This window comes from Blochmannia endosymbiont of Camponotus quercicola (assembly GCF_059935335.1).
Genome location: NZ_CP011794.1, coordinates 576,715 through 634,385, shown reverse-complemented (window position 1 = coordinate 634,385; position 57,671 = coordinate 576,715). Strand labels below are relative to the sequence as shown.

The following is a 57,671-nucleotide window of genomic DNA, read 5'->3' as shown; positions in this document are numbered from 1 at the left end:
TTATTCATATATGAAAATTTATATTTTCATATATGAATAATTTAACAATCATAACATTTAATTAATATAATAAAAATATTATTTATATATATTAGCAATTGATTATAAAATTTGCACGTAAAGATGTATTTATGTGCAGCCTATGTCGTAATTATATACGTATTACATATGATATTATTTCAATTGGAAAAACACTTCTATTGAAGTAGTCATGTTTGTATTTGGGATATATATGATTATTATGCATACTATTTTTAAAATAATTAAAATAACAGTAGTAGTATTATTATATTGCGGTTTTTATCCGCCAGTTTATGGGACTGTTTTATTAAATAGTTCGTATGATGTATCTAGAGAATTATTTTTAGAGATTAATTCTGATTTTATTAAATATTGGAAGGATAAACATCCTGACGAAATATTAACTATTCGTCAATCTCATGCCGGCTCTACTAGACAAGCTATAGCCATATTACAAGGACTTCATGCAGACGTGGTTACTTATAATCAGGTGATAGATGTACAAATTTTATACGATCGTGGACATTTAATTCCTGAAAAATGGCAAGATCGATTACCAAATCACAGTTCACCATTCTACTCGACTATGGCTTTCGTGGTGAGACGAGGTAACCCAAAAGGAATTTATAATTGGTGTGATTTAACTAATGCAGGGTTGAAAATAATTTTTCCTAATCCTAAAACCTCTGGTAACGGACGTTATACTTATTTAGCAGCTTGGAACGCATTTTTAAAAAATAGTGATGGGAATATAAAACAGACTCGAGTTTGGATGCAAAAATTTTTAAAAAATGTGGTGGTATTTGATACTGGAGGTCGTGCTGCTACTTCTACTTTTGTTGATCGTAACCAAGGAGACGTACTAGTTAATTTTGAATCTGAAGCAAAATTAATTCAAAATCAATATGGATCTGACGATTATGAAATTATTATACCTACACCAAATATTTTAGTAGAATTTCCAGTGACTTGGATAGATAAAAATGTTATTCGAAATGGAACCAAAGATGTAGCTCAGGCTTATTTAGATTACCTGTATACTCCTGCAGCACAAAAGATTATTACTAAGTTTGGATACCGTATAAATATAACTGATGTTATGCAAATATGTCAGAACAGATCTTCTAATAATCAATTATTTAGAATAGAGGATCAATGTGGTAATTGGAATACTATTATGAATACACATTTTAAACGTGGTGGTGAATTAGATAAATTACTATCAATAGGACACCGTTGATGTTATTTTTTTCAGCTAAACATACGTTACCTGGATTTGGTATAGCACTTGGTAGTAGTTTGTTATTTGTTTGTTTGATTTTATTATTACCTTTAAGTGCGTTAATCATGCAATTATCTCAGATGAGTTTCTCTCAATATTGGGATATAATTACGGATCCAGCATTATTAGTTTCTTATAAAATCACCTTATTGGCTGCTGGGGTAGCAACATTGTTTAACGCTATATTTGGCATGTTAGTATCATGGGTAATAACCAGATATCAATTTCCTGGTCAAAAATTATTAGATGCATTGATAGATTTACCTTTTGCTTTACCTACTGCAGTAGCGGGATTAACTTTGGCAACATTGTTTTCAACATCAGGTTGGTATGGTGGGTGGTTATCTCGGATAGGCATTACAGTATCTTATACGTGGGTAGGAATATCTATCGCTATGATTTTCACAAGTATTCCGTTTGTAGTACGGACCGTACAACCGGTGCTAGAAGAATTCACTGTAGAACATGAAGAAGTAGCAGAAACTCTTGGAGCCAATCATTGGCAAATTTTTTACAATATAATTTTTCCAGAATTAGCGCCGGCTTGGTTATATGGTGTGGTGTTGTCGTTTATCCGAAGTTTAGGTGAATTCGGTGCGGTTATTTTTATAGCCGGAAATGTTGCGTGGAAGAATGAAGTTATATCCTTAATTATTTTTATTCGTTTGCAAGAATTTGATTATCCGGCAGCTAGTGCTATTGCTTCTGTAATTTTAATTATTTCTTTATTATTATTATTTTTTACTAATATGTTTCAATTACGAATAAATCGGAGGTTCAAAGGATCTTAATGATAAATATATTGAATAATTATATCAATAGAACTAATAGTAATTGTTACAGTGGTATTAAATGGACCCAGTGGATTTTAATTAGTTTAACTATGTTTGTATCATCGATATTATTGTTGGTTCCTTTAATCATGATTTTTGTATCTGCTTTTTCAGCAGGTCTTAAAGTAGTAATAATAAATTTAATCAATAAAGATATGACACATGCCATTTTTTTGACGATTCTTGTGACATTATTTACTGTACCTATTAATGTATTTTTTGGAGTATTAATGGCTTGGTTGGTGACTCGTTTTAAATTTTATGGAAGACAGTTATTGTATATCTTGTTAAACATACCTATCGCTGTTTCTCCAGTAATTGCTGGATTATTGCATTTATTGTTTTATACAGATAACAATATAATAGCAAATTGGCTTGATTTTCATAATATACAAATAATATTCACATGGGTTGGATTAGTGTTGGTCACTATTTTTGTTACTTGTCCTTTTGTAGTACATGAGCTTGTTCCTGTGATGGTAAATCAAGGAAGACAGGAAGATGAGGCAGCAATACTTCTTGGAGCATCTGGTTGGATGATGTTTCGTTACGTTACTTTTCCAAATATTCGTTGGGCTTTATTATATGGGGCTATTCTGACTAATGCTCGTGCTATTGGCGAGTTTGGAGCAGTATCTATAGTGTCAGGATTAATACGGGGTGAAACGTACACTTTATCATTATATATAGAATTATTATATCAAGATTATAACACCGTAGGAGCGTTCATTGCCGCATCCTTATTGGCTTTCATTTCGATCATTATGTTGTTTATAAAGAATTATTTACAAAGTCGTTTAAAACGAATTAATTAATATTGTGATCAAGGATAAGAAATGAGTATTGAAATAGATGGGATCACCAAATTTTTTGGTCATGATAAAATATTGACTAATATTTCTTTACACATTGCATCTGGAGAAATAATAGCGTTATTAGGGCCATCTGGTTCTGGTAAAACAACGTTATTACGTATCATTGCTGGGCTAGAGCATCATAATAGTGGTTGCTTACGTTTTAGAGGTAAAGATGTTAGTCAACTTAGTGCACGTGATCGTCATGTTGGTTTTGTTTTTCAAAACTATGCTTTGTTTCGTCATATGACAGTATCGGATAATATTTCTTTTGGTATAAGAATGTTACCAAGACACAAACGTCCAAGTGGTTATGAAATTAGTAAAAAAGTTACACAATTATTAAGTATGGTGCAATTAGAACATTTAGCAAACAGATATCCTACTCAACTTTCTGGGGGGCAAAAGCAACGCGTAGCTTTAGCTCGCTCTTTAGCAATTGAACCAGAAATTTTACTATTAGATGAACCATTTGGTGCCTTGGATACGCAAGTTAGAAAAGAATTGCGTCGTTGGCTTCGTAAGTTACATAATGAATTTAAATTTACTAGTGTTTTTGTTACGCATGATCAAGAAGAAGCTATGGAAGTTGCCAGTAGAATAGTAGTTATGAATCGAGGAGTCATTGAACAAATAGGTACGCCCAAAGACATTTGGTGTGTTCCAGCTACTCGTTTTGTTTTAGAGTTTCTCAGTGAAGTTAATTGTCTGCAAGGAGTAGTATGTGGATCAGAATTATTTATTGGGCCTTATCATTGGTCATTGCCATATATGCCGGCTTTGCAAGGAAGAGTAGAATTATTTTTTCGTCCGTGGGAGATGGATATTAGTAAAGAGTATAATATGCTTTATCCGTTGCCAGTTAAGATTGTAAATGTTAGTTTGCATGGTTATTATTGGCAATTAAGTGTAGAACCTTTAGGATGGCATCAAGATTTGTTGACTATAATTTTAGGGATTAAAGATATTTTTGGTGTTCCAGAATGTGGCGTATATTGCTATTTAAGCGGTCGGAATGCACGATTATATTCAGGAGAGATAGTATTATAACTGCGCGTGCAATGTTGTTAGTTTTTAAGATCTTGCAATAATATGGCAACTAAGTATTGTTTGAGACATATTTATATATGTCGTTGTTATGTTGATATAAGGAGTGAAAATTAATGATTAGTATTTATGTTCTGTTTCAGCGTTATGTATATGTGTGTAAAACATTTGATTTTTTATTTGTGAATTCTTGTGGTTTTAAAGCAGCTGGCTGACATAATAGGTTTATAAGAGAGATTATCAAGTTGATATCGGATAAAACAAGAAGTTTAATAACTATTCGTTTTGCATCTATAGTGTTGTAGATGTCTATTGATTATATTATATTAATTATTATTTCATTTATGGATTGAGCGTAGCGTATGGACGTAGTCCTATTTTTAAACAGAATTATATGATAGGCAAGCGTTTATAAAAAAATTATAAGTTGTTATTTTGAAGATTATATATTTATAACGTAATGATTTTTTAGTAAAAAATTGAGTTATCATTTTTACGTGTTATTCGATTTATGCGCATGTATAAGTAAATTAATTAATGATTCTGTAGTTGAATAATTTAATGCTTTTTGTGCCAGTTTTTTTGCATCGTGGTAATATGCGTTACGGATTATATTTTTTATTCGTGGGATGGATATGGAGCTCATGCTAAACTCATCTAATCCCATCCCCAATAGTAGTAAAGTAGTACGCTCGTCTCCTGCCATTTCTCCACACATAGCTGTCCATTTTCCTTCAGCATGCGCAGCTTCAATTACTTGTTTAATTAGTATTAAAATAGATGGAGATATAGGGTTGTATAAATGAGATATTAATTTGTTGTTACGATCTACTGCAAGGGTATATTGGGTTAAATCATTGGTTCCAATACTGAAAAAATCTACTTCCTTAACTAAATGATGAGCAATAATTGCAGAGGCAGGAGTTTCTATCATAATACCTACTTTAATATTTTCATCAAACTTTTTTCCTTCCTTACGCAGTTGTAGTTTTAAAAAATTTAATTCTGCATTTAAAGTTTTGATTTCTTCTACTGAAATAATCATAGGATACATTATGCGTAATGTCCCAAAAAAAGAAGCGCGCAAGATAGCACGTAATTGAGTATGTAATATATCTTTTCTATCTAGCATGATGCGAATTGCACGCCATCCAAGAAACGGATTTTCTTCATTTGGGAGGTGCATATAAGGTAAATTTTTATCCCCCCCAATATCCATAATGCGTATGACTATAGCGTCATTTACCATTGATTCAGCCGCATTTTTATAAGCTTTAAATTGTTCCTCTTCTGTAGGTAACGCATTACGGTTCATAAACAAAAATTCAGTCCTATATAATCCTATGCCTGCAGCTCCATTTTCTTTGGCTCTGATTATGTCATGTATTGTGCCAATATTGGCACAAATTCGTACTTTATGTCCGTCAAGCGTAATAGCCGGGAGATTCTTTAATTTAGTTAGCTCATATTTTTCAGAAATGTATTGCTTTTTTAATGCATTGAGATTGTTGATGGTATTTAGAGTTGGATTGATGTAAATTTTATTATTTAAGGCATCGAGTATTATAAAGTCTCCGTTAGCAACTCTTTTTGTAATAGTCCCGGTTCCTACGATAGCTGGTAATTCTAAAGAACGCGCCATAATAGAAGTGTGTGAAGTTTTTCCGCCGGCATCAGTAATGAATCCTAAAACTTTTTTTAAATTTAATTGAGCAGTTTCTGATGGGCTAAGATCTGCTGCAATAATGATCACTTCTTCAGCAATGGCATTTAAGTCAATAATTGGGATTCCTAGAATATTTTTTAACAAACGATTTCCGATATCTCGTACATCAGTGGCACGTTCTTTCAAATATTCATCTTCTAGTTGCTCTAAAGCTTTTGCTTGAGTTTCAATTACTGAATATACAGCAGCATCAGCGCTAAATAACTCTTCCTTGATAAGAGTAATAATATCTTGTTCAAGTTCTTCATCTTCTAGTAATATAATATGACCTTCAAATATAGCTTCTTTTTTCGCGTCTAATTGTTTTTTTACTTTATTTTTAATTTCTTTTAATTGCTTGGAAGTTTCAGCGCGTCCGGAAACAAATCGGTTAATTTCGTATTCAATGGTACCAATGTTTATTTTTTCTGAATTGATGAAGATTTTTTTTTCTTGTAATAGCAACGCTTTTCCGAAGGCGATGCCAGGTGACACTGAAATTCCTGAAATCATAATTCCACCTTCATTAGAGTCATAAATAGTTTATATATCTGCATATTGATTGATTATTATTTGTATTATATTATTTAAGTTCAGCGATGAACTTGATTAAATGTTGTACTGCTTGTTTTGCGTCTATACCATCAGCAGAAATGACAATTATAGAACCTTTACTTAAACCTAATGTTTGTAGTTTAAATAAACTTTTAGCGCTGGCTTTTTTTCCGTTAGACATTACTGTTATTTCAGAATTAAAGTGTTTTGCTTCTTTCACAAATTGAGTGGCGGGACGAGTATGTAACCCATTGGAAGCAGCAATTGTAATTTCTTCTTGATACATTTTTGTCTCCATCTTATTACAAATACGATAAAAATAATATTTTTTATTAAAATTTTGATACGTTCAATATTTTTATTAATAAATATAAGTGAATGCACTGTTATATTAAATAACCTATTAATTTTTTTTGGTTTCTATTTCATGTATATCACATTCAAAATAGAATATGAACTAAAGATATTTTTCCATTAGCTCTCCTGGGATCTTTTTAGGATGTTAGAAAATATAGTATTCTATTAATATAATGTAATTAATTCAATGTTTTTATAGATTCTTCAACAAATAAAAATATATAATGTTTTATTTATGTACAACAACATAGGAAACACTTATTCAGAGCGTTTCCTATGTTGTTGAGTATTAATGGAAAATTAATTTTATTATTTTTATAACTTTGAAAATAATACGGTGCTTAAATATCGTTCACCAGATGATGGAAGTATAACTACTATATTTTTAGTAGCATAAGCTTTTTCTTTTTGTAGTTGTATTGCTGCTGCCAATGCGGCGCCTGAAGAAATGCCGGCTAAAATTCCCTCTTTTTCCATTAAATGTTTAGCATAGCTAACAGCTGCATCTATACTTACTGTTTCTACACGATCAATTAAATTTAAGTCGAGATTTTTTGGAATAAACCCAGCACCAATACCTTGGATTTGGTGTGGCCCTGGTTTTATGTTTTGACCGGATAATGTTTGGGTAATTACTGGAGAGTTTTCTGGCTCTACTGCTACGATAATAATTTTTTTATTTTTTTTAGTATGTTTGAAAAATCTTCCCACTCCGGTGATAGTGCCTCCTGTACCAACTCCAGCTACAAATATATCTATTTGTCCTGCAGAGTCATTCCAAATTTCAGGTCCTGTGGTTTTTTCATGAATTTCTGGATTTGCAGGATTACTAAATTGCTGTAACGACAAATAATGTTTAGGATCAGAAGCAACAATTTCTTCTGCTTTAGCAATAGCTCCTTTCATTCCACTATTTCCATCTGTTAATATGATTTCAGCTCCTAGAGCTTTGATTAATTTAAGGCGTTCAATACTCATGGTTTCCGGCATGGTTAAAGTTAATTTGTAATGTCGTGCGGCTGCTACATAAGCTAGAGCAATTCCGGTATTGCCACTGGTTGCTTCTATAAGTCTTGTATCTATTTTTAATAGGTTTCTTTTTTCTGCATCCCAAATCATATTAGCGCCAATACGACATTTAACGCTAAAGCTAGGATTTCTAGATTCGATCTTCACCGCAATATAACCGTTTCCAATGTTATTAAGGCGGACTAATGGAGTATGACCAATAGTGTAAGAATTATCTTGATAAATTTTATACATACTTAATTTTCCTCAAGAATTATGTATCCATTACGTGATGTATTTTTTATTTGATATTTATATCAAATAAAAACTAATTATTATTATTAGTCAGATATATAGATGTATGTTGAACATCAATAATATTGGTGTCATTATATTTGATATAGATAATTTCATAAAAGTTAATTTAATAATCGTTGATATTGCAGTATTTAGTTATATTAAAGCATCGCATTATTTACAAATATTAGTATTATAAATTATTAATCGCATGTAAATGAAAATAATCATTTACAGTATAGATTAATCATCTTAATTCATATCATATAACAGAGATATTTATATTATGAAATTTGTTAAACAAAAAATACAGAAATTAAGAAAAAAATTACGTCATTGGGAATATTTGTATTATACAAAAAATGAATCTGCAGTGTCCGACGAAAAATACGATGCAATTTTAGCAGAGCTAAATCAGTTAGAACAAATTTATCCACATTTGATTACAGAAAACTCTCCTACCCAATGTATAGGAAGTGTGGCTCAACATAATTTTAATAAAATACGTCATAAGGTACCAATGTTATCTTTAAATAGTATAGTTGAATCATCTCAATTATTGTTATTTGACAAACGAATAAAAAATAAACTTAATGATAGTCATACTGTGCCATATTGTTGTGAATTAAAAATAGATGGGGTGGCGGCTAGTTTATTGTATAAAAAGGGGAAATTAATTGGCGCAGCAACTCGAGGTGATGGTAAAGTCGGGGAAGATGTTACCGAAAATATTAGTACTATTCGTTCGGTGCCTATGTATTTAAAGATTGATGCTGATAATTATGATAGACTTCCATATTTATTAGAAATTAGAGGAGAAGTATTTATATCTAAATTATGTTTTTTACAGTTAAATAAAATTGCAGCAAAACGAGGGAATAAAATTTTTTCTAACGCGAGAAATGCTGCTTCTGGTTCGTTACGTCAACTAGATCCTGGTGTTACAGCTACACGTTCATTGAGTTTTTATTGTTATGGTATTAGTGATTATACTGGAGAGATGGCATTGCCAGATAGTCATTGGGAACGATTGCAGTTATGTAGAAATTGGGGTTTACCAATTAGCAGTCATATTCGTTTAATTAACGGAACTGATAAAGTGTTAGAATATTATTCTTATATAAAAACAATACGAGCTAATTTAGACTTTAATATTGATGGGATAGTTGTTAAAGTAAACAGTTGTAAGTATCAAGAAAAGTTGGGTTGTGCATCTAAAGCACCTAATTGGGCTCTTTCTTATAAATTTTCTACAGAAATAAGGTCTACTAAAGTAGATAATGTAATTTTTCGGGTTGGGCGAACAGGTATTATCACTCCAATAGCTTATCTGAAACCTGTTATAATTTCTGACGTTACAATTAGAAAAGTGAACATTCATAATATCAATGAAGTTAAAAGGCTTGGATTAATGATTGGTGATACAGTTCGTATACAAAGATCTGGCGATGTGATTCCTAAAATTTTAGAAGTAGTTTTGTCAGAGCGCACTGATCATGTGAAATCTATAGAATTACCACAATTTTGTCCGGTGTGTGGATCTTGCATTAAAACGTGGCATCGTCAATCAGTATTGCGCTGCACAGCCGGATCAACGTGTCTTGCGCAGCGAAAGGCAGCGCTTGAACATTTTGTTTCTAAAAAAGCAATGAATATCTGTGGCATGGGAAATAGAATTGTTGATCAGTTAGTTAATCAAAATTTAATATCTACTCCATCTGATTTTTTTCGTTTAAATAAAAATAAGTTACTTTGTTTGGAAGGATTTGGCGTTGAATACGCCGAACGTTTGTTAAGGGCTATCGAGCATGCGAAAAAAACTACTTTGGCTCGTTTTATATACGCATTGGGTATTCGCGGTGTGGGTGAAATAGTAGCTAATAATCTAGCTGTTGTGTATAAAACTATTGAAAATATAACTACGGCTGATTTACAGTCGTTATCACATTTAAGACATATAGGACCAATTGTAGCTAGCAATATATACTATTTTTTTAGAAATCAAAATAATTTGAAAGATATTCAGGATTTAATTAGTCCTTCTATTAGCATTCAATTAAATGATATAATTTGATGAATTAAAATTTTAAAATATTAAAAAATAGAGGTATGTTGCAGTCTAAATTGTATCTATATAAAATGATTTTATAGATAGAAATAAGAGATGTAAATCGGGTTGCAATAAATCCATGTCTCTTATTTTAAGAGAATTGTTGGTGATTTGAATCCTATTGCAAATATATGTGTTGTAAAATTGGATATATTTAGTCAAAGTCAATGTTTATTGATATAGTTATTTAATATTTAATAAAAAATTATTGTTGGTATGATAAAAATAACTAATCTTTGGGTCGTGCAGGATTCGAACCTGCGACCAATTGATTAAAAGTCAACTGCTCTGCCTACTGAGCTAACGACCCAGGAAAATTAGAAAAACAAAATAGGTGATGACGGAATCGAACCGCCGACCCTCTCCTTGTAAGGGAGATGCTCTACCAGCTGAGCTAATCACCTTTTCTATTGAATTGAATTATATGGATTCAATGATTTGAGTCAATGGATTTTTATAAAAATAGAGATTTTTAATTGTATTTTTTTATGTAAAATTAAATTTAATTTTGTGTTAATTTAGATGAGTGTTGATGTATTACATATAATTAGGTACTTAATCTTTATGAACATTAAAACTCGATTTGCACCTAGTCCTACAGGTTCTATACATATTGGAAATATTCGTACTGCTTTATATTCTTGGTTATTTGCTCGCAAGCAAGGCGGTAAGTTTTTATTACGTATAGAAGATTCTGATTCACAGCGTTCTATGAATGATACTGTTGAACTGATTATTGCAGGGATGAATTGGCTGGGTTTAAATTGGGATGAAGGCCCTTATTTTCAAACTGATAGGTTTAATCGTTATAATAGTGTAATAAATTATATGATTCAACATGATATGGCTTATAAATGTTATTGTTCATCAGAAAGATTAGAATTATTGAGATCGAATCAAATGAAAAACGGAGAAAAACCTAAATATGATGGTTATTGTAGGTGTAAACCTGCTGCTGTTCCATCTAATGATTGCTTTAGTTCTTATGTAGTACGTTTTTGTAACCCTCAAGAAGGTGCAGTAGTGTTTCATGATCAGATTAGAGGTGTAATTACATTTAATAATAAAGAGTTAGATGATTTAATTATTCGTCGAGCCGACGGCTCTCCAACATATAATTTTTGTGTTGTAATAGATGATATGGATATGAAAATTACTCATATCATAAGAGGTGAGGAACATATTAATAATACTCCGCGTCAGATTAATATTTTGAAATCATTGAAAGCTCCGATACCAACATATGCTCATGTGTCAATGATATTAGATAGTGATAGAAAAAAATTATCAAAACGTCGTGGAACATTAGGAATTATGCAATATCGTGATGATGGATTTCTCCCTGAAGCTATACTAAATTATTTAGTAAGATTAGGATGGTCTTATGGAAATCAAGAAATTTTTAATATTGAGCAAATGAAAAAATATTTTGATTTTACCAGGATGAGTAAATCGCCTAGTATTTTTAATATTGAAAAATTACTTTGGTTGAATCATTATTATATTAACCATTTACCAATAGATTATGTAGCCTCACATTTATCGTGGCATATGCATCAACAAGGAATCAATACGCAAGATGGCCCCAAATTAACTGATATAATAAAATTATTTGCGAAACGTTCACGTACGTTAAAAGAAATTTCAAGTAATTGTTATTATTTTTATATAGATTTTGATATATTTGAAAAGAAGATAGCTAAGGATTATTTAAAACCTATTGCAATTACACCGTTAAAATTTTTAAGAAAAAAATTTAGCAATATAGTTAATTGGCAACCAGAAATTATTAAATCTATGATTATTGAGACTGTTAATGAATTGAATATCAGTATGGATACAATAGGTATGCCTCTTCGTGTAGCACTAACCGGGACAAATTGTTCTCCAACACTTAGTGTTACTGTACATGCTATTGGTCAGTCTCGTGTATTAAAGCGCATTGATCGGGCTATATGTTACATTTCAACGTTGTGTTAGGTACACAAATAAAATATAAAAATAAAATTATTATCATCTACTTAAGTAGATCGCCATATAATGTTTTAATATTGCTTTCATTCAATATAATATAAACATATGTTGGGATTATTTGAATATAATATAATAAGGAAGGAAAGAGGAAGATTTGTAATTAATTTTGTGGGGCTATAGCTCAATTGGGAGAGCGCTTGCATGGCATGCAAGAGGTCGGTGGTTCGATTCCGCTTAGCTCCATTTATTTTTACATTTTCATTTTATATTATTTTTAATTATAAGTATGTACATGTACGTTTTCATTTTATTTTTTATTACACATTCATATTTTGTTTATATCAATAGAAAGTTTCTATACTATATATTAGTAGGATAGTCAGTAGTATATAATCTACATATATAAATTATCTTGATCGTGATTAGTAGTAATAATCACATAACTAAACCAGCTATGGTAGCTGATAACATATTAATAAGTGTAGAGCTGTATATTAGCTTCAATCCATAATGTGATATCACATTACCTTGTGTCTCATTAAGCCCTTTGATAGCACCTGTGATAATACCAATAGATGAAAAATTAGCAAACGAAACCAAGAAAACTGAGACTATTCCTATACTCTGAGATGACAAATCACCAGAAATTTTTTGTAAATCTATAATTGCAATAAATTCATTAGAAATTAATTTAGTTGCCATAATACTGCTGACTTGTAATATTTCATTGGTAGGTATACCCATAATCCAAGCAAAAGGAAAGAAAATATAGCCTAAAATTTCTTGTAAAGATGTATTAAATAATAATTTAAATGTTGAATTAAAAGCTGAAATGAGTGCAATAAATCCTATTAACATTGCCGCAACAGTAACAGCTATTTTGAATCCAATTAGAATATATTCACTTATAACTTCAAAAATATTTCGGTTGCTCATATAGAAATTGGTTATATATAGGTCTCGTTCTGTGTCTACTACATATGGATTGAGCAATGATAATATGATAAAAGCGCTAAACATGTTTAATATTAATGCAGCTATAACATATTTTGGGGTTAGCATGGTCATATATGCGCCAACTATGGAAAGAGATACCGTGGACATAGCAGTTGCTGTCATGGTATATATTCGCGCTTCAGATATATTTCCTATAATATCTTTGTATACTATAAAATTTTCGGATTGTCCTAAAATCAGTGAACTAACGGCATTGAATGATTCTAATTTACCCATGCCATTAATTTTAGATAGAATGGTCCCAATTATTCGAATAGCAAATGTTAATATGCGAGTATATTGTAAAATTCCAATTAGAGCGGAAATAAAAACAATTGGGCAAAGTATGTTTAAAAAAAAAGTAGCTAATCCTTGTGCATGCATTCCTCCAAATACAAAGTTCGTTCCTTCTGCTGCAAAAATTGATAATGTATTGAACACAGTACATAATCTTCGTACAGAATTTGATCCTAATTGGGAATGCAAAATAAAATACCCAAGTAAAATTTCTATTATCAATATTTGAAAAATAAAGCGTATACGAATGTTTTTCGGATTATTGCTAACAAATAGTGATAAAATTACTATTACAGCAAATCCTAAGATAAAATGCAAAATACGGGACACAATTTTCACTCCATTAATATAATATAGGAATTTTTCGTATTGCTCATTCTACACAAAAACAGCAATAAACAAAATTGGTTGTACGTGTTGTAATGAAATACGAACTCTATTTGTAATGCTATCTATATTTATTAAAAGATTATGAATGAATCTAAAAATATAATTTATAAAAGTTAGCCTATGCTATACTGTTGCTCTGTTATTTCAGAATATAAACAATTATAGTGAGATTATATCTTCAAATTCGATCGTTCAATAATTATTGTTCCATCATAGTATAATTACTGTATTTAAATATACAAAGTTAGTCGAATAAGATAATTTTATGAGGATTGTTAGTATGCTAAATGAGCAAAATTTAGTAGTTGAACGTCGTTCTACAAGAAAAATTAAATTTGCGTTACTTGGTCCTGCTTTTATAGCTGCTATTGGATATATTGATCCTGGCAATTTTGCAACTAATATACAAGCTGGAGCTACTTTTGGTTATCAGTTATTATGGGTTGTAGTATGGGCAAACATAATGGCTATGCTGATTCAATTGCTTTCTGCGAAATTAGGCATTGCTACTGGCAAAAATTTGGCGGAACATATTCGAGATCAATTCCCAAGGTCAGTTGTATGGATGTATTGGATTCAAGCAGAAGTTATTGCTATGGCTACAGATTTGGCAGAATTTATTGGAGCTGCTATTGGATTTCAAATATTGTTTGGTATGTCTTTGTTACAAGGTGCATTTTTAACAGGTTTGATTACTTTTTTAATTTTAACCTTACAAAGATATGGGAAAAAACTGCTAGAATTTGTTGTAGGAGGTTTGTTGTTCTTTGTCGCAATCGCTTATGTTATTGAGCTTTTTTATTCAAAACCTAAATTTATTGTATTGGGTATGAGCATGTTACTTCCAATACTTCCAAATAGAGAAGCAGTATTTTTGTCAGCAGGAGTGTTAGGAGCTACAATTATGCCGCATGTTATTTATTTGCATTCTTCTCTTACGCAAGATAATAGTATAACTGCAAGTAGAGCAGAGCGATATTCTTCTACAAAATTAGATGTTGCTATTGCAATGACTATTGCTGGTTTTGTGAATTTATCTATGATGGCTACTGCAGCAGCGGTTTTTCATTATAACGGATACACTGGTATTTCTAATTTAGATGAGGCTTATTTAACATTGACTCCTTTATTAAACCATACTGCTGCTATAGTTTTTGGTTTAAGTTTAACAGCTGCTGGATTATCGTCAACAGTGGTAGGTACTTTAGCAGGTCAAGTAGTTATGCAAGGTTTTGTTCGTTTTCATATTCCGTTGTTGTTGCGTCGTATTATTACTATGTTACCGTCATTTATAGTGATTTCTTTTGGGATTGATTCCACGCGTATATTAATAACGAGTCAAGTATTACTTAGTTTTGGAATTGCGCTTGCATTAATACCATTATTAGTATTCACCGGAGATGTTAAATTGATGAATGAATTAGTAAATTCTTCATGGATTAAGTGGGTTGGTTGGTTAATAACAATAATAGTCATAATATTGAATGTATATTTGTTGGTTGGCATTATTATTTAGTAAATCAATAAATTGATGTAAGCGATTTTTTAAAAATTTTATATTTTTGCCGCATAAATCATTCATATAGGCATATCTTTATTGTCATGTAGGTATATTTGTTGTCTAATTAAATAAAGTTTTTGAGATGTATGTATACAGTCAAATATTAATTATAACAATTATAGAATATTTTTACAGAAAAATATAAAAATGTTAATTATTTGTTTTAATGTTGTTTATATTTATAATTGTTTGTACGATAAATATATATAGATGATACGTAGCTTGTATACGTACACATAAATTATTATGTGTACGTATACAGGGTTTGTTTATTTCAGTGTAAACAGGTTATATATTTTATGTATATCATATATTTATTTAATTAACTTAGTATTGATTATAATATATGTATTATAATTATAATTGCGCCTTCGACAGGAATCGAACCTGTAACTAGCCCTTAGGAGAGGCTCGTTATATCCGTTTAACTACGAAGACTTATCTATTGCTATAGATTTATTGATCGTTATTATAATATATATAGTATGAATTCATAAATACTATCTGTAGAAATGGATGATGTACTGATGTAACTATTTATAAATATAAAGATTTATTGAAATATAATTTTTATTATTTCAATATGATTATTTAAAAGTACATTTGTGTTTAAGTTTGAAATAAACAGTTTGTAAACTGTAGTATTGTGCATGGCCATTAACGACTATACATGTGTTTATATTTTATAATTGCAGTATGTGTTTGATTGATGATTCTTTATTATATTATTTCACATTGCGCACGGTGTCTAAGTAGGTGATCCATTATAACAATAGCTATCATAGCTTCTGCTATGGGCACTACTCTAATTCCAATGCAAGGATCGTGTCGTCCTTCAGTAATTACGTGTGTTTCTTCATTTTTACATGTAATAGTTTTTCCTGGTACTGTTATGCTTGAAGTCGGTTTAATGGCTATATGTATAATAATTGGTTGTCCATTGCTAATTCCACCTAATATTCCTCCAGCATTATTACTTTGAAATCCATTTAATGTCATTTCATCTCTATGTTCGCTGCCGTGTTTAGTAATCACTGAAAATCCATCTCCAATTTCTACCCCTTTTACTGCGTTAATACTCATTAGTGCATGGGCTAAATCAGCATCAAGTCGATCGAATATAGGTTCTCCCAAACCGATTGGTATGTTTTCCGCTATTATTGTTATTTTTGCGCCAATAGAGTCTCCAGATTTTTTTAGATTATTTATTAATGCATCTAAGGCAGTTAATTGTTTAATATCAGGGCAAAAAAACGGGTTTTTATTTACTTGTTGCCAATCTTTTAAGTGACAATGGATGTCACCCATTTGCGCTAAAAATCCACGAATTTTTATATTTTTTTTGTTAAATAGATATTTTTTAGCAACAGCTCCTGCTGCTACTCGTACCGCTGTTTCGCGTGCTGAAGAACGTCCTCCGCCTCGATAATCTCTAATACCGTATTTTTTTTCATAAGTATAATCGGCGTGACCAGGTCGGTATAGATCTTTTATTTTTTCGTAATCTTGAGATCGTTGATCAGTATTTTTAATGATTAATCCTATACTAGTCCCTGTTGTTTTTCCATGAAAAACACCAGATAAAATTTCTACTATATCTAACTCTGATCGTTGACTAGTATAATGAGAAGCACCTGGACGTCTACGATCTAAGTCGTATTGTAGGTCTTTTTCTGTTAAAGGAAGATTCGGAGGTGTTCCATCGATAATACCGCCTAATGCAGATCCGTGAGATTCGCCAAAGGTTGTGACTCTAAAAAGTTGTCCAATGCTATTGCCGGCCATTATTTAATTCCTTAATTATTTAACTACTTAGTTTTTATTAAAAGATAACAATTGTTTATAAGTTAACATAAATACACCTTCTCCGCCGTTAGAAAGTTGTAACCAACGAAATGGTATATTTGGATAACATTTTATTAATGCTGTTTTAGTCTCGCCTACTTCGCATATTAAAATTCCATTTACGTTTAAATAGTGTGTAACATTCGTTAATATTTGTTGAATGATCTTTAATCCATTATTACCTGCAGACAAAGATATCACAGGTTCATGATGAAATTCTTTCGGTAATTGATATATATCCGAATTGTTTACATAAGGGGGATTAGTTACGATTAGATCGTATTTTAATTTTGGTAAACTGCTAAATAAGTTTGAATGAATAGGAAAAACACGGTGTTCTAAATTGTATAATTTAATATTATGTTCGGCTATTTTTAATGCATCTATAGAAATATCTACCGCATCTATTTTAGATTGCGGATAAACTATAGCAATTGCGATAGCAATACATCCGCTACCGGTACCTATATCAAGAATACGATATGGATAATGGGGCAATAGATTATGAAAATGTGATGTGATTAGTTCTCCAATTGGAGAACGAGGAATAAATACTCGTTTATCTATATAAAATTCTAAACCGCAAAACCATGCTTTATAAGTTAAGTAAGGTACTGGTATACGTTTATTAATACGATATCTGACTAGTTTGGTTATGTTAGCGCATTCTTTCCGGGTTAAACGAGCTTGGTACATGTGAGTTGGAATATTTATAGGTAAATACAAACTAGGTAATATTAAATGTAATGTTTCATCCCAAAAATTATTAGTACCATGTCCATAAAAAATTGGATTAGCATTAAATTGACTACTGCTCCAACGTAATATATCTAATATAGTATGCATTTCTATCAGTGTTGCTTTAGTTGTATCGTTCATAAATTGTAGTTCCTGTACTGATGTGGATATATGGATCTTTTTTAGGTTCTTGTGTTGAAAAATGTAATTTTTTTGAAGAATGATCTTAAGTATTATATTTTGTGATTTGTATACAGATATATTTGGATAGGAATCTTGGTGTTATACTAATGTAATAAACGTATAATAATGTTTATTGACTGTAGTATATATGCATATTTTATAAATATTTATGTAATAAATTTCCTACTCTAATATGTATTAGATAGTAATACATAATTATATAAAACTATCAATTAATGCACATAAATAAAAACTATATGCGTACGGTATACTCAGGTATCGTATGCAGCGCCTTTATTTTACAAATTGTAGGTATGTATTTGTGTTCATTGTGAATTGTAATTATCTGTCTTTGTTGCATTTTTGAGCAAACATATCGCTATTTTTTGATTTATAAGATGCAATGCTATCATTTTATGGAACAATATGCATCAATAATTCAATTAATTGTACATGATCTACACCTATTGTAAATATTAATTGTATTGGTATATGCTTGGCATTGGTATCGTATTATAATGATATAAGTATTAGTCACAATTGACATTTATGCCTGGGAATGTAATTGAAGGCACAGTATCCCAAACATAAATATAAATATTTTATGAGTGTTTATATGCATAATAATGAATTTTAATTTATTGGAATTATTTCCTATGCTAATGATTTTTTTTCGTAAGATTAACATTTTAGGTGGATGTCTTTCAGGTTTAGTGCGATTTTGATATTACAAAATATTATTATCATGAGGTATAAAAAAAATGAAACGCGTTGTTGTTACTGGTTTAGGGATTATATCAAGCATTGGAAATAATCAGAATGAAGTTTTAGTTTCTTTAAAAAACGGTAGATCTGGAGTTACTTTTTCTGAGGAATTAAAAGAATCTGGTATGCGTAGCCATATTTGGGGTAATATAAAACTTAACACCTTAGGTTTAATTGATCGTAGGGTTTCTCGTTTTATGAGTGATGCATCTATTTATACCTATTTATCTATGGAACAGGCTATAGTAGATTCTGGATTATCTGCAGGTATGGTTACTAATGATCAAACAGGATTGATTGTTGGATCCGGAGGGGGCTCTCCACGTAATCAAGTTTCTGGATCTAATGGGATGCGTTCGCGTGGTTTAAGAGGAGTAGGTCCTTATATGGTGACTAAATCTATGGCTTCAGGTGTATCGGCATGCTTAGCTACTTCTTTTAAAATTCGTGGAGTTAGTTATTCTATCAGTTCTGCTTGTTCTACGTCTGCACATTGTATTGGAAATGCAGTTGAATTAATCCAATCAGGGAAACAATCTATTATTTTTGCTGGAGGCGGGGAAGAATTATGTTGGGAAATGGCTTGTGAATTTGATGCTATGGGTGCGTTGTCCACAAAGTATAATATGATACCGGATAAAGCGTCTCGTCCTTATGACATTAATCGAGATGGATTTGTGATTGCGGGAGGCGGAGGGATAGTTGTAATAGAAGAGTTAACACATGCTTTAAGTCGTGGCGCACATATTTATGCAGAAATTATTGGATATGGGGCTACGTCTGATGGATGCGATATGGTTGCTCCTTCCGGAGAAGGAGCAATTCGATGTATGAAAATGGCATTAAGAGATGTCAGTGGTTCAATAGATTATATTAATGCGCATGGCACATCAACTCAAATAGGGGATATTAAAGAGATTTGGGCTATTCGTGAAATTTTTGGTGATCAACATCCTGCTTTTTCTTCTACTAAATCAATAACTGGTCATTCATTAGGTGCAGCTGGAGTACATGAAACCATTTTTACCTTATTAATGTTAAAACATGATTTTATTGCTCCAAGTATTAATATAGATCATTTAGATCCATATATAAAGGATATGAGGATTGTTATTAATAAGTCTATTTGCCGTAAATTAACAACAGTTATGACTAATAGTTTTGGTTTTGGAGGAACCAATGCCACATTAGTTATGAGTAAATATTCTTAAATGTTGTAGTAATATTTTTGATGGTATAATTATTACTGTAATTTGAGCGCTAAATGTGTATACATGAAATGTATATTCTAAATAAACATTTAGAGTACTGTGGTTTGTGTTAAATTATATTGCATTAATTGATACGTCATTAATTTTTATATAAATGTATTTATTAATATTGTGCGCTGTTATCTTGTAAGAAATTAGATTCAACACTGATTTATTCTAGAAGTATATATCATGATGATATTCGTAGCACTATGTGCCTCCTTGTTTGGGAGGCACATAGTGCTATTTATTTTTTATTTTGAAGTTATTTTTTTTCTTAAAAAAAGAAGATGTAATAACATATGATAATAATTTTATATTCTGTAATATTGTTATCAGTATGCTAATAAAATAAAATCATAAAAAATAATTATTTATATCTTACGTATAGTAACTGATTTGGAGGATAGTTTGAGAATTTTGGCTGATAAAAATATACCTCATATTTATAAATTATTTGGTTTACATAATACGGTGAAAATATATGAAGGGCGTGTTCTTTCGGATAAAGATGTAAGAGATGTAGATATTTTGATAGTACGTTCAGTGACAAAAGTTAATCAAATGCTACTTAATGATAGTTCTATTAGATTTGTGGGCACTGCAACCGCTGGAATTGATCATATTGATCAAAATTATTTGAAGAAGTGTGGAATTAATTTCGTTTATGCTCCAGGAAATAACGCTGTGGCAGTAGTGGAATATGTGTTTTCAGCATTACTCTGGTTGGCACAGCGAGATAGATTCTTTTTACGTGACAAAATTGTTGGAATTGTTGGAGTAGGACATATTGGGGGTTTATTGAATAAAAGACTACGTAACTTTGGTGTACATACTTTGTTATGTGACCCATTATTAGAAAAAATAAAACCAAATAAACCTTGGCAGTCTTTTAAAACATTGGTTTCTGAAGCAGATATTTTAACTTTTCATACTCCTTTAATTTATAACGGAGATTACCCTACATGGCATATGGTTAATATTGATGTTCTGGAAGCACTTCCTTCTAATCGTGTTTTAATTAATACTTGTCGAGGATCTGTAATAGATAACAATGCTTTGTTAAAAGTTTTAGAAAAGGGTAAGAAAATAAATGTGGTACTGGATGTGTGGGAAACAGAACCAGAATTATCTTTACCTTTATTATCTTATGTGGATATAGGAACCCCTCATATTGCCGGATGCACCATTGAAAGCAAAACACGAAGTATCGTACAAATATATAATGCATACTGTAATTTTTTTAATATTTTTGATACAATCAACGTATCTATGTTGGATTCTTCTATTATATATTATCTACAAGTGCAGAAAAAAATAGATGAGACATTATTATATAAATTAGTTAAGTTTGTGTATGACATATATTACGATGATGCTATGTTAAGACGATTTGCTGCTGTATCAGGGGGATTTGATAAAATACGTAGATACTATTTAGCTCGTAGAGAATGGTCTTCATTGTGCGTGGAAACTGATGTAGATTTTAATAGCGAGATATTAACTAAATTGGGTTTCAATGTGTGTTTAGTATGATATTATATTAATAATGCATATTATGTTTGCTTACATGATTAATACTTGTATTATAATCATGATTATTTCCATGTGTTTGATTTAAAAATACAAAAATAATCTTTTATTTGATTGATAATTATGTTGTTGTATTGATGTTTTTAATTAATAATTGAATTATGTATTGATTTTATTAATTTTTATTTTTGAAGGCACAGATGACACGTTGTTGTATTGTATGGTGATATCACATTTGGATTCGATTCACTCATTATATATATATGAGCCATACATATATATCATATATATATAATGATATGTTGTTGTCTTAATTTAAGGGGTCCATGCAATATTATTTTGCTATATAGACTAAGATTATCAACATATATTTAAATAAAAATTGTAATGCAAAAATTAGCTTTAGGTGTTGAATACGATGGTTCCCTATATTGTGGTTGGCAAAGACAAAGAGGTGCACCTAGTATCCAGGCTTATATAGAACATGCTGTAAACAAAATAACAGCTGAACCGACAACAGTATTTTGTGCGGGACGCACTGACTCTGGAGTGCATGCTTTAGGACAGGTTGTGCATTTTGAAACTTATTATCAACGTTCAAAGTCTGCTTGGATATTAGGTATTAATCGTTATTTACCGTCAAATATTTGTGTACGTTGGGTTAGATCAGTACATCAAGATTTCCACGCTCGCTTTAGCGCAATCTCTCGTCGTTATTGTTATATTATTTATAATGGGTGCGTAAGATCTGCTTTGCTTTTTAGCAAAACTTGGCATTATAAAAAATATTTAGATATTAATAAAATGTGTGATGCTGCTCAGTGTTTATTAGGAGAAAACGATTTTTCTTCATTTAGGGCCGCAGGCTGTCAGTCGTATTCTGCGCGAAGAAAATTATATCATATGCGTATTATACGTAAAGGTCAATGTATTATGATAGATGTGAAAGCTAATGCTTTTATGTATCATATGGTACGAAATATTGTAGGTAGCTTAGTAAAAGTTGGTTGTGGGGAACAATCAAAGACATGGATTTTAGAGTTGTTAAGAAATTGTAATAGATCGCTAGCCGGCGTGACAGCTCCAGCTAGTGGGTTGTATTTGGTAGAAGTTAAATATCCTTCATATTTTTCTATTCCTTCTTCTTTCATAGAGGAGTCGTGGTTTGTCTAAATACTCTTATATTGATCGATTATTATGATCATTATATTGATATCTATCTATATGCATCTATTTTTTAATGAATCATGAATCATGAATCATAAGTGATTATGTAATCATTTTATGTAAGATATCAATTGTGTGGTGAAATTATTTTCATTAAATTTTTATAAAAATGTACCACACAAAAAAAATTGTATAATGTTATTATTACGATTGTTATACTATTATGTAAATAAAATATCGGATTCATTAGGTTTGTATTTAATAGTAATGTATTTTTTAATGATTTAGAAACACAGTGTTGTTAATATTTACGGCAGATGAATATATGTAAAGTATATTTAATTCTGATTAAAAATTTAAAGGTTAAAAATGAGTTGGATTGAACGAATTCTTAACAAAAGTACTATTATGCCAATTCGAAAAGTGAATATTCCAGAAGGAATATGGACTAAATGTGACAATTGCAGTCAATTATTATATAAAAAAGAATTAGAACGTAATTTAGAAGTGTGTCCTAAATGTGATCATCATATGAGAATTGCAGCGAGAGTACGTTTGTTTTCTTTTTTAGATCAAGGAAGTACCTCTGAACTAGGAGGTGAATTAGAACCCAGAGATGTTTTAAAGTTTAGAGATTCAAAAAGATACAAAGATCGTTTAGTTTCAGCGCAAAAAATAACAAAAGAAAAAGATGCATTAATAGTTATGCAAGGCGCGTTATATGGTATGAAAGTTATTGCTGCTTCTTTTGAATTTGCTTTTATTGGCGGATCGATGTCTTCTGTAGTGGGAGCTCGTTTTGTGTATGCAGTGAATCAAGCGTTAAAAATTAAGTGCCCATTAGTTTGTTTTTCTGCAAGTGGTGGCGCTCGTATGCAAGAAGCTCTTATGTCTTTGATGCAAATGGCTAGGACTAGTGCTGCGTTAGCTATTTTACATGAGCGATGTTTGCCATATGTTTCTGTTTTAACCAATCCTACTATGGGAGGAGTGTCTGCTAGCTTAGCTATGTTGGGAGATTTAAACATTGCTGAACCAAAAGCGCTTATAGGATTTGCTGGTCCTAGAATTATTGAGCAAACAGTTAGAGAAAAATTACCGTTAGGATTTCAACGCAGTGAATTTTTGTTGGAGAAGGGATCTATTGATTTAATTGTACGTAGGCCAGAGTTACGGTTTAAAATAGCAAGATTATTAGCAAAGTTAACTCACAAACCAATACCGAAAAGTTGATTACTGAAGTTTTTTTAAATAGATATTTATTATTGGAAATGATACATATACTATATAATTGAAGCAGCGTAAGATATGAACAAAATTTCATCTATCCTTATCCCTACTATACAGTCGTCATTAAAAGAATGGTTATATTATATTGAGCGTTTAAATCATGTATCAATTGATTTAAGTATTGACAGGGTACGAGAGGTAGCTATTGATCTTGATTTGATACGTCCTGCGACGTATATTATATTAGTAGGGGGTACAAATGGTAAGGGTACTACATGTTGTTTATTAGAAACTATTTTATTAAATAATAATAATACAGTTGGTTTGTATACTTCACCTCATTTACTTTCTTATAATGAACGCATTCGCGTTGATGGGAAAGAGTTAGCAGATAGTGTTCATGTTGAAGCAATGTCTGTTATAGAATCTGCTCGTAATAATATTGCATTAACTTATTTTGAATTTGTTACGTTGTCTGCATTGTATATATTTAAGCAGGCAAAATTAGATTTAATTATTCTTGAAGTTGGGTTAGGAGGCAGATTAGATGCTACAAATATTGTTGATCCCGATATTTCCGTAATTACTAATATTGCGATAGATCATACTGATTTTTTGGGCGTGAACCGTGATATAATTGCGCAAGAAAAATCAGGTATTTTTCGTTCTAATAAACCAGCAGTAATTGGTGAAAGTTGTTTTCCAATGACTGTAGATAAAATAGCCCAATATTGTGGAGCAATATTATTCACGCGCGGGCGTGATTGGGATTTTAATGTTCACGCAAATCGGTGGATTTGGTGGAATTATCTTAGTTATCATAAATCGTTGTATAATTTACCGTTACCTATAATTCCGGTAGAAAATGCTGCTACCGCATTAAGTGTCTTATACTGGTTGCCTTTTTTGATTGATAAAACAGCTATATGTCACGGGTTACAAATGGCCACTTTACCAGGACGCTTTCAAATAGTTTCTCTCAGACCTTTTGTAATACTAGATGTAGGGCATAATCCTCATGCTGCTAATTATTTAGCTAAACGATTAGTTACTATTCTTTCAACAATAACAGGTAGTGTAAGAGTAGTTATAGGAATGTTAAAAAATAAGGATATTCAGGGTACTATATGTTGTTTAACTCACTTGGTTGATTTCTGGTATTGTGCTGATTTAAATACACCGTTTTCTGTGAGTCCTGAAGAACTATCTGATTGTTTATATAATTATAATTTTCAGCGATTTAGCAATATATTAGATGCTTGGAATCAAGCTATGTCAGATGCATCGTTTGATGATTGTGTTTTAGTATTTGGATCGTTTTATGCTGTAAGCCCTATCATGAGAAAAATAATGCATAATTATTAACTTATAATTTCCTATGCATATGTATGATAATTAGCATGAAGATTTGATGTAGTTAATTATTGAGATTAAATAGGTAGTTTCTATTATTTGACACAATATAAATAAAGAATAAAAAATTCAAAATTAATAATTTTAGTTATTGAGATATTTAATAGTATATAAATTATGTATGTTCTAAAAGGTTTATTGTAAAATAGCAAATAAGTTCGAAAAAATAATTTTTTATACGATTTTATGATTATTTATTTGAGAATAATTTTCCTAAAGAATTATTATAATAATATCTTAAATTTTAGTTAGTCTAATTATATTCTACAATTGTATTATTATTATTATGTTTTATGGTATCAAACAAATATTCATGAGTATATTATAACGGTGTGTAATATATACATAGAATTTACGTTATTGTTAATTATAGTTTATATTTAATCAAAATGATTGCATTAAGTAGTTTTATAATTAATAAAATCAGTTGTTAATAAATGATCAGAAAATTTGATTTTTTTATATAAGACTATTTATTACAAGTAAAATAATTGTTTATGATTTGTAGTAATTAAACTATATAATTGGGTGTTAATTTCGTCATTTAATAATAAAAGAAAAAAGGTATATAATTTGCATGATATTCATTATTGGGGTTTGATAGCATTTATAGTTGGTATCTTGGTTTTATGTATTTTTATGTTGTTTTGTGGACATTTTTTAGGAGGACATTCTTATTCGCGCGCTAAAAATGTGCCATTTGAGTCGGGTGTTCAATCTATAGGGAATGCTAGAATAAAATTTTCTGTTAAATTTTATTTAATCGCGATGGTTTTTGTTATTTTTGATGTAGAGGGGATATATGTATATATTTGGGCTGTATCTATACGAGATGTGGGTTGGCTAGGGTTTAATGAGATTATTGTCTTTATTCTGATTTTATTAGTGAGTTTAGTGTATTTAATCAGAATTGGTATGTTTAATTGGACAGTACAATTATCACAACGTGGTCATTGCGTGAGCTATTTTAATCTCGGTACTGAAAAATGCTTAAAAAAAAGTAATAAAAGGTAGCAAGTATGAAATATACTTTAACGACAGTTCGGTCGAGTAATAGTGAAGATGAAAAATATCCTCTTCAAGAAAAAAAGGCTGTGTTAGATCCGTTAGAAAAAAACATTCAACGGAACGTTTTTTTTGGAAAACTAAGTGTTTTTTTACATAAAATTGTTAATTGGGGACGAAGCAATTCTTTATGGCCTTATAATTTTGGGTTATCCTGTTGTTATGTAGAAATGACTACCGCGTTTACTGCGGTACATGATGTTGCACGGTTTGGGTCAGAAGTGCTGCGCGCATCTCCTCGTCAAGCAGATTTTATGGTTATAGCAGGTACACCGTTTATTAAAATGGTTCCAGTGATACAACGATTATATGATCAGATGTTAGAGCCCAAGTGGGTAATTTCTATGGGAGCTTGCGCAAATTCCGGTGGTATGTATGATATTTATTCTGTGGTGCAAGGAATAGATAAATTTCTTCCAGTGGATGTTTATATTCCTGGATGCCCACCTAGACCCGAAGCATATATTCAAGCATTGTTATTACTAAAAGAATCTATTAGTGAAGAACGACGTCCACTTTCTTGGGTATTAGGAGATAGAGGGATATATAGTAGAAATATGCAATCAGAACGTCAACGTAAAAGTAATACCCGCATTGCAACGACTGTTTTATCTCATCCAGATGATGAAATTTGATTTCATATTATCGAAATGAAATAGTGAGACATGATCAAGATTTAGGGTAGATTTTGTAGTAATTAATTATAATTAGTTGGTAGATGATATTATGCATGATGATCTTACAGGAGAGTCTGTTGTTGCGAATGATTATCCAATATTAGCCGATTTATTATCTATGTTCAGTTCTAGAGATTTTGTATTACAATCCGCTCATACCGGGGGTTTAATAATTTGGATAAAACGTGAGATAATGATTCCAGTCTTGACATTTTTAAAAAAAACATCAAAACCGTATATTATGTTGTATGATTTACATGGTATAGATGAAAGATTGCGTATACATCGTGAGGGATTACCGCAATCAGATTTTACAGTGTTTTATCATTTAATTTCTATATCACGTAATGATGATATAATAATAAAAGTGCCTTTGTTAGAACAGTCTCTATATGTACCAACGATAGTTTCTTTGTTTGTAAATGCGAATTGGTATGAACGAGAAACTTGGGAAATGTTTGGAATTCATTTCGATAATCATCCTAATTTGACGCGTATAATTATGCCAAAGAGCTGGAACGGGCATCCATTACGAAAAGAATATCCAGCTCGTGCTACAGAATTTAATCCTTTTACTCTTACAAAACAAAAAGAAGATTTAGCAATGGAGGAATTATTATTTAATCCAGAAGAATGGGGTATGCACAAGTATGCTAAACATGAAAATTTTATGTTTCTTAATTTAGGTCCTAATCACCCTTCAGTGCATGGAGTATTTCGTATTATTTTACAATTGAATGGGGAAGAAATTATAGATTGTGTTCCAGATATTGGTTACCATCATCGAGGTGCCGAAAAAATGGGAGAACGACAAACTTGGCACGGTTATATTCCTTATACTGATCGAATTGAGTATTTAGGGGGATGTGTAAATGAAATGCCTTATATATTAGCTGTTGAAAAACTTGCCGGAATTGTAGTACCAGATAGAGTAAAATTCATTCGTATTATGTTGTCTGAATTGTTTAGAATTAATAGCCATTTGTTATATATTAGTACTTATTTACAAGATGTAGGCGCTATGTCTCCAGTTTTTTTAGCGTTTACTGATAGGCAGAAAATATACGATGTCATCGAGGCGATTACCGGATCTCGAATGCATCCAGCATGGTTTCGTATTGGAGGAGTTGCTAATGATTTGCCTATAGGCTGGGATTCTCTATTGAGAAAATGTCTTGATTGGTTGCCACATCGTGTTTCTTTTTATGTTAAGTCAGGATTGGAAAACAGTATATTAAAAAAACGTGCTTGTGGCATCGGCGCATATAATGCTAAAGAAGCATTAGATTGGGGAGTCACCGGCGCAGGATTACGTGCTACTGGTATTGAGTTTGATATACGTAAATCACGTCCTTATTCTGGATATGAAAATTTTAATTTCGATGTACCAATCGGAAACGGAATTAGTGACTCTTATAGTCGAGTAATGTTAAAAGTAGAAGAAATATATCAAAGTATACTTATTTTGAAGCAATGTTTGCAGAATATGCCAACAGGTCCATTTAAAGCAGATCACCCTTTAACTACTCCTCCCATGAGGGAATACACTTTGCAACATATAGAAACTCTTATTACTCATTTTCTTCAAGTATCATGGGGTCCCGTGATTCCAGCGAATGAATCCTTTCAGATGATTGAAGCGACTAAAGGTATTAATAGTTATTATTTAATTAGTGACGGGAATACTATGAGTTACCGTACTCGTATTCGTACTCCTAGTTTTCCTCATTTACAGCAAATTCCACATGTTATTCGTGGCGGTTTAATATCTGATTTAATTGTGTATTTAGGTAGTATTGATTTTGTCATGTCTGATGTGGATCGTTAATAAACGAGAAAATATGAGTAAGATTAAAACTAGTGATATGTCTGTTAGTTTAACTAATGATAGTTGTTTTCGATTAAGTAAAGAAGAATTTAATGCTATTCAAGAAGAGAGCACACATTATGAAGATGTACGTGCCGCTTCTATTGAAGCGTTAAAAATTATCCAAGAAAGTCGTGGTTGGGTTCCAGATGAAGCAATTACATTGATTGCTAAATTATTACATATTTCTGTGGTTGATGTAGAAGGTGTAGCTACATTTTATAATCAAATTTTTCGTCAACCGGTAGGTCGTCATATTATTAGATATTGTGATAGCGTAGTGTGTTATTTGATTGGATGTGAAAAAATTAAAAAAACTTTAACATATGTGTTAAACGTTACAGCAGGTGATACAACTGCAGACAATCGCTTTACCTTATTACCTACTTGTTGTTTAGGTATATGCCATAAAGCCCCAGTCATTATGATAAATAAAGATGTTTATTCTTGTATAGTTCCAGGAATGATCCCAAAATTGTTAGGACAATATTTATGAACAATGTTCATGATGCTAATGCAGAAAATAATCCACTTACGTGGAGAATGCGTCACGATAAACAACCGGTATGGTTGCATGAATATCAATCTAGAAATGGATATCTAGCTGCATATAAAGCAATTACTCGTATGTCTCCAGAAGAGATTATTGAATTAGTTAGAGATTCCGGTTTAAGAGGTCGTGGTGGTGGGGGTTTTTTTACTGGAATAAAATGGGCTATGATGTTTCAAAACAAATCAAGTTGTTCTCGTTATTTAGTATGTAATGCAGATGAAATGGAACCAGGAACTTATAAAGATCGATTTTTAATGGAACGATTACCTCATTTATTATTAGAAGGTATATTAATTGCAAGTTATGCTTTAGGAGTATCACGAGCGTATATTTTTTTGAGATATGAATATATGATTGTAGCGGAATATTTAACTCGTGCTATTGCTGAGATCAAATCAATTGGATTAATTGGTAAAAATATTTTGAATAGTGAGTTTAATTTTGAATTATTCTTGCATACAGGAGCTGGAAGATATATTTGCGGAGAAGAAACGGCATTGATTAATGCTTTAGAAGGGCGTCGGGCTGTGCCACGCGCTAAACCTCCGTTTCCAAGTCACGTAGGATTATGGGGAAAACCTACATGTATCAATAATGTTGAAACATTATGTAATATTCCAGGAATTATTGAACATGGAGTAACTTGGTATAAGAACATTTCTGCTAAAAAAAGTAATGATTCGGGTACAAAATTAATGGGATTTTCCGGTCGAGTAAAGAAACCAGGAGTTTGGGAGTTACCTTTTGGTACTACTGCTAGAGAGATTTTAGAAGATTATGCTCAAGGTATGTGTACTGGTGTTATTTTAAAAGCATGGCAACCAGGAGGTGCAAGTACAGATTTTTTAACTCAAGATCACTTAGATACACCGATGGATTTTGAGAATATTGCTGCTTCTGGTAGTAGATTTGGAACTGGAATGGCAATAGCAATAGATAGCGCCGTAAATATGGTTTCCTTAGTTCGTAATTTAGAAGAGTTTTTTTCACGAGAATCTTGTGGTTGGTGTACTCCATGTAGAGATGGTTTACCTTGGATAGTAAAATTATTGATTTCTTTGGAAAGGAAGGATGGTAGGCCTGGCGATATAGAATTATTGGAGCAATTGTGTTGTGTACTTGGGCCTGGAAGAACTTTTTGTGCTCATGCTCCAGGCGCTGTAGAACCTTTGAAAAGTGCTTTGAAATATTTTCGAAATGAATTTGAATCGGGTGTTTGTAAATTTTATAGACAGGAAACACATCGTATTAGTTGTATTCAAATTAATTAAATTTTTTATAGATAAATAAATGAATTTGCACATAATTTATGTGTGTAATATGAATGGTGTATATTGGTTAATTTTTTAATTTTTTTTTAAAGTACGAATAAAAATAAAATTGGTATATTAAAATGATGATTTCTATTTATATAGAAGGGAAAAAGTATACAGTGGAAGATTCAAAAAATATACTGGAGGTATGTTTGTCTCTTGGATTCGACGTTCCTTATTTTTGTTGGCATCCTGCTTTAGGTAGTGTGGGTGCTTGCAGACAATGTGCGGTCAAACAATATTATGATAATAAGATAAACGATACGCAAGGTCGTGTGGTGATGTCTTGTATGACACCAGTATCAGATGGTAGCTTGATCACTATTTTTGATAATGAGGTAGAAGAATTTAGAAAGAATATATTGGAGTTATTGATGATTAGTCATCCTCATGATTGTCCGATATGCGAAGAAGGAGGTAATTGTCATCTTCAAGATATGACAGTAATGGTCGGGCAGACATATCGTCGTTACAGATTTTCTAAGCGCACACATTATAATCAATATTTAGGACCATTTATTGCGCACGAAATGAATAGGTGTATTACTTGTTATCGGTGTATACGTTATTATAATGATTACGCTGGTGGTGATGATTTAGGTGTGTTCGGGGTGCATGATAACATCTATTTTGGGCGAGTAGAAGATGGCATGTTGCGAAATGAGTTTTCTGGAAATTTAATAGAAATATGCCCTACCGGGGTATTTACTGATAAAACGCAATCAAAGCATTATGCTCGTAAATGGGATATGATTTTTGCACCTAGTATTTGTCAACAATGTAGTGTTGGATGTAATATTATTTTAGGCGAACGTTACGGGAAGTTGTGTCGTGTTGAAAATCGTTATAATGGGAATATTAATGGTTATTTTTTGTGTGATCGCGGTCGATTTGGTTGCGACTATGTTAATGTTAGTAATAGACCTAAGAATCCATCCCATAGACAAGGCGATGATTGGGTTGTGCTCAACGAAACGCAAGCGATACAAGAAGCTGCCAATGCGTTAAAGTATAATTGTAGCAAGATGATTGGCATTGGGTCTGCTCGCGCTAGCATGGAAAGCAATTTTGCTTTATTAAAACTAGTGGGACCAGATAATTTTTATACTGGTGTTGATAGTTTCGAGCAAGAACGATTATTGTTAATTCTTGAAATATTATGCAATAGTGGTATTTATGTTCCGTCGTTACGTGAAGTAGAAAGTTATGATACCATTTTAATATTAGGAGAGGATTTAACTCAAACTGGAGCACGGGTAGCACTGTCAGTACGACAAGCTGCTAAGGGGAAAGCCCGTAAAGACGCAGAAGCTCAAGGAATTTTTGATTGGCAGTCTGCGGCTATTATAAATAGTTCGCAAGGCATTAATAATCCTATATTAATCACTGGTATAGATAAAACAAAATTAGATGATGTTGCTGTGTTAACTTATTACGATTCGGTTCAAAATCAAGCACGGTTTGGTTTTGCTATCGCTCATGCGATAGATAATACTGCTCCTGAGGTTGAAGATTTTGATTCTAAATTGAATGATAAATTAAATATAGCTGTGCAAAAATTGATGGAGTCGCGTAAACCATTAATTATTTCAGGAAGTAATTCAGGTAGTAAAGAATTAATTGCTTCGGCAGCAAATATTGCTCGTGCTTTAAAAAATCGTGGGAGTGAAGTTGGAATCACTTTCATTGTAGGTGAAGTGAATAGTATGGGTTTAGTCATGCTAGGTAAAAAAAGTCTTGATGCTGCTCTTGTAGATATTTGTACTAATGATACCTCATCTGTTGGTTTAATCGTGTTAGAAAATGATTTGTATCGTCATGCAAAGTCAACTCAAGTTGATATGGCTTTAAATAAGGTTAATTATTTAATCGTATTAGATCATCAATATAATCTGATTCAAGAGAAGGCGAACTTAGTGTTGTCAGTTTCTAGTTTTGCTGAAAGTGACGGAACTGTGATTAATTACGAAGGACGTGCACAAAGATTTTTTCGATTATATAAGCCACAGAGTTATGAAAGAAGTATAGTTATTTTAGAAAGTTGGAGATGGTTATATTTAATACATGATTTTTATATAAGTTATATTAGAAAAAAAAGTTTGCATATTGATCATATTATAGATGCTATAATTTATTTTTTTCCAAAATTAATTGGAATTAGATCGGCATCACCGGACGCATCTTTTCGTATCCATGGACAAAAATTAGCTCGTGCACCGCATCGTTACAGCGGACGTACAGCTATTTATGCTAATCTTGATATACATGAACCTTGTGTATCACAAGATGATGATACAATGTTCTCTTTTTCTATGGAGGGTAATCATAACGTTCAATCATCGCATAAACAGGTAGCGTTCGCATGGGCTCCAGGATGGAATTCTCCACAAGCTTGGAATAAATTTCAAGATAAAGTGGGTGGACATTTATATTCTGGAGATCCGGGAGTACGTTTATTATGTACTGATGACAGCGCAACATTAAATTGGTTTCATATGGTTCCTCCTAAATATTTGAAAATTATTAAAAATGTTGATCGGTGGGTAATAGTGCCTTATTGGCATCTATTTGGAAGTGAAGAGACTTCTCAGCGATCTAAGTGTATTCAAGATTGCATGCCAAATCCTTATGTTATGCTTAGTCAATTGGATGCGTTACAACTAAAAATACAAAAAAATATGTTTCTTAAATTTACATGTGCCGATCAAGTTTTATGTTTACCAATAAAATTAAGTACTAATCTACCTACAGGCCATATTGGATTACCTTTAGGTCTTCCAGATATTCCTGTATTTTTATCTGGTATGTATGCGCAAGATGTTCAAGGAGTATTATTGTGATTTGTTGTTCATCAGAAATTGTTACAACACATTGTTTTTCTGCTGTTGTACATGCAGTAATTATTTTGGTAGCAATAGTCGTTTGTGGCGCATATATGAGTTTTTTAGAACGTAGATTATTAGCTTTGTTTCAAAATCGTTATGGCCCTAATAGGGTGGGTTGGAATGGTTCATTGCAATTATGTGCCGATTTAATTAAAATTATGTTTAAAGAAGATTGGGTTCCTCCATTTTCTGATCGTATTGTATTTGTTTTAGCTCCAGTGATAGCTTTTATTTCATCGTTAATGAGTGTATTAATTATCCCTTTTACTCCTACATGGATAATATTGGAGTGCAATGTTGGTATATTATTTTTTCTTATGATATCGGGATTAATGGTGTATTCGGTATTGCTTGCAGGTTGGGCGAGCAACAATAAATATGCTTTAATTGGCGCTGTGCGCGCTACGGCTCAAACGCTTAGTTACGAAGTATTTTTAGGATTATCTACAATGGGCGTAGTTGCTCAATCTGGATCGTTTAATCTCAAAAATATAGTTGAAGATCAATTATATTTATGGAATGTAATCCCTCAATTTGTAGGATTTATTACTTTTTTTTTAGCGGGTATGGCTCTATGTCATAGGCATCCATTTGATCAACCAGAATCAGAACAAGAGCTGGCTGATGGTTATCATATTGAATATTCTGGTATTAAATTTAGTTTGTTTTTTATTTCTGGATACATCAATATGATTGTTATTGCATCATTTATTGTCACATTATTCTTTGGAGGGTGGCAAGGGCCTTGGTTTCCTCCTGCTGTTTGGTTTTTTAGTAAAACTTTTTTATTTTTAATTTTATTCATATTGATACGCGCAGCGTTACCACGTCCGCGATACGATCAAGTTATGTTGATAAGTTGGAAGTTTTTTTTGCCTCTTACGTTATTAAATTTATTAAGTACTGCTGTTGTCATTTTGTTGTAATTTATTAATATAGGTTAATATATATGATGAAGTTAAGAAAAATTTTTATAGATATTGGTTCTATATTGCGCAGTATTTGGATGATAGGAATACAAGCATTTAGTAAACGTGAAACTATGATGTATCCCGATGTTCCGTATATTCCGTCACCCAGATATCGTGGGCGTATCGTATTGACTCGAGATCCATCAGGTCAAGAACGTTGTGTGGCTTGTAATTTATGCGCTGTAGCTTGTCCAGTAGGGTGTATTTCTTTGAAAAAAGGAGAATCTGTAGATGGAAGGTGGTATCCAGAATTTTTTAGGATCAATTTTTCTAGATGCATTTTTTGTGGGTTGTGTGAAGAGGCGTGTCCAACAGCAGCTATTCAATTAACTCCGGATTTTGAAATGAGTGATTTTAAACGACATGATTTAGTGTATGAAAAATCTGATTTATTAATATCGGGTCCTGGAAAATATTCTGAATATGATTTTTATCAATTTTCTGGTAAAGAAATCTTAGATAAAAAAAAGGGAGACGCGAAAAAAGAATCGAAGCCCATAAATGTTAAAAACATACTACCTTAATTTTCAAGCGAAGGTCAATGAGGAGTGTGTGTTATGACGGCTTTATTTTATATCTCTGGCATTATAGCCATACTATCTACGATATGTGTAATATTACATTATAATCCAATGCATGCCTTGTTATATTTAATTGTTTCATTTTTATCTATATCATGTAATTTTTTCTCTTTAGGAGAATCTTTGGCTGGATCCGTGGAAATTATTGTTTATGCTGGAGCTATCATGGTTCTATTTGTATTTGTAATAATGATGCTTAACACGAAAACTATTATATTTGCTATGCAACAAGATAGTAGATTTTTAAGCCCCATATTATGTTGTGGTGTTGTGTTACTATTGGGTATATTACTTATCATCTTGCTGTATATTTCTTTTGGGTTAACAGATTATTTGATAAATATACATAAGTCAGTCATAGACGTAAAGCAAGTTGGCATTGTGTTATTTGGGCCATATATATTAATGGTAGAGCTAGCGTCATTTTTGTTGTTGAGTGCATTGATTTCTGTATTTCATTTGTCTCAAGAATATACATTATCTGATGATTGTGTTGATTCTATTCAATCACAAGAATATAAAATATGATTCCTTTATCGCATGGTCTTAGTTTATCTATAATTTTATTTATATTGGGCTTAGTAGGTATAATAATAAGACGTGATTTATTGTTTATCCTGTTAGGGCTAGAAATTATGATTAACTCTGCTGCTTCAGCATTTGTGATAGTAGGATCTTGTTGGGAGCAAGCGGATGGGCAAGTTATGTATATTTTAGTAATCACTTTAGCTGCTTCTGAGTCTGCAATTTCTTTAGCATTATTACTTCAATTGTATCGTCGTTATCGCATATTACATGTCGATAATATTAGAGAGATGCGTGGATGAATCTACTTGTTTTGACTATACTTTTTCCATTGTTAGGATTTATTACGTTAGCTATTTCTCAAGGAAAATGGTCTGAAAATACTTCTGCTATAATAGGAGCAGGTACTATAGGTGTATCAGCATTTGTTACTATATGCATCATATTTGATTTTTGTTGTAATTCTAGTAATTACGTTACTTTTGCGTTTATTCAGGAGCTTTGGACGTGGTTTTCTATTAATGATTTATGCGTTACTGTAGCACTTAGATTAGATGGGTTATCCTTGATCATGTTATCAGTAATTACTGGCGTTGGATTTATTATTCACTTATATGCCGTTTGGTATATGAGAGGATGTGAAGGGTATTCTCGTTTTTTTGCTTATACTAATTTATTTATGGCAAACATGGTGCTTTTGGTTTTATCAGATAATTTATTGTTAATGTATTTTGGATGGGAAGGTGTAGGTCTGTGTAGTTATTTATTAGTTGGTTTTTATTATTTTGATTCTAGGAATGGAACAGCAGCTTTAAAAGCATTTATTACTACTCGTTTTGGCGATATATGTTTGATATGTGCATTGTTCATGATTTATGATCAATATCATACTTTAAGTTTAAATGAATTATTAACATTAGAATTGAAATATTCATCATGTCAGGCTTACAATGAAATTACATGGATATCTTTGATGCTACTTATTGGAGCAATAGGTAAATCAGCTCAATTACCCTTACACACTTGGTTAATAAGCGCTATGGTTGGACCAACTCCAGTATCGGCATTGATTCATGCGGCTACTATGGTAACGTCTGGTGTATATTTAATAATTCGCATGAATAACTTTTTTTTGATGACTCCGAGCATTTTATATTTGACTGGCGTTATTGGTTCATTAACCGTAGTACTATTCAGTTGTTCAGCATTGTTTCAAAGTAATATTAAAAAGATTTTAGCGTATTCTACTATGAGTCAAATAGGATATATGTTTTTAGCACTTGGCGGGCAACATTGGGATGCAGCTATGTTGCATTTGGTAACACATGCTTTTTTTAAAGCGTTATTATTTTTAGCCGCAGGTTCATTAAGTTATGCTTGTAGACATGAACAAAATATTTTTAAAATGGGAGGATTATATAAATTTATACCTTTAATTTATTTTTGTTTTTTAATAGGCGGAGCATCTTTATCTGGAATACCTATAATTACTGCTGGAGTTTATTCAAAAGAAATGATTATGTTGAAAACATTAGCTAATCATGATTATTTTTTCTTGTTGTCTGGATTAATAGGGGCGTTTTTAACGCCTATTTATACGTTTCGTATGATTTTTGTTGTGTTTCATGGTGATAGAAAAATAGAGCCACGTTTCTCTAATAAAATTACTCAAAATTTGCCTTTGATTTTGTTATCATTATTATCTACGTTTATTGGAGGATGGATAAAATTACCTGCATTAATAGATGCAGTGAGTATCAATGTTAGCGCAGCGTATAGTTATAGTCGAATCTATTTTGAAATAGTATCTGGGTTCTTAGTGATTTTTGGTGTCTGGTTGGCATCAATTTTTTGGGTAGATTCTTTACGTGGGATTACAAGACAGGTTGTAAGACCTCGTGCAGAAGAATTAGCAGAGCGATACATAGTATTGTTATGTTATTATGGGTGGGGGTTTGACTGGTTTTACAAATTAATATTTGTAAAACCATATTTGTTTATAACCAAAAAATTGTCTTATTATGATCCAGTTGATGTAATTGTGCATATTATCACATCATTTTTATGTTGTATTAAGAATGGTTTGACGTTGAGTGAAAATGGGAAACTAAGTTGGTATATAGTATCAATGAATATAGGAGCAGTTATTATATTAATTATGATGTTAATATATAACCGTATTTAGATTGTGTTAGCAATTATTAATTGTTATACGAGGCAATATAAATGTTTAGTGTATATTTTTCAGCGATAAAATAGTATGTTATTGTTGATTTTAGTATTTATTCCTTTTGTTTTCGGATTATTATGTTGGCAGTCAGAACGTATTGGATATTGGATACCTCGTTGGATTGCTTTATCTGGAATGAGCATAACACTGATTATTGCAGTGTTTTTATGGAAGTATGAGTATCATAGTGTGTTAAATGTGTACCCTGCAGAGTATGTATTTCCGAAATGGCAATTAGAATACGCATGTCTCTGGATCCCAAGATTCGGAATTAGTGTTCATTTAGCGTTAGATGGATTCTCTTTATTAATGGTTACATTAACGGGGTTTTTAGGATGTATGGCAGTGCTATGTTCTTGGTGTGAGATTCAGCGTTGGCAAGGTCTTTTTTATTTTAATTTATTATGGGTTTTAGGTGGAGTTGTTGGTGTTTTTTTATCAGTTGACATGTTTTTATTCTTTTTTTTCTGGGAAATAATGCTTATTCCGATGTATTTTTTAATATCTTTATGGGGGCATAAAGAAGCAAATAGAAGTGATCGTATTAATACTGCTATTAAATTTTTTGTTTATACTCAATTTAGCAGTTTATTCATGTTGATTTCTATTATTGCTCTTGTTTCTATAAATTATAATATAAATGGAGTATGGTCGTTTAGTTATCAAGATTTATTAAATATAACGTTGCCAGCACATATGGAATATTTGATTATGTTAGGTTTTTTTTTCGCTTTTGCAGTAAAAATGCCAATTGTCCCATTTCATGGTTGGTTACCAGATATGCATAGTCACGCTCCTACTGCTGGATCAGTTGATTTATCTGGAATTTTATTGAAAACAGCTGCTTATGGGTTTTTCCGATTTGTTTTACCTTTGTTTCCTTGTGCTTCGAAATCTTTTGCAGCAATAGTTATGTGCTTGGGTCTTTTAAATATTTTTTATGGCGCTTGTATGGCATTTGCGCAAACTGATGTTAAACGTTTAATTGCATACAGTAGCATATCTCATATGGGATTTATATTAATTGCAATTTATAGTGGCACTCAATTGTCATATCAAGGTGCTGTTATACACATGATTTCTCATAGCTTATCTGTTTCTGGAATGTTTATACTTTGTGGTCAATTATATGAGCGGATACATACTAGAGACATGCGTTTAATGGGAGGGTTATGGAGTAGTATGTATTTAATGCCTGCTTTTTCTTTGTGTTTTGCAGTAGCAACACTCGGATTACCGGGTACTGGAAATTTTATCGGAGAAGTGATGATTTTGATTGGTAATTTTCACGTAGCACCTATAATCACAATAATAGCTTGTTTTGGAATAATATTTTCGTCAATTTATTCCCTTGTTTTAATGCAACGCATATATTACGGCCCAACATTGACTTTTAGAACTCGTGGAAGTGGGTTATTAAATAATATGACACTACGAGAAAAGTGTATTATCATAACATTGTTATCATGTATTTTTTTAATTGGTTTTTTTCCACAATGTATTTTAAATATCTCATATGCAACTATGCAAAGTCTTTATATTTGGTTAGAAGAATGTAATTGTTCTATATGATTAGATTAGATTGTAACGATGATAGGATCGTATTTTATCATGACAATAACTTGGATACAAATCATTATTGCATTGTTACCTATATTAATTATTGGAATGACAACAGTTATTATTATGTTATCAATCGCATATCGTCGTAATTTATTTTTACATATTTTGCTGACAATATTTGGATTTAGTTTAGCAATTGTATCTCTTGGGGTGATATGGAATAAAAGTGCTCGAAATGTTTTTCAATTAATATGTATTGATGATTTTACCTTATTATGTATCATGTTAATGTTAATTTCTAGTTTGTCAAGCGCTGTATTGGCTTATAAGTGGTTGTCGAGTTATCCAAGTAATCGTGATGAATTTTGTTTGCTATTGCTTATTTCTAGTATTGGCTGTATTCTGTTAGCCACTGCAAATCATTTGGCAATGTTATTTTTGGGGATAGAACTGATTGCATTGCCGTTATTTGGATTAATAGGTTATTCTTTTTTTAAAAAATTTTCTTTAGAAGCAAGTGTTAAATATATTATATTATCTGGAGTATCTTCATCGTTTATATTATTTGGAATAGCGTTGATATATGCTACCACTGGTTGTTTGTCTTTTGATGATATTAGTCGGTTATTAGGTCTACATCTCGTTGCATCTCATCAACCTGTTCCTATGTTGATCACAGGACTAGGTATGATGATGGTTGGGTTCGGATTTAAATTGTCATTAGTTCCTTTTCATTTATGGACCCCTGATGTATATCAGGGCGCGCCATCTTCAGTATCACTGTATCTGATGACTAGTAGTAAAATAGCTATAATATCGGTATTGATGCGATTGTTTATGGTTTTTCCTGATCAATATAATAAGATATTTTGTATGTTTTTATCAGGAACTGCATGTTGTTCAATGTTATTTGGAAATTTAATGGCTATTAAACAAAATAATATTAAACGGGTGTTAGCTTATTCTTCGATCGCACATATAGGTTATATATTAGTTGGTATAATTGCGGTATTCCAAAGCAATCCTATTGCTTTGGAGACCATTGGTATTTATCTCGTAAGTTATGTGCTTACTAGTATAGGAGCATTTGGTGTTATCACTATAATGTCTGTTTGTTGTGCTAATGAAGATACAGATGTATTCTTTACATATCGCGGTCTTTTTTGGTCTCAACCAATGTTATCGGTATTATTTACAATTATTGTATTATCTTTAGCAGGTATACCTATAACATTAGGTTTCATTGGAAAATTTTATTTATTTGTTTTGGGAGTGAATAGTGAATTGTGGTGGCTTACTGTTTTTATAGCCATGAGTAGTGTTATTAGTATATTTTATTATTTAAGAATTATAATAAATTTATATATTAATCCTATACATCGTTTGAAAATAAACTCTGATTCTCCATCTAGTTGGAGTGTCACTCCTGATGGGATAGTAGTGATTATTGTATCTTTTTTAATATTGTTTTTGGGATTATATCCTCAACCTATGATTTACCTTGTCCATCTAATATATCCAACAGGTTATTCAATTGGATCGTTTTAGATGAAAGATATAATTAAAGATTTTTTATATATATTTTCAATCATTTAATAAATTATTTTTTGTGTTATAATGCATGCTAGCGATGATATTATTAAAAAGTATGGTTACAGTAATTTTAAGACAATATTTTCTATAGGGGCGCAACAGCATATCAAAATTTCATCGGAACTAACATAACCTAAAGGTTCTTTATAATATTGTACTTTTCCTTGTATTAATAAAGCTCGACAACTTCCACAGTAACCTGATCGACATTGATAATTTAGCGATGGTATACGGTGTATTTCTAATGCTTCCAATAAAGAACGATATCTTTTATTATTATATGTGAATTTTAGATTCAAATATTTTTTTGAATAAATAAATATTTTACAATTGAAAATCATTAAACTCGTTGTCATGAATGTTAGTATCTATTTGCCCTACTAGATAAGAACTTGCTTCTACTTCTTGCGGTGCCACTTGAACATTATCTGATGACAACCAAGAATTAATCCAAGGGATCACGTTAGATCTTATCTTAAAAGGCGATTCCAGCCCTATTGCTTGCATACGTATGTTGGTGATATATTCAATGTATTGACATAGTATATCTTTGTTTAAACCTATCATAGACCCATCTTTAAATAAATAATTAGCCCAATTTTTTTCTTGTTCTGCAGCCATTAAAAATAATGCATAGCTTTCTTGCTGACACGTTGCACTGATATCAGCCATTTCTGGATCATCTAATCCAAAGCGCATTAGATTTAGCATATGTTGAGTAGCGTTTAAATGTAAAGCTTCATCACGAGCTATAAATCGTATAATTTTTGCATTGCCTTCCATTAACTCACGTTCAGCAAATGCAAAAGAACAAGCGAAGCTTACATAAAAACGAATAGCCTCTAACACGTTAACGCTAATTAAACATAAATATAATTTTTTTTTAAGTTCATGTAAGTTTACCGTAACAGTGTTATTATTAATTTTATGAATACCGGGACCTAAGATATGATAATAACTGGTTAATTCAATCAAATCATCATAGTACGTTGAAATATCTTTAGCGCGTTTTAAAATTTCTTCGTTACTGATAATATCATCAAATATTAAAGATGGATGACTAACAATGTTGCGGATAATATGAGTATAGGAACGGGAGTGGATGGTTTCAAAAAATGACCAAGTCTCTACCCAAGTTTCCAGTTCTGGTATAGAAATTAATGGGAGCAATGCGATATTAGGACTGCGTCCTTGAATAGAATCTAATAATGTTTGGTATTTTAAATTGCTAATAAAAATGTGTTTTTCATGATCTGGTAATGATTGAAAATCTATACGATCTCTGGAAATATCTATTTCTTCTGGGCGCCAAAAAAAAGAAAGTTGTTTTTCGATTAGTTTTTCGAAAATAGGATGTTTTTGTTGGTCAAATCGAGCGATATTTACTGGTTGTCCTAAAAACATTGGTTCAAGCAGTTGGTTATTTTGATTTTGGGAAAAGGTTGTATAAGTCATTTTTATTCCTTTGTTAAAAACAGACACAAATATATGTCATTTTATGTTGCAAATAATATAGTTTCATGTCTAAATTGTACAAGCACCACTTGTACAAATGTTTGGTTGATTATGTGGTAGTTTCTGTATGTCTTGAGCGCCATCACGGGTATTGTGATAGTATAGAGTTTTAATACCCAGTCTATATGCATATAATAAATCTGCTAGTAGTTGTTTCATAGGCACTTTAGACTCTGGAAAGCGAGAGGGATCATAATTAGTATTAGTTGAAATGGATTGATCAACAAATTTTTGCATAATTCCCACTAATTGTAGATATCCTCGATTATCTGGTATTTGCCATAATAATTCATAGGCAGATTTTAGTCTAATAAACTCAGGTACTACTTGACGCAAAATTCCATCTTTTGAGGCTTTTATGCTAATGTAGCCTCTGGGAGGTTCTATTCCGTTAGTGGCATTGGAAATCTGTGATGAAGTTTCTGATGGCATTAATGCGGATAATGTAGAATTTCGTAATCCATATTGTCTGATTTTAGCGCGTAAATCTTCCCAGTTATAATGTAATGGTTCATTAATAAATGAATTCAGGTCTTTTTTATATGTATCAATAGGTAAGATGCCTTTTGCATATGAAGTGTCATGAAACCATTCACAAGATCCTTTTTCTTTAGCTAAATTATTAGAAGCTCTTAATAGATAATATTGAATAGCTTCAAAAGTACGGTGTGTTAATTTATTAGCACTGCCGTCTGAATAGCGTACCCCATGTTTAGCGAGATAATAAGCATAGTTAATTACTCCAATTCCTAAAGAACGTCTTCTTATAGCACTGCGTTGTGCAGCGGGAATGGGGTAATCTTGATAGTCTAATAGAGCATCAAGAGCTCGTACTATCAAAGTAGCAAGTTCAGATAGGTCATCAAGCTTTTCAATATTACCAAGATTGAAAGCAGATAAGGTACATAAAGCAATTTCACCATTATAGTCATTAATGTTGTTTAAAGGTTTAGTGGGTAATGTTATTTCTAGACATAAATTGGATTGATGAATTGGAGCGGTAATACTATTGAAAGAACTATGAGTATTACAGTGATCTGCGTGTTGAATATAAATTCTTCCAGTAGAAGCTCTTTCTTGCATCATCAAAGAAAACAGTTCTATTGCTTTAATTTTTCGGTGTCTGATGCTGCGATTGTTTTCATATGTGTGATATAAGTCTTCGAATTCATTTTGATTGGCAAAAAAAGCTTCATATAATCCTGGTACATCAGATGGACTAAATAGTGTAATATATTCTCCTTGAACAAGACGTTGGTACATTAATTTGTTAATTTGTACGCCATAATCTAAATGACGTATTCTATTGGATTCTACACCACGGTTATTTTTTAAAACAAGTAAATTTTCTATTTCTAAATGCCAAATAGGGTAAAATAATGTAGCAGCTCCCCCTCGCACGCCTCCTTGAGAACATGATTTTACCGCTGTTTGAAAATGTTTATAAAATGGAATACATCCGGTGTGAAATGCTTCTCCGTTGCGTATTGGGCTACCTAACGCTCTAATACGTCCAGCGTTAATACCTATTCCAGCTCGTTGAGCCACATATTTTACAATAGCACTGGACGTTGCATTAATAGAATCAAGACTGTCATCACATTCAATTAATACACAGGAACTAAATTGGCGTGTTGGTGTACGTACTCCAGACATAATAGGTGTTGCTAAAGAAATTTTAAAAGTTGAGATTGCATTGTAAAATTGTTGAATATAATTCATGCGAGTTTTTTTAGGATATTTAGAGAATAGACAGGCTGCAGTTAATATATACAAAAACTGAGCGCTTTCATAAATTTCTCCGGTTACCCGATTTTGTACTAAGTATTTCCCTTCCAATTGTTTCACAGCAGCATATGAAAAATTCATGTCTCGCCAATGATCAATAAATGTATCCATTTGATCAAATTCTTCCGCATTGTAATCATCTAATAAATGTTTATCGTATTTACCAATTTTTATTAATCGTAACACATGATTATAAAGTTTTGGCGGTTCAAATTGGCCGTAAGCCTTTTTACGTAGATGAAATACTGCTAAACGTGCTGCTAAATATTGATAGTCTGGTTCTTCTTCGGAAATTAGGTCTGCTGCTGATTTTATGATAGTTTCTTGAATATCAGAAGTTTTTATTCCGTTATAAAGTTGTATGTGAGAACGTAATTCTACTTGTGAAACAGAGATTTTTTCTAAGCCTTTGGCGGCCCAATTAATAACTCGGTGAATTTTATCCAGATTAATAGGTTCGTGATGACCGTTTCGTTTGGTAACTAGTAGAGTTTGGTTCATATAATTACATACCTATTGTGAAATACTAATAATATTAGTCAAGTAATTCATGAGAAATAAATTGTGATTCAGATTTGTGACAGAGTGATGAATTAATGATGACATTGTAATTTTTTTGTATATAAAGTAGTGATAGTTAAATAGTAACGCAAGTTAAGAATCTTATATCGTTTCAATTTGGTATAGGTAATTAAAAAATTAGTAATAACTAATACATCGAGCAAATATATTCTATTATATTATAATACGTATTATAATTTTTAATATAATTGAGTAATCTAATTATATTCTTAAGAATCGTATTTATCATTTTAAAATTTTTGAAATGATCCTGTAGTAGTGTAAGTAGTAGCGTAAATATTTGTTATTCATTAAGTAGTACTCATATGTTAATTTTAGATATATAGGAGTGTTTATTTTTTTTGTTGAGCATGTAAGATATAGTTTGTATTAACGTTTCTCACTAAGATGCATTTATTTGTAAAGGGATTATAACATAATCCAGTGATGTTTTGTTCTTCTAAAGTGGTAGAGTCAATCCATTCTAACAGTTCAGATGGATTAATGAATTTATTAAAGGTATGAGTACCTTTTGGAATAATACGTAAAATATATTCGGCGCCTATTATAATCAACAGCCATGATTTAACAGTACGATTTAATGTAGAAAAAAATACTGATCCGCCTATTTTAATCATGATAGAACAAGCTTGAACAATTGATAAGGGATCCGGTACATGCTCTAAAACTTCCATGCAAGTAACTACATCGTAGTGACTTGCATGTTTTAGAGCATGATCTTCTACTGTTTCCTGTGTGTAATGAATATTTAAACCTTGATGCAAAGCATGTGATTTTGCTGCTTCTAAAGCAGAAGTACTTATATCCAATCCAACGACTTCTGCGCCTGCTTGCGCCATGCTTTCTGATAAAATACCTCCGCCACATCCAATATCTAATATTTTTTTACCAAATAATCCATTACTGCGTTCAATAATATAACTGAAACGTATCAAATTAATGTGATGTAATGGTTGAAATGTATTAACAGGACCCCACCATTGAGATTCAGGTGTGTAAAATGTATCAATTTCTTTTTTATTTATATTTTTTTGATTTGTTGTAAGTTTCTCAATAATTGTGTCTTTCATGTTAAAATCTTCTTAAGATAGGGAATGTGAAATTCTATAGATTTAGTGATTAGGATATAAATTGCTCACAACTATCAGTTTGTTAAAGTATGGTTATGCATTAGGTTATATATCAACAGATAAATGTATGTATCTTGCTAGAATAATTTAAATATTACTAAAACAATCTATATTATAGTTTAAATAATTTATAAAACTAGTTTTTAGTATACATATGAACTAAAAATAAATAGAGGATATAAATGCATGAATGATTTTGCTAAGGAAATAACACAAATTAGTATAGAAGAGGAATTAACACATTCTTATTTAGATTATGCTATGTCGGTAATTGTCGGGCGTGCATTACCAGATGTACGAGATGGATTAAAACCTGTACATCGTCGTGTATTATTCGCCATGCAAGTGCTTGGTAATTATTGGAATAGAAATTATAAAAAATCAGCTAGGGTAGTAGGTGATGTTATTGGAAAATATCATCCTCATGGAGATGCTGCAGTATACGAAACTATAGTACGTATGGCGCAACCTTTTTTAATGCGTTATGCTTTAGTAGATGGACAAGGTAACTTTGGTTCAGTGGATGGAGATCCAGCAGCAGCTATGCGTTATACTGAAGTACGTATGTCTAAAATAGCAAATGAGTTATTATTGGATTTGGACAAGGAAACTGTTGATTATGAACTTAATTATGATGGAACTGAAAAAATTCCAGGAATATTACCCGCTAGAATTCCAAATCTTTTAGTTAATGGATCTTCTGGTATTGCTGTAGGCATGGCTACTAATATCCCTCCACATAATCTTTCCGAAGTAATTAATGGATGTTTAGCGTTTATAGATAATGAGAATATTACTGTTGAAGGGTTGATGAAATATATTCCAGGCCCAGATTTTCCTACTGCTGCTATTATTAATGATAGCAGTGGTCTTAAAGAAGCATATAGTACCGGGCGGGGAAAAATTTGTATTCGTGCTCGCGCGGAAATTGAAACTGATGTTAAAAGTGGTCGTGAATCTATCGTGATATATGAAATTCCTTATCAAGTTAATAAGGCTCGATTATTAGAAAAAATTGTTGAACTGGCAAAATTAAAACGCATTGAGGGAATATATAATTTACGCGATGAATCTGATAAGGACGGTATGCGAATAGTTATTGAAATTAAACGTGATGCTATTAGTGAGGTAATCTTAAATAATTTATATTCTTTAACTTCATTACAAACCTCATTCGGCATTAATATGGTAGCCCTGCATCAGGGGCGACCAAAGATTATGTCGTTAAAAGATATTTTATCTGCTTTTGTGTCTCATCGCCGTGCAGTAGTAATACGTCGTGTTATGTTTGAATTAAAAAAAGCTCGTAGTCGTATTCACATTTTAGAAGGATTAGCTATTGCTTTGTATAATATTGATTCAATTATTGAACTTATCCGTCAATCTAATAGTTCTGTGGAAGCTAGTTCTGTTTTAACATCTTCATCGTGGAAGCCAGGTAATATTCTTGATATGAGACAAGCAATGCCTGTCAATTTTGTTGAATCTGAATGGTTAGAAATAAATAACACTATTCATAACAATCAATATTATCTTACTAAGAATCAGGTTCAAGCTATTTTAGATTTAAAATTACATAAACTTACTACTTTGGAGTATGAAAAATTATTGAAAGAATATAGTAACTTATTAGAAAAAATAAAAAATTTAATTTCTATTTTAAAAGATCCTAAATGTCTCATGAGAGTAATCCGACAAGAATTATTGGTGATTAAAGAGGAGTATAATGATCTTCGTCGTACTGAAATTAGTAATGATTTTGAAAATATTAATATTGAAAATTTAATTAATCAAAAGGATGTAGTAGTAACTTTATCATATCATGGTTATGTTAAATATCAGCCATTGACAGATTATGAGGCGCAAAAAAGAGGAGGAAAAGGAAAATTAGCAACACGAATTAAGGAAGAAGATTTTATTACTCGGTTATTAGTAGCTAACACTCATGATACAGTTTTATTATTTTCTAATTATGGGCGCATATATTGGATGAAAGTTTATCGATTGCCGGAAGCCAGTCGTGGATCACGAGGTAAACCGATTATCAATTTGTTACCATTAGATATCAATGAACGAATTACTGCTATTTTGCCAATTCAAAATTATACAACAGGACATCAGGTATTTATGGCAACTAGTAGTGGAGTTGTAAAAAAAACGCCACTCACGGAGTTTAGTCGCCCACGCAATGTTGGTATTATTGCGTTAAATCTTAATGATGGAGATGAATTGATCGGAGCTGATATAACTGATGGTAATAATGAAGCAATGTTATTTACTGCTTATGGAAAGGTTGTGCGATTTAAAGAGACACAAGTGCGTAGTGTAGGGCGTTCAGCGATCGGTGTGAAGGGTATTCATTTATTACATGGTGACCGTGTAGTATCTTTAATCATACCGAAAGATAAGAGTTCTATTCTTACTGTTACTCAGAATGGTTTTGGCAAGCGTACTAATCAATCAGAATATCCAATTAAGTCACGTGCTACTCAAGGTGTGATTTCTATCAAGGTTACCGAGCGAAATGGGAATGTAGTTGGTGCTGTACAAGTAAATCAATCTGATCAAATAGTAATGATCACTGACTCAGGTCGATTAGTTCGCACTCGTGTTTCCGAAGTCAATATTATTAGACGTAATACTCAAGGAGTTATGTTAATTCGTACCGCGTGTGATGAACGTGTGGTTGGGTTACAGCGTGTTGTGGAATCAGTAGAAAGTGAAAATTGTTTTATTTAATTTAGTATTTCTGAGAATTGGATTGTTATTAATTATTAGTTTAATAGTAAAGAACATTAAATAATATAGGATTTTTTGTTGTGCCTACGTAATTAATATTGCATTGTGTATTTTTTATTATGTATTTGTATGATATATATATTGTTAATATTCGGTGATAGTGATTAATCCCATCATAGTAATTAGGGATAATTACTATGATGGGATTAATTTAATTAAGAGCTATAATGATTTAAATTAAATTAATATAATGAACATGCGATTCTATTATGATAGAATTATTTTGTGATTCAGGTTGGATACAATGATCATACGTAATATGATTTTTACGTTGTAGGAATTGTTATATAGATTGTTGATTTTAACAAAAAAGTTGCCATGCTACTATATAGCAGATAGTATAGATAGAGATCTATATGGGGGTTATTATTTTATGTACAGAATCTAGTTTATTTTGTATATATGATAATGCAATAGAATTGGTTTAGTTGAAAACTGTATTTTATTTTGAGAGATTTTTGAAGTCATTATAGGCAAAGCACATTAAGTAGTTTAGTAGGTGATACCTAGAAGTAAAGGGTTGGCGAATGAGTTTGATTCTTATTTTGTTAAAGGAATTAATATTAGAACATTAGGTTTAATAATATTACTTATTATATGGTGAGGTATTAATATGAAATTACGGTGTTTCACTAGCCTAGTTGTAACTATGGTTATGGCAAGCACTATCGGAGCTGCTGAGATTTATAATAAGAATGGAAATACGCTAAGTATGTTCGGTAGTCTTGTTGGTGGTCATTATTTTTCTAAAGATAATACTAAAGATGGGGATGGTTCGTTTGTAAGGTATGGTTTTTCTGGCACGACGTATGTTACTGATCAAATTGTTGGTTTCGGTGTATGGGAACATGAAGTTTCTTTAAAAAATTCTGAAAAAATTAGTGTAAATAATAATGATAAGGTTTTGATTGGTTATGCAGGAATAAAATTTGGAGATTTTGGAAGTATTGATTATGGGAGAAATTATGGAGTATTATATGATGTAGGAGCATGGACAGATGTAACACCAGGATTTGGCGGGGATATATCACTTATAGATAATTTTTTGTCCAATCGTAGTTCAAATGTGATTACATATCGCAATAAAAATCTTTTTGGTTGTGTGGATGGACTGGATTTTGCTTTACAATATCAAGGGAAAAATGATATTAATAAAGCAACGAGCCGTACTTTAAAAACAGCTAACGGAGAGGGATATGGAGTCTCCGTATCTTATTCATTAAACAATGGGTTTGCTGCATCAGCGGCTTATACCAATAATAAACGTATTGTTGAACAAAGTAATTTAGATAGTAATGTGTGTTGTAATGACAATGCAGAAGCGTATTCTTTTGGAGTAAAATATGATAATAAAGGAATTTATACAGCAGCTGTTTATGGAGAAACTTATCACATGACTCCATTCGGTAGTTTTCGCGACGACCCTAATACAACAGAGCATATTTATTATGGATTTGCTAATAAGGCTAAGAATGTTGAATTAATAGCTCAATATCAATTTAATTTTGGGTTACGTCCTTCTATATCTTATTTACATTCTAAAGCTAGTAATGTAGAAAATGGTTACAGTAATTTTATAAAAAAATGTATTACAGTTGGAACTAGTTACGTTTTTAACAAAAATGTTTGCACTACCATGGATTATAGAATTAATCTGTTGAATAAAGATAATTTTACCAGTGCAACTCAGATTTGTACTGATGACATTATGGCGTTAGGTGTAGCTTATATATTTTAATAAGTAGCGCCCGCACTTAAAACGAAGGCGAATATATATGTATATTCGCCTTCGTTTTAAGTGCGGGCGCTACTTATTAAAATATATAATAATATTATTAAGGGATATATAGTATGTCTAAATTGTGTATTGGGATTATTTGTGGAGGTCGTTCTTCAGAACACGAGATTTCATTAAAATCAGCTATGTGTATTACACAGTTTATTGATAAATATCGATTTGAAGTAATGATTTTGTGGATAGATAAAAAAGGATATTGGCATCTGAAAGATATTAACTCTAACTCTAATACCTTATCGCATTATAAAAATGATGCTTATATTTCCATATTATTACAAAATTGTCCTTACCAATTTGCATTTAATGCTGAAAACATAAATATGTTGTTGAAGTTTGATGTTATTTTTCCTGTAATTCATGGAACATTAGGAGAAGACGGAGCGTTGCAAGGTTTATTATGTATGATGAATTTACCATTTGTTGGTTCTAGTATTTTGAGCTCATCTATAGGTATGGATAAAGATGTGTCTAAACGCTTATTACGTGATGCGGGGTTGTCAGTAGTACCATTTAAAACTTTTTTGGCACACGATCAATATAATATAGATTTCAATGATCTTATTTCTAGTTTTGGATTGCCTTTATTTGTGAAACCAGCAAATCAGGGATCATCAATAGGAGTATCAAAAGTTACTAATTATAAAAATTTTAATCGAGCATTAGAAAAAGCTTTTTCTTTTAGTCATAAGATATTAATAGAACCAGCTATTATTGGAAGAGAGTTGGAATGCGCGGTATTAGGTAATGATAATCCAGAAATTAGTATGTGTGGTGAAATCATATTATCTAATGATAATTTTTATACTTATTATAATAAATATGTAGAACACAAAGCGCAGGTCATAATACCTGCTTTAATTGATGATGCAATAAGTGATGATATTCGCTGTATTACTTTACGTGCGTTTCAAGCATTAAATTGTGCTGGAATGGCACGAGTAGATTTTTTTTTAACTCTGGATAATAAAATTTTTATTAATGAAATTAATACATTGCCTGGGTTTACTGATAACAGTATGTATCCTAAGTTGTGGGAGGCAACTGGATTAAATTTCCAAGCACTAATTACAAAATTAGTAGAATTAGCGTTAGATCTACATGATAAAAACAACTGTTTTCTCGTGTAGATAGTAATCTATTTAAGTATTTTCGGCATGAGAGGATTTGAACCTCTGACCCCCGACACCCCATGACGGTGCGCTACCAAGCTACGCTACATGCCGTTCTTTTAAGAGTGTTATAAATTTATATGATATAAATTTATAACACATTACCATAGATCATATTCATGATATTTTTTCAAAATTCTTTGTAACTATAATAAATCATATATAGTTGGTAGTATATGTATTAATCGTTTTTCTGTTTACATTGATATTGGTATATATTACGAATATTAATTCAATTAAGTTGTTCATGATTATTTTTTCAGTTTAATTCAATGTATGTTAAATTAAACTGAACTATACAGTTGTAGGTTACGTAAAAAATCTAGATTTTAGAGTCAAGCATTATGTATAGGATAAATTATTTTATTAAACACGCTCAAAATCAATATGAATCAGTTTAGGCTTAAAAGGATGATACTGCATCTCTTGTATTTTAACTGTAATAGATTGTTTGTTTTCAATACACAATAGAATAATACTATTCTTATGTAATTGCACTACAGTATCAGGATGCAAGATATCGTTTTGATTCAACATAATGGATAAATTTGGTTCATTACCTTTACTGTAGATTATAGCTGGACATTTGTTTTGTTTGCGTAATCGCCTTGTTGCGCTTTTCTTTTGATAAATACGTAAATTAGCTTTAATTTTTAACATTACTGTCGCACCTATTAAATATTTTCATAATTAATTCAATTGTAATATAAATGTAATAATGTATTCACATCATTAATATGATATAACATAAATAATCATTTATTATAATTAAATATTATATATGATATAATTATTTAGTGTTATTGTATATGATTTATTTATATGAATCATATCAATGTTTGACATTTTAAATAATATAAACAGTTTAAAAATTATCGTATATACTTTATTAGGGAATTTAATTATATTTAAGTTTTATTTATGTAAGTATATCAATATATGTTTGATCATAAAAATCACAGATTTTATAAGTACTGTTATCGTAATATTTCACGATTTAATTTTTATCTAATTTTATAAATTTGATGAGGTAAATAAATTATATATAATATAATAAAGCAGATATTTAATAATAATTTAATTAATTTTTTAATATTTTAATTTTTTTATACAACACATACACTACCATTGTATATATTCATATATATACAATGGTAGTGATAAAGTATACTAAAATAAAATAAATAAACATAATTTATATTCTATATTTTAATGATTGCTAGATTTACAGTTTATATTTATATATGTAATGAAAGTTACAGATTTAATTTACAGATATATCTATTTATCATAATAAAAGTATATTTATTTTATATAAATTGTTTATATATTGTTTAATACAATATAAACGTGTTGATAATACGTAGGTGATTTTATAAAAAATGTAATTTTATAAGAAAAGCTAAGTAATTAAAAAAATTAATATATTCGATTATAAATTCCATAATAATACAATATAAGGATTTATTATTAATTAGTGTATAATTAATCTAATTGGGTTATTTTTAATTTTATTTCAAGTACGGTATATTGCACTGAAGGGTTTTTATGAATACATTTTTAGAGAAATTTATATGTCTATATTGACACAAGAGGCGTTATTAGTACGTGATGCTTTGTCAGCGCGAGGATTAGAGAATCCATTAATTGAATTAAATATTGATCATCAAATACGTAAACGTTGTATTGAAAATCATATGAGAGCTATTGTGCATCTTCTTAATCTTGATTTAGAACATGACAGTTTATTAAATACCCCTAAACGTATAGCTAAGATGTATACAGAAGAAATTTTTTTAGGTTTAAATTATTCAAATTTTCCTAAAATTGCTATTATTCAAAATACTATGCAAATTAATGAAATGATTACAGTGCGAGGAATCAATATCACTAGTACTTGCGAACATCATTTTATTGTTTTTAATGGTAAAGTTACTATTTCTTATATTCCAGAAAAAAATGTAATTGGTTTATCTAAGATAAATAGAATAGTGCATTTTTTTTCTAAAAGACCTCAGTTACAAGAACGATTGACAAAACAAATTTTTTTAGCATTACAAACGTTGCTCAATACAAATAATGTGGCAATATTTATTGATGCAGTGCATTATTGTGTTAGAGCTAGAGGTATTCATGATGGTAGCAGCACTACAACTACTACTGCATTAGGGGGTTTATTTGAATCTAATTCAAATGTTAGAAAAGAGTTTTTGCATACGATTACGTATTGTAGCGATTAAGTTATATTTGTTATAAATTTATAGTTATTGATACATTTTATAAACAAAAATTTGTAAAATCTAGAAATGTGATAATGATGCAAAATAATTAATTTTTACTTCGATATAGGACATCAAATGTCCTATGTGTGTGGTATTAAAGTATTTTTAAAAATTATTTTTATCAAAAATAAAAATTGTGTAAATTTTTATCGTATTTTTACTCAAAAAATAAATTTTCGAGTGTTGTTTTATAACTAACATACGAATTTATTTTTTGTGATTAAGTTTACTACAAGAAATAATTAAGATATGGAAATTTTTAATGTGGGTGTCCTTGTCTACATTAATTAATATAGATTGCGATAATCTAATTTTGGCATATAAGAGGTATATGTTATGTTTGGATTCGTTGATTTAATTGTGATGAAATTAAGTGGTTTTTTAGGATATATATTTTATGAGCAAAAATAAGTATAGTGTAGTTGGGATTAGAAACTAAAAATTTTTTAATTATATTAATTGTATTCATATAAGTATTTTATGTAGATAAAATAAATTAAATTGAGTAATTATGACATATGAGTGAAAGGAGTGATTTTCATAAGAAAATTATATTATATATTTAATTATGTTTATTATTGTTAACGCATGATAATTATAAGTTGTCTTGTTTTTTAAAGTAATGTTTTGTTATAGAATATATATATATCGAGGCATTACTTTTAATGGAAAACGTTAGAATAGCATTATTCGTATTAAAGTATTTAAACAGAATTAATAGTATTTTTGTATTTTAATTTTATTAAAATATTTTTATTGATTTAAATAATAATAATACTACGCCCTATTTTAGGTCTATTTGTATGTTGAATGATATCAAGATAATAACAGAGTTATATTTCCAGAAAATATACAAAAATTTTTAGCATGATTTTTTATTTAAAATAAGAATTTTTATTTTTGACAAGTTTAATTTTTGATAATAAGTGCATATTTTAGTTGCTTGATTATTAAAGTGTGCACAATAATATGCGTTATTTAATTTTTTTTTATCGTGTTTTATTAGCATTAAAAGTTATTTCTACTACACATATGTATTTATATATTAGAATCCGGAATATGCAATTGAGATGTATCTACTATAGATGAAATTTGATCAGGACGAATATGAGAGAAAATTATTTTAAATTTGTTAATTCGATGGCCTAACAAAGGTATGGGGATACTGTTCCATGTAAGATGAGTGTTAAGAAAATGTTCACTATATTTACTTAAATTAGGTAAAACAGGTTTTAAATAGATCATTAAAATGCGGAACAATTGAATACCCATAGAATAAATGGATAATGCCTCTTGTCTGCGGCTTGTTTCTTTTGCAATATGCCATGGGGCATTTTTATCGATATAACGATTAGCTTCATCTGCCAATTGCATAATTTTACGCATAGCGTAGTTAAAGTCTCGTTTTTGAAATAGTTCCCCTATAAAGTGTCTGGATTCAACAAACATATTATATAGAATAGGATTCATTAACGTATTAGATAAGTGACCATTATAATAGTGATGTATAAATCCAGAATTTCTAGACGCTAAATTTAATACTTTGTTGATAACATCCGCATTTACTTTAGTAGTAAAATCTGCTAAATTTAAATCTATGTCGTTAATATGAGATGAAAGTTTGGTAGCGTAATAATATCTCAAGTAATCTGGATTTAAGTATGATAGATAAGTCCTTACGTTAATACATGTGCCTTTAGATTTTGATATTTTAGATCCATTTAAAGTAACATGTCCATGCACAAATATATTAGTTGGTGTACGAAACTGACTACCTGATAAAACAGCTGGCCAGAACAGGCTATGGAAATAAATAATATCTTTTCCTATGAAATGGTATAAGTCTGTTTTAGAATGTGAACACCAAAAATCCTTAAAAGATATATTTTTATTTTTTTTGCATAGGTTTTTAAATGTCCCCATATATCCTATGGTTGCGTCCATCCAGACATAAAAATATTTTTCTGAGGTATTAGGAATCTTAAACCCAAAATAAGGAGCATCCCTAGAAATATCCCATTGCTTTAAACCTAATTTAAACCATTCTTCTACTTTATTAGCTACTTCTTCTTGTATGCTGCCGGATCGTATCCACATACGTAATGTATCAGTAAAAGCTGGTAAATCAAAAAAGAGATGTTTAGATTTTCGTATTATTGGAGATGATCCAGAAATAACTGATTTTGGATGTATAAGATCTAGAGAGGTGTAAATAGCGCCGCATATGTCGCAATTATCTCCGTATTGTTCAGATGCTTTGCATCTTGGACATATACCTTTTACAAAACGATCTGGTAAAAATATATTTTTTTCGGAATCGTACAATTGATAAATAAATTTAGATTTAATGAATCCATTTTTTTTTAAGCGAAAGTAAATATCATGTAATAATTCACGAGTTTCTTCGCTGTGAGTAGAATAATAGTTATCATAGCTAATTCCGAATTTGTAGCAATCTTGCTTATGCTCTTGTTGTATTTGGGTAATCATTTTTTCTGGTGTTATGTTAAGTTGTTGTGATTTTAACATAATGGCAGTGCCATGTGCATCATCTGCACAAATAAAATATACACGATTACCTTGCATGCGCTGATAACGAACCCAAATATCTGCTTGTATATGCTCTAACATATGTCCAACATGTAGAGAACCATTAGCATAAGGCAGAGCACAAGTAACTAACATTTTTCTTGTAGTCATATAATAAATTAATTTAGAGATTTAAATGGGCAGTATGGTAACATATATTATAAACTATTGAAAATGGTATTTTCTATTGTTTATATTTACCATTATAGTATGTGTATATATGTGTGTAAATATTACGCTAATTAAAATTATGTTTAGTTATTTTTAATAGTTTTACATCTATAAGTAATATATTGAGAATGATATTTTTTACGATGCATAACAGTCTATTTTTTTACAGGTTGATTATGTATTTAAATTTAATTTAGTTTAATACAGGTGAATTGTAAATTTTATTATAATGTATAGATGCATGCATGTAGATGTTGTATTTATAAGATATTTATGTGTTTCAAATAAATATCCGCATTAGTTGTGATTTGAGAACAGTGATGATTTCCAATTACTTGGAAATTTATGTTTGTATTTAACATTGTTTAAATAATTTTTTATTTTGATATTGCTATATTTATGTATAATACTTTTTACTGCAAACCAGATAAAAATTTAACATTTAGCTATTATTAAAATATAAAACATACTTATACCATAGAGGAGCAGACATGTTCAAACAACAAAAGATTGGTATTATTGGTATGGGTGTTATGGGTCGGAATTTAGCATTAAACATTGAAAGCAGAGATTATTGCGTTTCTATTTACAATCGTTCTAAGCACAAAACCGAT

Annotated in this window: 42 protein-coding genes and 5 tRNA genes (1 of these 47 running past the window's edge); 31 read left to right on the top strand and 16 right to left on the bottom strand. The window is 30.8% G+C overall.

Annotated elements, in window-relative coordinates:
- The first annotated feature begins 232 nt into the window (after positions 1–232).
- Genes cysP through cysA form a run of 4 tightly spaced genes read left to right on the top strand, consistent with a single transcriptional unit; the run spans position 233 to position 4,040 of the window.
- The gene (gene cysP, locus CBquer539_RS02660; RefSeq protein WP_500836326.1) at positions 233–1,261 is read left to right on the top strand and encodes a thiosulfate ABC transporter substrate-binding protein CysP; all 1,029 of its coding nucleotides are present in this window, start codon (positions 233–235) and stop codon (positions 1,259–1,261) included.
- Positions 1,261–2,094: a sulfate/thiosulfate ABC transporter permease CysT gene (gene cysT / locus CBquer539_RS02655; RefSeq protein WP_500836325.1), complete on the top strand. Its 834-nt coding sequence runs from the start codon at positions 1,261–1,263 to the stop codon at positions 2,092–2,094. Before cysP ends, cysT begins: the two co-directional genes overlap by 1 nt.
- Positions 2,094–2,951, top strand: a complete 858-nt coding sequence (locus CBquer539_RS02650; protein ID WP_500836324.1) for a sulfate ABC transporter permease — start codon at positions 2,094–2,096, stop codon at positions 2,949–2,951. The genes cysT and CBquer539_RS02650 overlap by 1 nt, the downstream gene beginning before the upstream one ends.
- A 21-nt stretch (positions 2,952–2,972) precedes the next feature.
- Positions 2,973–4,040: a sulfate/thiosulfate ABC transporter ATP-binding protein CysA gene (gene cysA, locus CBquer539_RS02645; RefSeq protein WP_500836323.1), complete on the top strand. Its 1,068-nt coding sequence runs from the start codon at positions 2,973–2,975 to the stop codon at positions 4,038–4,040.
- 490 nt (positions 4,041–4,530) lie between these two features.
- On the opposite strand, the gene ptsI is transcribed toward cysA, so the two are convergent.
- From ptsI to cysK, 3 genes are all read right to left on the bottom strand, one after another.
- Positions 4,531–6,255, bottom strand: a complete 1,725-nt coding sequence (gene ptsI / locus CBquer539_RS02640; RefSeq protein ID WP_500836322.1) for a phosphoenolpyruvate-protein phosphotransferase PtsI — start codon at positions 6,253–6,255, stop codon at positions 4,531–4,533.
- A gap of 70 nt (positions 6,256–6,325) precedes the next feature.
- The gene (locus CBquer539_RS02635; protein WP_500836752.1) at positions 6,326–6,583 is read right to left on the bottom strand and encodes an HPr family phosphocarrier protein; all 258 of its coding nucleotides are present in this window, start codon (positions 6,581–6,583) and stop codon (positions 6,326–6,328) included.
- Positions 6,584–6,969: 386 nt separating this feature from the next.
- Positions 6,970–7,917 (bottom strand): cysteine synthase A, encoded by a 948-nt coding sequence (gene cysK / locus CBquer539_RS02630; protein ID WP_500836321.1) that lies wholly within the window; start codon positions 7,915–7,917, stop codon positions 6,970–6,972.
- A gap of 328 nt (positions 7,918–8,245) precedes the next feature.
- On the opposite strand from cysK, the gene ligA reads away from it, so the two are divergent.
- A complete protein-coding gene (gene ligA / locus CBquer539_RS02625) occupies positions 8,246–10,033 on the top strand; it encodes an NAD-dependent DNA ligase LigA (protein WP_500836320.1) in 1,788 nt (595 codons plus the stop codon).
- A gap of 273 nt (positions 10,034–10,306) precedes the next feature.
- Here ligA and CBquer539_RS02620 read toward each other — a convergent pair.
- Positions 10,307–10,379, bottom strand: a tRNA-Lys gene (locus tag CBquer539_RS02620).
- A gap of 21 nt (positions 10,380–10,400) precedes the next feature.
- Positions 10,401–10,473: transfer RNA gene (locus tag CBquer539_RS02615), tRNA-Val, on the bottom strand.
- A 160-nt stretch (positions 10,474–10,633) separates the two neighbouring features.
- Here CBquer539_RS02615 and gltX point away from each other — a divergent pair.
- Both gltX and CBquer539_RS02605 read left to right on the top strand, forming a co-directional pair.
- Positions 10,634–12,049 (top strand): glutamate--tRNA ligase, encoded by a 1,416-nt coding sequence (gene gltX, locus CBquer539_RS02610; RefSeq protein WP_500836319.1) that lies wholly within the window; start codon positions 10,634–10,636, stop codon positions 12,047–12,049.
- Positions 12,050–12,213: 164 nt separating this feature from the next.
- Positions 12,214–12,286 (top strand) — tRNA-Ala (locus CBquer539_RS02605).
- A gap of 192 nt (positions 12,287–12,478) precedes the next feature.
- Here CBquer539_RS02605 and CBquer539_RS02600 read toward each other — a convergent pair.
- Positions 12,479–13,666 (bottom strand): NupC/NupG family nucleoside CNT transporter, encoded by a 1,188-nt coding sequence (locus CBquer539_RS02600; RefSeq protein ID WP_500836318.1) that lies wholly within the window; start codon positions 13,664–13,666, stop codon positions 12,479–12,481.
- A 340-nt stretch (positions 13,667–14,006) separates the two neighbouring features.
- Here CBquer539_RS02600 and CBquer539_RS02595 point away from each other — a divergent pair, with 340 nt between their 5' ends.
- On the top strand, positions 14,007–15,242 hold the full coding sequence (locus tag CBquer539_RS02595) for an Nramp family divalent metal transporter (protein WP_500836317.1): 1,236 nt from the start codon (positions 14,007–14,009) through the stop codon (positions 15,240–15,242).
- A gap of 411 nt (positions 15,243–15,653) precedes the next feature.
- Here the strand turns inward: CBquer539_RS02595 and CBquer539_RS02590 are convergent.
- The 3 genes from CBquer539_RS02590 to prmB form a co-directional block, all read right to left on the bottom strand.
- Positions 15,654–15,725 (bottom strand) — tRNA-Arg (locus CBquer539_RS02590).
- A gap of 282 nt (positions 15,726–16,007) precedes the next feature.
- On the bottom strand, positions 16,008–17,072 hold the full coding sequence (gene aroC, locus CBquer539_RS02585) for a chorismate synthase (protein ID WP_500836316.1): 1,065 nt from the start codon (positions 17,070–17,072) through the stop codon (positions 16,008–16,010).
- Between the two features lie 27 nt (positions 17,073–17,099).
- On the bottom strand, positions 17,100–18,011 hold the full coding sequence (prmB, locus tag CBquer539_RS02580) for a 50S ribosomal protein L3 N(5)-glutamine methyltransferase (protein WP_500836315.1): 912 nt from the start codon (positions 18,009–18,011) through the stop codon (positions 17,100–17,102).
- An 803-nt stretch (positions 18,012–18,814) separates the two neighbouring features.
- Here prmB and fabB point away from each other — a divergent pair.
- From fabB to nuoN, 18 genes are all read left to right on the top strand, one after another.
- Complete coding sequence (gene fabB / locus CBquer539_RS02575) at positions 18,815–20,029, top strand: beta-ketoacyl-ACP synthase I (RefSeq protein ID WP_500836314.1); 1,215 nt, start codon at positions 18,815–18,817, stop codon at positions 20,027–20,029.
- 450 nt (positions 20,030–20,479) lie between these two features.
- Positions 20,480–21,604, top strand: a complete 1,125-nt coding sequence (locus CBquer539_RS02570) for a 4-phosphoerythronate dehydrogenase (protein WP_500836313.1) — start codon at positions 20,480–20,482, stop codon at positions 21,602–21,604.
- A gap of 384 nt (positions 21,605–21,988) precedes the next feature.
- Positions 21,989–22,774 (top strand): tRNA pseudouridine(38-40) synthase TruA, encoded by a 786-nt coding sequence (gene truA / locus CBquer539_RS02565; RefSeq protein ID WP_500836312.1) that lies wholly within the window; start codon positions 21,989–21,991, stop codon positions 22,772–22,774.
- Positions 22,775–23,137: 363 nt separating this feature from the next.
- The gene (gene accD, locus CBquer539_RS02560; RefSeq protein ID WP_500836311.1) at positions 23,138–24,001 is read left to right on the top strand and encodes an acetyl-CoA carboxylase, carboxyltransferase subunit beta; all 864 of its coding nucleotides are present in this window, start codon (positions 23,138–23,140) and stop codon (positions 23,999–24,001) included.
- Positions 24,002–24,076: 75 nt separating this feature from the next.
- Complete coding sequence (folC, locus tag CBquer539_RS02555; protein ID WP_500836310.1) at positions 24,077–25,363, top strand: bifunctional tetrahydrofolate synthase/dihydrofolate synthase; 1,287 nt, start codon at positions 24,077–24,079, stop codon at positions 25,361–25,363.
- A gap of 687 nt (positions 25,364–26,050) precedes the next feature.
- Positions 26,051–26,425, top strand: a complete 375-nt coding sequence (gene ndhC, locus CBquer539_RS02550; RefSeq protein ID WP_500836751.1) for an NADH-quinone oxidoreductase subunit A — start codon at positions 26,051–26,053, stop codon at positions 26,423–26,425.
- A gap of 5 nt (positions 26,426–26,430) precedes the next feature.
- On the top strand, positions 26,431–27,111 hold the full coding sequence (locus CBquer539_RS02545; protein ID WP_500836309.1) for a NuoB/complex I 20 kDa subunit family protein: 681 nt from the start codon (positions 26,431–26,433) through the stop codon (positions 27,109–27,111).
- Positions 27,112–27,202: 91 nt separating this feature from the next.
- Positions 27,203–28,981 carry an NADH-quinone oxidoreductase subunit C/D gene (gene nuoC / locus CBquer539_RS02540; protein WP_500836308.1) on the top strand — a complete coding sequence of 593 codons (1,779 nt, stop codon included), beginning with the start codon at positions 27,203–27,205 and terminating at the stop codon, positions 28,979–28,981.
- A gap of 13 nt (positions 28,982–28,994) precedes the next feature.
- The gene (gene nuoE / locus CBquer539_RS02535) at positions 28,995–29,516 is read left to right on the top strand and encodes an NADH-quinone oxidoreductase subunit NuoE (protein ID WP_500836307.1); all 522 of its coding nucleotides are present in this window, start codon (positions 28,995–28,997) and stop codon (positions 29,514–29,516) included.
- A complete protein-coding gene (nuoF, locus tag CBquer539_RS02530) occupies positions 29,513–30,844 on the top strand; it encodes an NADH-quinone oxidoreductase subunit NuoF (protein ID WP_500836306.1) in 1,332 nt (443 codons plus the stop codon). Before nuoE ends, nuoF begins: the two co-directional genes overlap by 4 nt.
- Before the next feature lie 122 nt (positions 30,845–30,966).
- Positions 30,967–33,726: an NADH-quinone oxidoreductase subunit NuoG gene (gene nuoG, locus CBquer539_RS02525; RefSeq protein WP_500836305.1), complete on the top strand. Its 2,760-nt coding sequence runs from the start codon at positions 30,967–30,969 to the stop codon at positions 33,724–33,726.
- A 17-nt stretch (positions 33,727–33,743) separates the two neighbouring features.
- Entirely contained in the window at positions 33,744–34,697 is a 954-nt protein-coding gene (nuoH, locus tag CBquer539_RS02520; protein ID WP_500836750.1) for an NADH-quinone oxidoreductase subunit NuoH, read from the top strand.
- Between the two features lie 26 nt (positions 34,698–34,723).
- On the top strand, positions 34,724–35,266 hold the full coding sequence (gene nuoI / locus CBquer539_RS02515) for an NADH-quinone oxidoreductase subunit NuoI (RefSeq protein WP_500836304.1): 543 nt from the start codon (positions 34,724–34,726) through the stop codon (positions 35,264–35,266).
- A gap of 33 nt (positions 35,267–35,299) precedes the next feature.
- Positions 35,300–35,851: an NADH-quinone oxidoreductase subunit J gene (nuoJ, locus tag CBquer539_RS02510; RefSeq protein WP_500836303.1), complete on the top strand. Its 552-nt coding sequence runs from the start codon at positions 35,300–35,302 to the stop codon at positions 35,849–35,851.
- On the top strand, positions 35,848–36,150 hold the full coding sequence (nuoK, locus tag CBquer539_RS02505) for an NADH-quinone oxidoreductase subunit NuoK (protein ID WP_500836302.1): 303 nt from the start codon (positions 35,848–35,850) through the stop codon (positions 36,148–36,150). The genes nuoJ and nuoK overlap by 4 nt, the downstream gene beginning before the upstream one ends.
- Positions 36,147–38,033, top strand: coding sequence for an NADH-quinone oxidoreductase subunit L (gene nuoL, locus CBquer539_RS02500; protein WP_500836301.1), 1,887 nt, complete (start codon positions 36,147–36,149; stop codon positions 38,031–38,033). Before nuoK ends, nuoL begins: the two co-directional genes overlap by 4 nt.
- Positions 38,034–38,108: 75 nt before the next feature.
- On the top strand, positions 38,109–39,650 hold the full coding sequence (gene nuoM / locus CBquer539_RS02495) for an NADH-quinone oxidoreductase subunit M (RefSeq protein ID WP_500836300.1): 1,542 nt from the start codon (positions 38,109–38,111) through the stop codon (positions 39,648–39,650).
- Positions 39,651–39,689: 39 nt separating this feature from the next.
- Positions 39,690–41,189 carry an NADH-quinone oxidoreductase subunit NuoN gene (nuoN, locus tag CBquer539_RS02490; protein ID WP_500836299.1) on the top strand — a complete coding sequence of 500 codons (1,500 nt, stop codon included), beginning with the start codon at positions 39,690–39,692 and terminating at the stop codon, positions 41,187–41,189.
- 104 nt (positions 41,190–41,293) lie between these two features.
- Here the strand turns inward: nuoN and yfaE are convergent, their stop codons facing one another.
- From yfaE to ubiG, 4 genes are all read right to left on the bottom strand, one after another.
- Positions 41,294–41,590, bottom strand: coding sequence for a class I ribonucleotide reductase maintenance protein YfaE (yfaE, locus tag CBquer539_RS02485; RefSeq protein ID WP_500836298.1), 297 nt, complete (start codon positions 41,588–41,590; stop codon positions 41,294–41,296).
- On the bottom strand, positions 41,559–42,689 hold the full coding sequence (gene nrdB / locus CBquer539_RS02480; RefSeq protein WP_500836297.1) for a class Ia ribonucleoside-diphosphate reductase subunit beta: 1,131 nt from the start codon (positions 42,687–42,689) through the stop codon (positions 41,559–41,561). Before nrdB ends, yfaE begins: the two co-directional genes overlap by 32 nt.
- Before the next feature lie 69 nt (positions 42,690–42,758).
- Complete coding sequence (nrdA, locus tag CBquer539_RS02475) at positions 42,759–45,038, bottom strand: class 1a ribonucleoside-diphosphate reductase subunit alpha (protein WP_500836296.1); 2,280 nt, start codon at positions 45,036–45,038, stop codon at positions 42,759–42,761.
- Positions 45,039–45,451: 413 nt separating this feature from the next.
- Positions 45,452–46,189 (bottom strand): bifunctional 2-polyprenyl-6-hydroxyphenol methylase/3-demethylubiquinol 3-O-methyltransferase UbiG, encoded by a 738-nt coding sequence (ubiG, locus tag CBquer539_RS02470; RefSeq protein ID WP_500836295.1) that lies wholly within the window; start codon positions 46,187–46,189, stop codon positions 45,452–45,454.
- Between the two features lie 246 nt (positions 46,190–46,435).
- Between ubiG and gyrA the strand changes: the two genes are divergently transcribed.
- From gyrA to ddlA, 3 genes are all read left to right on the top strand, one after another.
- Positions 46,436–48,988, top strand: a complete 2,553-nt coding sequence (gyrA, locus tag CBquer539_RS02465) for a DNA gyrase subunit A (protein WP_500836294.1) — start codon at positions 46,436–46,438, stop codon at positions 48,986–48,988.
- A gap of 673 nt (positions 48,989–49,661) precedes the next feature.
- The gene (locus tag CBquer539_RS02460; protein WP_500836293.1) at positions 49,662–50,786 is read left to right on the top strand and encodes a porin; all 1,125 of its coding nucleotides are present in this window, start codon (positions 49,662–49,664) and stop codon (positions 50,784–50,786) included.
- Between the two features lie 113 nt (positions 50,787–50,899).
- Entirely contained in the window at positions 50,900–51,973 is a 1,074-nt protein-coding gene (gene ddlA / locus CBquer539_RS02455; RefSeq protein WP_500836292.1) for a D-alanine--D-alanine ligase, read from the top strand.
- A gap of 22 nt (positions 51,974–51,995) precedes the next feature.
- On the opposite strand, the gene CBquer539_RS02450 is transcribed toward ddlA, so the two are convergent.
- Both CBquer539_RS02450 and rplY read right to left on the bottom strand, forming a co-directional pair.
- Positions 51,996–52,069 (bottom strand) — tRNA-Pro (locus tag CBquer539_RS02450).
- 312 nt (positions 52,070–52,381) lie between these two features.
- Positions 52,382–52,675 (bottom strand): 50S ribosomal protein L25, encoded by a 294-nt coding sequence (gene rplY, locus CBquer539_RS02445; RefSeq protein ID WP_500836291.1) that lies wholly within the window; start codon positions 52,673–52,675, stop codon positions 52,382–52,384.
- Positions 52,676–53,589: 914 nt separating this feature from the next.
- Between rplY and folE the strand changes: the two genes are divergently transcribed.
- Positions 53,590–54,255, top strand: coding sequence for a GTP cyclohydrolase I FolE (folE, locus tag CBquer539_RS02440; protein WP_500836290.1), 666 nt, complete (start codon positions 53,590–53,592; stop codon positions 54,253–54,255).
- Between the two features lie 1,080 nt (positions 54,256–55,335).
- Here the strand turns inward: folE and metG are convergent.
- Positions 55,336–56,997 (bottom strand): methionine--tRNA ligase, encoded by a 1,662-nt coding sequence (gene metG, locus CBquer539_RS02435; RefSeq protein ID WP_500836289.1) that lies wholly within the window; start codon positions 56,995–56,997, stop codon positions 55,336–55,338.
- Between the two features lie 551 nt (positions 56,998–57,548).
- Between metG and gnd the strand changes: the two genes are divergently transcribed.
- Positions 57,549–57,671, top strand: the start of a protein-coding gene (gene gnd / locus CBquer539_RS02430; protein WP_500836288.1) for an NADP-dependent phosphogluconate dehydrogenase. It continues 1,290 nt past the right edge of the window; only the first 123 of its 1,413 coding nucleotides appear in the window; its start codon is at positions 57,549–57,551; its stop codon lies off the right edge, out of view.

Bases quoted from the DNA above. Each gene is read 5' to 3' on its own strand.
- nuoJ (WP_500836303.1), top strand. From the start codon at position 35,300: ATGACGGCTTTATTTTATATCTCTGGCATTATAGCCATACTATCTACG.
- truA (WP_500836312.1), top strand. From the start codon at position 21,989: ATGCAAAAATTAGCTTTAGGTGTTGAATACGATGGTTCCCTATATTGT.
- aroC (WP_500836316.1), bottom strand. From the start codon at position 17,072: ATGGCCGGCAATAGCATTGGACAACTTTTTAGAGTCACAACCTTTGGC.
- nuoI (WP_500836304.1), top strand. From the start codon at position 34,724: ATGAAGTTAAGAAAAATTTTTATAGATATTGGTTCTATATTGCGCAGT.
- nuoL (WP_500836301.1), top strand. From the start codon at position 36,147: ATGAATCTACTTGTTTTGACTATACTTTTTCCATTGTTAGGATTTATT.
- folE (WP_500836290.1), top strand. From the start codon at position 53,590: ATGTCTATATTGACACAAGAGGCGTTATTAGTACGTGATGCTTTGTCA.
- fabB (WP_500836314.1), top strand. From the start codon at position 18,815: ATGAAACGCGTTGTTGTTACTGGTTTAGGGATTATATCAAGCATTGGA.
- nuoN (WP_500836299.1), top strand. From the start codon at position 39,690: ATGACAATAACTTGGATACAAATCATTATTGCATTGTTACCTATATTA.
- ubiG (WP_500836295.1), bottom strand. From the start codon at position 46,189: ATGAAAGACACAATTATTGAGAAACTTACAACAAATCAAAAAAATATA.
- nuoM (WP_500836300.1), top strand. From the start codon at position 38,109: ATGTTATTGTTGATTTTAGTATTTATTCCTTTTGTTTTCGGATTATTA.
- nuoE (WP_500836307.1), top strand. From the start codon at position 28,995: ATGAGTAAGATTAAAACTAGTGATATGTCTGTTAGTTTAACTAATGAT.
- metG (WP_500836289.1), bottom strand. From the start codon at position 56,997: ATGACTACAAGAAAAATGTTAGTTACTTGTGCTCTGCCTTATGCTAAT.
- nuoG (WP_500836305.1), top strand. From the start codon at position 30,967: ATGATGATTTCTATTTATATAGAAGGGAAAAAGTATACAGTGGAAGAT.
- cysA (WP_500836323.1), top strand. From the start codon at position 2,973: ATGAGTATTGAAATAGATGGGATCACCAAATTTTTTGGTCATGATAAA.
- folC (WP_500836310.1), top strand. From the start codon at position 24,077: ATGAACAAAATTTCATCTATCCTTATCCCTACTATACAGTCGTCATTA.
- nuoF (WP_500836306.1), top strand. From the start codon at position 29,513: ATGAACAATGTTCATGATGCTAATGCAGAAAATAATCCACTTACGTGG.
- nuoK (WP_500836302.1), top strand. From the start codon at position 35,848: ATGATTCCTTTATCGCATGGTCTTAGTTTATCTATAATTTTATTTATA.
- nuoC (WP_500836308.1), top strand. From the start codon at position 27,203: ATGCATGATGATCTTACAGGAGAGTCTGTTGTTGCGAATGATTATCCA.
- ndhC (WP_500836751.1), top strand. From the start codon at position 26,051: ATGTTGTTTTGTGGACATTTTTTAGGAGGACATTCTTATTCGCGCGCT.
- ptsI (WP_500836322.1), bottom strand. From the start codon at position 6,255: ATGATTTCAGGAATTTCAGTGTCACCTGGCATCGCCTTCGGAAAAGCG.
- accD (WP_500836311.1), top strand. From the start codon at position 23,138: ATGAGTTGGATTGAACGAATTCTTAACAAAAGTACTATTATGCCAATT.
- gyrA (WP_500836294.1), top strand. From the start codon at position 46,436: ATGAATGATTTTGCTAAGGAAATAACACAAATTAGTATAGAAGAGGAA.
- CBquer539_RS02635 (WP_500836752.1), bottom strand. From the start codon at position 6,583: ATGTATCAAGAAGAAATTACAATTGCTGCTTCCAATGGGTTACATACT.
- cysP (WP_500836326.1), top strand. From the start codon at position 233: ATGATTATTATGCATACTATTTTTAAAATAATTAAAATAACAGTAGTA.
- CBquer539_RS02595 (WP_500836317.1), top strand. From the start codon at position 14,007: ATGCTAAATGAGCAAAATTTAGTAGTTGAACGTCGTTCTACAAGAAAA.
- ligA (WP_500836320.1), top strand. From the start codon at position 8,246: ATGAAATTTGTTAAACAAAAAATACAGAAATTAAGAAAAAAATTACGT.
- nrdB (WP_500836297.1), bottom strand. From the start codon at position 42,689: ATGACTTATACAACCTTTTCCCAAAATCAAAATAACCAACTGCTTGAA.
- CBquer539_RS02650 (WP_500836324.1), top strand. From the start codon at position 2,094: ATGATAAATATATTGAATAATTATATCAATAGAACTAATAGTAATTGT.
- CBquer539_RS02460 (WP_500836293.1), top strand. From the start codon at position 49,662: ATGAAATTACGGTGTTTCACTAGCCTAGTTGTAACTATGGTTATGGCA.
- prmB (WP_500836315.1), bottom strand. From the start codon at position 18,011: ATGAACGATACAACTAAAGCAACACTGATAGAAATGCATACTATATTA.
- nrdA (WP_500836296.1), bottom strand. From the start codon at position 45,038: ATGAACCAAACTCTACTAGTTACCAAACGAAACGGTCATCACGAACCT.
- yfaE (WP_500836298.1), bottom strand. From the start codon at position 41,590: ATGACAACGAGTTTAATGATTTTCAATTGTAAAATATTTATTTATTCA.
- gltX (WP_500836319.1), top strand. From the start codon at position 10,634: ATGAACATTAAAACTCGATTTGCACCTAGTCCTACAGGTTCTATACAT.
- ddlA (WP_500836292.1), top strand. From the start codon at position 50,900: ATGTCTAAATTGTGTATTGGGATTATTTGTGGAGGTCGTTCTTCAGAA.
- rplY (WP_500836291.1), bottom strand. From the start codon at position 52,675: ATGTTAAAAATTAAAGCTAATTTACGTATTTATCAAAAGAAAAGCGCA.
- cysT (WP_500836325.1), top strand. From the start codon at position 1,261: ATGTTATTTTTTTCAGCTAAACATACGTTACCTGGATTTGGTATAGCA.
- CBquer539_RS02545 (WP_500836309.1), top strand. From the start codon at position 26,431: ATGAAATATACTTTAACGACAGTTCGGTCGAGTAATAGTGAAGATGAA.
- cysK (WP_500836321.1), bottom strand. From the start codon at position 7,917: ATGTATAAAATTTATCAAGATAATTCTTACACTATTGGTCATACTCCA.